The sequence below is a fragment of the Streptococcus caledonicus genome (assembly GCF_042656225.1).
Classification (GTDB): Bacteria; Bacillota; Bacilli; order Lactobacillales; family Streptococcaceae; genus Streptococcus; species Streptococcus caledonicus.
In genome coordinates this window covers 658,681-716,351 of record NZ_JBHSOJ010000016.1, presented here as the reverse complement: position 1 = coordinate 716,351, position 57,671 = coordinate 658,681, and the positions used below count along the sequence as shown (strand labels likewise).

The 57,671-nt window shown below is 38.1% G+C and carries 59 protein-coding genes and 2 pseudogenes (1 of these 61 running past the window's edge); 55 read left to right on the top strand and 6 right to left on the bottom strand.

The annotated features are described in order from the left end of the window. The 37 genes from ACFPQ3_RS07395 to ACFPQ3_RS07215 all read left to right on the top strand — a co-directional run. A protein-coding gene (locus ACFPQ3_RS07395) for a DUF438 domain-containing protein (protein WP_156805119.1) crosses the window boundary here: on the top strand, positions 1–209 show its end. Its footprint begins 1,126 nt before the window's first position; the window shows 209 of its 1,335 coding nt (coding positions 1,127–1,335); its start codon lies off the left edge, out of view; it ends in the stop codon at positions 207–209. 160 nt (positions 210–369) lie between these two features. Next, entirely contained in the window at positions 370–1,236 is an 867-nt protein-coding gene (locus ACFPQ3_RS07390; protein WP_156805120.1) for a MerR family transcriptional regulator, read from the top strand. A gap of 471 nt (positions 1,237–1,707) precedes the next feature. Further along, positions 1,708–1,986: an ethanolamine utilization microcompartment protein EutM gene (gene eutM, locus ACFPQ3_RS07385; RefSeq protein WP_156805121.1), complete on the top strand. Its 279-nt coding sequence runs from the start codon at positions 1,708–1,710 to the stop codon at positions 1,984–1,986. A gap of 36 nt (positions 1,987–2,022) precedes the next feature. Then, the gene (locus ACFPQ3_RS07380; RefSeq protein WP_156805122.1) at positions 2,023–3,018 is read left to right on the top strand and encodes a DMT family transporter; all 996 of its coding nucleotides are present in this window, start codon (positions 2,023–2,025) and stop codon (positions 3,016–3,018) included. A 3-nt stretch (positions 3,019–3,021) separates the two neighbouring features. Beyond that, positions 3,022–3,324 (top strand): hypothetical protein, encoded by a 303-nt coding sequence (locus ACFPQ3_RS07375; RefSeq protein ID WP_156805123.1) that lies wholly within the window; start codon positions 3,022–3,024, stop codon positions 3,322–3,324. Next, the gene (locus ACFPQ3_RS07370) at positions 3,321–3,617 is read left to right on the top strand and encodes a BMC domain-containing protein (RefSeq protein ID WP_156805124.1); all 297 of its coding nucleotides are present in this window, start codon (positions 3,321–3,323) and stop codon (positions 3,615–3,617) included. Before ACFPQ3_RS07375 ends, ACFPQ3_RS07370 begins: the two co-directional genes overlap by 4 nt. Before the next feature lie 14 nt (positions 3,618–3,631). Next, a complete protein-coding gene (locus ACFPQ3_RS07365; RefSeq protein WP_024532895.1) occupies positions 3,632–3,949 on the top strand; it encodes a BMC domain-containing protein in 318 nt (105 codons plus the stop codon). Positions 3,950–3,964: 15 nt separating this feature from the next. Continuing rightward, a complete protein-coding gene (locus tag ACFPQ3_RS07360; RefSeq protein ID WP_156805125.1) occupies positions 3,965–5,326 on the top strand; it encodes an aldehyde dehydrogenase family protein in 1,362 nt (453 codons plus the stop codon). A gap of 32 nt (positions 5,327–5,358) precedes the next feature. Next, positions 5,359–7,905, top strand: coding sequence for a choline trimethylamine-lyase (cutC, locus tag ACFPQ3_RS07355; protein WP_156805126.1), 2,547 nt, complete (start codon positions 5,359–5,361; stop codon positions 7,903–7,905). Between the two features lie 67 nt (positions 7,906–7,972). Next, positions 7,973–8,965, top strand: a complete 993-nt coding sequence (cutD, locus tag ACFPQ3_RS07350) for a choline TMA-lyase-activating enzyme (RefSeq protein ID WP_024532898.1) — start codon at positions 7,973–7,975, stop codon at positions 8,963–8,965. 20 nt (positions 8,966–8,985) lie between these two features. Next, the gene (locus ACFPQ3_RS07345; protein WP_156805127.1) at positions 8,986–9,333 is read left to right on the top strand and encodes a BMC domain-containing protein; all 348 of its coding nucleotides are present in this window, start codon (positions 8,986–8,988) and stop codon (positions 9,331–9,333) included. Next, on the top strand, positions 9,330–9,776 hold the full coding sequence (locus tag ACFPQ3_RS07340; protein ID WP_156805128.1) for a EutP/PduV family microcompartment system protein: 447 nt from the start codon (positions 9,330–9,332) through the stop codon (positions 9,774–9,776). The genes ACFPQ3_RS07345 and ACFPQ3_RS07340 overlap by 4 nt, the downstream gene beginning before the upstream one ends. Beyond that, positions 9,773–10,906: a 1-propanol dehydrogenase PduQ gene (locus ACFPQ3_RS07335; protein ID WP_156805129.1), complete on the top strand. Its 1,134-nt coding sequence runs from the start codon at positions 9,773–9,775 to the stop codon at positions 10,904–10,906. The genes ACFPQ3_RS07340 and ACFPQ3_RS07335 overlap by 4 nt, the downstream gene beginning before the upstream one ends. A gap of 50 nt (positions 10,907–10,956) precedes the next feature. Continuing rightward, complete coding sequence (locus ACFPQ3_RS07330) at positions 10,957–11,565, top strand: hypothetical protein (protein ID WP_156805130.1); 609 nt, start codon at positions 10,957–10,959, stop codon at positions 11,563–11,565. Next, complete coding sequence (gene eutJ, locus ACFPQ3_RS07325) at positions 11,543–12,385, top strand: ethanolamine utilization protein EutJ (protein WP_161980842.1); 843 nt, start codon at positions 11,543–11,545, stop codon at positions 12,383–12,385. The genes ACFPQ3_RS07330 and eutJ overlap by 23 nt, the downstream gene beginning before the upstream one ends. A 9-nt stretch (positions 12,386–12,394) precedes the next feature. Then, positions 12,395–12,694 (top strand): EutN/CcmL family microcompartment protein, encoded by a 300-nt coding sequence (locus ACFPQ3_RS07320; protein ID WP_024532904.1) that lies wholly within the window; start codon positions 12,395–12,397, stop codon positions 12,692–12,694. Between the two features lie 12 nt (positions 12,695–12,706). Then, a complete protein-coding gene (locus tag ACFPQ3_RS07315) occupies positions 12,707–13,339 on the top strand; it encodes a cupin domain-containing protein (protein WP_024532905.1) in 633 nt (210 codons plus the stop codon). A 16-nt stretch (positions 13,340–13,355) separates the two neighbouring features. After that, positions 13,356–13,961 carry a BMC domain-containing protein gene (locus tag ACFPQ3_RS07310; protein ID WP_156805131.1) on the top strand — a complete coding sequence of 202 codons (606 nt, stop codon included), beginning with the start codon at positions 13,356–13,358 and terminating at the stop codon, positions 13,959–13,961. Positions 13,962–13,976: 15 nt separating this feature from the next. Further along, positions 13,977–15,632 (top strand): acetaldehyde dehydrogenase (acetylating), encoded by a 1,656-nt coding sequence (locus ACFPQ3_RS07305; RefSeq protein ID WP_156805132.1) that lies wholly within the window; start codon positions 13,977–13,979, stop codon positions 15,630–15,632. Positions 15,633–15,643: 11 nt separating this feature from the next. Further along, a complete protein-coding gene (pduL, locus tag ACFPQ3_RS07300; protein WP_156805133.1) occupies positions 15,644–16,351 on the top strand; it encodes a phosphate propanoyltransferase in 708 nt (235 codons plus the stop codon). Between the two features lie 12 nt (positions 16,352–16,363). Beyond that, a complete protein-coding gene (eutM, locus tag ACFPQ3_RS07295) occupies positions 16,364–16,636 on the top strand; it encodes an ethanolamine utilization microcompartment protein EutM (RefSeq protein ID WP_156805134.1) in 273 nt (90 codons plus the stop codon). A gap of 21 nt (positions 16,637–16,657) precedes the next feature. After that, complete coding sequence (eutM, locus tag ACFPQ3_RS07290) at positions 16,658–16,930, top strand: ethanolamine utilization microcompartment protein EutM (protein WP_156805134.1); 273 nt, start codon at positions 16,658–16,660, stop codon at positions 16,928–16,930. Positions 16,931–16,951: 21 nt separating this feature from the next. Next, a complete protein-coding gene (gene eutM, locus ACFPQ3_RS07285) occupies positions 16,952–17,230 on the top strand; it encodes an ethanolamine utilization microcompartment protein EutM (RefSeq protein ID WP_120171622.1) in 279 nt (92 codons plus the stop codon). 110 nt (positions 17,231–17,340) lie between these two features. After that, positions 17,341–20,970 (top strand): pyruvate:ferredoxin (flavodoxin) oxidoreductase, encoded by a 3,630-nt coding sequence (gene nifJ, locus ACFPQ3_RS07280; protein ID WP_156805135.1) that lies wholly within the window; start codon positions 17,341–17,343, stop codon positions 20,968–20,970. 179 nt (positions 20,971–21,149) lie between these two features. Continuing rightward, positions 21,150–22,028 carry a tRNA pseudouridine(55) synthase TruB gene (gene truB / locus ACFPQ3_RS07275; RefSeq protein WP_156805136.1) on the top strand — a complete coding sequence of 293 codons (879 nt, stop codon included), beginning with the start codon at positions 21,150–21,152 and terminating at the stop codon, positions 22,026–22,028. A gap of 1 nt (position 22,029) precedes the next feature. Next, on the top strand, positions 22,030–22,944 hold the full coding sequence (locus ACFPQ3_RS07270; protein WP_156805137.1) for a bifunctional riboflavin kinase/FAD synthetase: 915 nt from the start codon (positions 22,030–22,032) through the stop codon (positions 22,942–22,944). Positions 22,945–23,024: 80 nt separating this feature from the next. Further along, complete coding sequence (locus tag ACFPQ3_RS07265) at positions 23,025–23,438, top strand: Spx/MgsR family RNA polymerase-binding regulatory protein (RefSeq protein ID WP_156805138.1); 414 nt, start codon at positions 23,025–23,027, stop codon at positions 23,436–23,438. After that, positions 23,431–23,709, top strand: a complete 279-nt coding sequence (locus ACFPQ3_RS07260) for a UPF0223 family protein (protein ID WP_156805139.1) — start codon at positions 23,431–23,433, stop codon at positions 23,707–23,709. The genes ACFPQ3_RS07265 and ACFPQ3_RS07260 overlap by 8 nt, the downstream gene beginning before the upstream one ends. Then, positions 23,699–24,463, top strand: coding sequence for an inositol monophosphatase family protein (locus ACFPQ3_RS07255; protein ID WP_156805140.1), 765 nt, complete (start codon positions 23,699–23,701; stop codon positions 24,461–24,463). Before ACFPQ3_RS07260 ends, ACFPQ3_RS07255 begins: the two co-directional genes overlap by 11 nt. Positions 24,464–24,525: 62 nt before the next feature. Further along, complete coding sequence (locus tag ACFPQ3_RS07250; RefSeq protein WP_156805141.1) at positions 24,526–25,839, top strand: RsmF rRNA methyltransferase first C-terminal domain-containing protein; 1,314 nt, start codon at positions 24,526–24,528, stop codon at positions 25,837–25,839. Positions 25,840–25,953: 114 nt separating this feature from the next. Beyond that, positions 25,954–26,832 carry a phosphate ABC transporter substrate-binding protein PstS family protein gene (locus ACFPQ3_RS07245; RefSeq protein ID WP_156805142.1) on the top strand — a complete coding sequence of 293 codons (879 nt, stop codon included), beginning with the start codon at positions 25,954–25,956 and terminating at the stop codon, positions 26,830–26,832. 1 nt (position 26,833) lies between these two features. Then, positions 26,834–27,751 carry a phosphate ABC transporter permease subunit PstC gene (pstC, locus tag ACFPQ3_RS07240; protein ID WP_156805143.1) on the top strand — a complete coding sequence of 306 codons (918 nt, stop codon included), beginning with the start codon at positions 26,834–26,836 and terminating at the stop codon, positions 27,749–27,751. Then, the gene (gene pstA / locus ACFPQ3_RS07235; protein ID WP_156805144.1) at positions 27,741–28,628 is read left to right on the top strand and encodes a phosphate ABC transporter permease PstA; all 888 of its coding nucleotides are present in this window, start codon (positions 27,741–27,743) and stop codon (positions 28,626–28,628) included. Before pstC ends, pstA begins: the two co-directional genes overlap by 11 nt. 116 nt (positions 28,629–28,744) lie before the next feature. Further along, positions 28,745–29,548, top strand: coding sequence for a phosphate ABC transporter ATP-binding protein PstB (gene pstB, locus ACFPQ3_RS07230; protein ID WP_156805145.1), 804 nt, complete (start codon positions 28,745–28,747; stop codon positions 29,546–29,548). A gap of 8 nt (positions 29,549–29,556) precedes the next feature. Next, a complete protein-coding gene (pstB, locus tag ACFPQ3_RS07225; protein WP_156805146.1) occupies positions 29,557–30,315 on the top strand; it encodes a phosphate ABC transporter ATP-binding protein PstB in 759 nt (252 codons plus the stop codon). 29 nt (positions 30,316–30,344) lie between these two features. Continuing rightward, positions 30,345–30,998, top strand: coding sequence for a phosphate signaling complex protein PhoU (gene phoU / locus ACFPQ3_RS07220; RefSeq protein WP_156805147.1), 654 nt, complete (start codon positions 30,345–30,347; stop codon positions 30,996–30,998). A gap of 59 nt (positions 30,999–31,057) precedes the next feature. Then, positions 31,058–33,592 carry a M1 family metallopeptidase gene (locus ACFPQ3_RS07215; protein ID WP_156805148.1) on the top strand — a complete coding sequence of 845 codons (2,535 nt, stop codon included), beginning with the start codon at positions 31,058–31,060 and terminating at the stop codon, positions 33,590–33,592. Positions 33,593–33,637: 45 nt separating this feature from the next. Here ACFPQ3_RS07215 and ACFPQ3_RS07210 read toward each other — a convergent pair. Then, positions 33,638–33,788, bottom strand: a pseudogene (locus ACFPQ3_RS07210) (IS3 family transposase); the annotation flags it as partial. A gap of 464 nt (positions 33,789–34,252) precedes the next feature. Between ACFPQ3_RS07210 and ACFPQ3_RS07205 the strand changes: the two are divergent. The 8 genes from ACFPQ3_RS07205 to ACFPQ3_RS07170 all read left to right on the top strand — a co-directional run bounded on the left by ACFPQ3_RS07205 (position 34,253) and on the right by ACFPQ3_RS07170 (position 42,808). Next, positions 34,253–35,032 carry a gamma-glutamyl-gamma-aminobutyrate hydrolase family protein gene (locus ACFPQ3_RS07205; protein ID WP_156805149.1) on the top strand — a complete coding sequence of 260 codons (780 nt, stop codon included), beginning with the start codon at positions 34,253–34,255 and terminating at the stop codon, positions 35,030–35,032. Between the two features lie 18 nt (positions 35,033–35,050). Next, positions 35,051–36,454: an APC family permease gene (locus ACFPQ3_RS07200; protein WP_156805150.1), complete on the top strand. Its 1,404-nt coding sequence runs from the start codon at positions 35,051–35,053 to the stop codon at positions 36,452–36,454. A 71-nt stretch (positions 36,455–36,525) separates the two neighbouring features. Continuing rightward, entirely contained in the window at positions 36,526–36,912 is a 387-nt protein-coding gene (locus ACFPQ3_RS07195; RefSeq protein ID WP_156805151.1) for a RidA family protein, read from the top strand. After that, positions 36,909–38,048 carry a trans-sulfuration enzyme family protein gene (locus ACFPQ3_RS07190; protein ID WP_156805152.1) on the top strand — a complete coding sequence of 380 codons (1,140 nt, stop codon included), beginning with the start codon at positions 36,909–36,911 and terminating at the stop codon, positions 38,046–38,048. Before ACFPQ3_RS07195 ends, ACFPQ3_RS07190 begins: the two co-directional genes overlap by 4 nt. Before the next feature lie 98 nt (positions 38,049–38,146). Next, positions 38,147–39,571, top strand: coding sequence for a dipeptidase PepV (gene pepV / locus ACFPQ3_RS07185; protein ID WP_156805153.1), 1,425 nt, complete (start codon positions 38,147–38,149; stop codon positions 39,569–39,571). A gap of 79 nt (positions 39,572–39,650) precedes the next feature. Continuing rightward, positions 39,651–40,325: a helix-turn-helix transcriptional regulator gene (locus tag ACFPQ3_RS07180; protein WP_156805154.1), complete on the top strand. Its 675-nt coding sequence runs from the start codon at positions 39,651–39,653 to the stop codon at positions 40,323–40,325. Between the two features lie 508 nt (positions 40,326–40,833). After that, complete coding sequence (locus tag ACFPQ3_RS07175; protein ID WP_161979144.1) at positions 40,834–41,508, top strand: response regulator transcription factor; 675 nt, start codon at positions 40,834–40,836, stop codon at positions 41,506–41,508. Beyond that, on the top strand, positions 41,501–42,808 hold the full coding sequence (locus ACFPQ3_RS07170) for a sensor histidine kinase (RefSeq protein ID WP_156805156.1): 1,308 nt from the start codon (positions 41,501–41,503) through the stop codon (positions 42,806–42,808). The genes ACFPQ3_RS07175 and ACFPQ3_RS07170 overlap by 8 nt, the downstream gene beginning before the upstream one ends. Positions 42,809–43,123: 315 nt before the next feature. Here the strand turns inward: ACFPQ3_RS07170 and ACFPQ3_RS07165 are convergent, their stop codons facing one another. Genes ACFPQ3_RS07165 through coaA form a run of 3 tightly spaced genes read right to left on the bottom strand, consistent with a single transcriptional unit; the run spans position 43,124 to position 44,919 of the window. Then, the gene (locus ACFPQ3_RS07165; RefSeq protein ID WP_156805157.1) at positions 43,124–43,645 is read right to left on the bottom strand and encodes a P-loop NTPase family protein; all 522 of its coding nucleotides are present in this window, start codon (positions 43,643–43,645) and stop codon (positions 43,124–43,126) included. A gap of 52 nt (positions 43,646–43,697) precedes the next feature. Next, a complete protein-coding gene (gene rpsT / locus ACFPQ3_RS07160; RefSeq protein ID WP_156805158.1) occupies positions 43,698–43,946 on the bottom strand; it encodes a 30S ribosomal protein S20 in 249 nt (82 codons plus the stop codon). Positions 43,947–43,998: 52 nt separating this feature from the next. Beyond that, on the bottom strand, positions 43,999–44,919 hold the full coding sequence (gene coaA, locus ACFPQ3_RS07155; RefSeq protein ID WP_156805159.1) for a type I pantothenate kinase: 921 nt from the start codon (positions 44,917–44,919) through the stop codon (positions 43,999–44,001). A 245-nt stretch (positions 44,920–45,164) separates the two neighbouring features. Here coaA and ACFPQ3_RS07150 point away from each other — a divergent pair, with 245 nt between their 5' ends. The 10 genes from ACFPQ3_RS07150 (at position 45,165) to ACFPQ3_RS07105 (ending at position 56,386) form a co-directional block, all read left to right on the top strand. Beyond that, complete coding sequence (locus ACFPQ3_RS07150) at positions 45,165–45,758, top strand: class I SAM-dependent methyltransferase (RefSeq protein ID WP_156805160.1); 594 nt, start codon at positions 45,165–45,167, stop codon at positions 45,756–45,758. 138 nt (positions 45,759–45,896) lie between these two features. Further along, a complete protein-coding gene (locus ACFPQ3_RS07145) occupies positions 45,897–47,174 on the top strand; it encodes a pyrimidine-nucleoside phosphorylase (protein WP_156805511.1) in 1,278 nt (425 codons plus the stop codon). 22 nt (positions 47,175–47,196) lie between these two features. Next, positions 47,197–47,859 carry a deoxyribose-phosphate aldolase gene (deoC, locus tag ACFPQ3_RS07140; protein WP_156805161.1) on the top strand — a complete coding sequence of 221 codons (663 nt, stop codon included), beginning with the start codon at positions 47,197–47,199 and terminating at the stop codon, positions 47,857–47,859. After that, on the top strand, positions 47,846–48,235 hold the full coding sequence (locus ACFPQ3_RS07135) for a cytidine deaminase (RefSeq protein ID WP_156805162.1): 390 nt from the start codon (positions 47,846–47,848) through the stop codon (positions 48,233–48,235). The genes deoC and ACFPQ3_RS07135 overlap by 14 nt, the downstream gene beginning before the upstream one ends. Positions 48,236–48,308: 73 nt before the next feature. After that, positions 48,309–49,391 carry a BMP family lipoprotein gene (locus ACFPQ3_RS07130; RefSeq protein ID WP_156805163.1) on the top strand — a complete coding sequence of 361 codons (1,083 nt, stop codon included), beginning with the start codon at positions 48,309–48,311 and terminating at the stop codon, positions 49,389–49,391. A gap of 138 nt (positions 49,392–49,529) precedes the next feature. Beyond that, positions 49,530–51,050: an ABC transporter ATP-binding protein gene (locus tag ACFPQ3_RS07125; protein WP_156805164.1), complete on the top strand. Its 1,521-nt coding sequence runs from the start codon at positions 49,530–49,532 to the stop codon at positions 51,048–51,050. Positions 51,051–51,064: 14 nt separating this feature from the next. Next, entirely contained in the window at positions 51,065–52,126 is a 1,062-nt protein-coding gene (locus ACFPQ3_RS07120; RefSeq protein ID WP_156805165.1) for an ABC transporter permease, read from the top strand. A gap of 1 nt (position 52,127) precedes the next feature. Continuing rightward, a complete protein-coding gene (locus tag ACFPQ3_RS07115) occupies positions 52,128–53,081 on the top strand; it encodes an ABC transporter permease (RefSeq protein WP_156805166.1) in 954 nt (317 codons plus the stop codon). 984 nt (positions 53,082–54,065) lie between these two features. Then, positions 54,066–55,436, top strand: coding sequence for a H2O-forming NADH oxidase (gene nox, locus ACFPQ3_RS07110; RefSeq protein WP_156805167.1), 1,371 nt, complete (start codon positions 54,066–54,068; stop codon positions 55,434–55,436). 92 nt (positions 55,437–55,528) lie between these two features. Beyond that, entirely contained in the window at positions 55,529–56,386 is an 858-nt protein-coding gene (locus ACFPQ3_RS07105) for a hypothetical protein (RefSeq protein WP_156805168.1), read from the top strand. Between the two features lie 428 nt (positions 56,387–56,814). Here the strand turns inward: ACFPQ3_RS07105 and ACFPQ3_RS07100 are convergent. Then, positions 56,815–57,484, bottom strand: a pseudogene (locus tag ACFPQ3_RS07100) (IS3 family transposase); the annotation flags it as partial. Positions 57,485–57,487: 3 nt separating this feature from the next. Then, positions 57,488–57,671 (bottom strand): hypothetical protein (locus ACFPQ3_RS07095; RefSeq protein ID WP_380433796.1); only part of this gene is annotated, 184 nt, incomplete at its 5' end.

Genomic DNA, 57,671 nt, shown 5'->3' with positions numbered 1-57,671 from the left:
AGGTTAAGAAAATTTTTCAATTATTGCGAACTGGACAAAAAGATAAGGTCGTTATGTGGTTCAAGTCGGAAAAACTTGGTAAATTTGTCTATGTTACCTATGCGGCAGTACGTGATGATAGAGGAGAATTTCAAGGAGTTCTCGAATATGTTCAAGAAATTCAAGACTTTTTTGAATTAGATGGAGATGTTATGCGTGATATCAAATAAAATTAAGTATCCACAATGTGATGTCTAGACAATAAATTTATGCTTTACTCTCTTTATTCAATGAAAAATATTGTTTGTGAAAACGTTGACAATTAAGAAATTGTATATTAAGATGATTTGTGTGATGAGATTACAAATATAGAATAGTGAGGGGGACAGGATGGGAGTAGATAATCTATTTTCAATTGGTAGAGCCGCTGCCATGAGTGGTGTTTCAACAAAGACATTACGCTATTACGAAAGTTTAGGTTTAATTCATCCTAAGCATATTTCCAGTGAAAATGGTTATCGCTATTATGATAAAGATGCTCTGCTATTGATACCATTAATCAAATATTATCAACAAGTTGGGCTAAGTTTAAAAAGAATCAAAGAGCTGATTCATGTAGCTGGATGCTCTACTCATTATTATCATCTCAAGAAAAGGCGTGACGAGATCAATGCCGAGCGTGAAGAGCTATCTATCGCTCTATCATCTGTAGATGATTGGTTAGAATTGATTGTTGAGGGGGAGATGTGCCTGCAAAATAGAAAACATCATTTTGGAGCGAATATAGAACGGATGATTAGTGTAAAATATTATTCTGAGCAGGCTAGTTATTGTTATTTGGAACAGCCATATAGCTACAATTACAAAGAGTCAATTATTAATTTAGAGTGGATTAGGCATTTACAGTTACATCATTTAGAAGTTTCAGGGCCAGTTATTTTGCGATATAACTCTTACCTAAAAAAGATGAATGGGGAAAGTAAATTTGCAACCATCTTGCAGCACTGTTTTCCAGAGTCAGAAACTTTTTCAAAGTTTGGTGGATTTATGGCCTTAACATGCTATCATATTGGTCCACTGGAAGGCATTGATAGGACATATAGATACTTACTGCACTACGCAGAGAAGCATAAATATAGCTTAAAAGATGAATGCTATGAGCGCCATGTCATTGATTATTGGGTGACTCAAGACCAGAATGAATTTGTAACAGAGATTATTATTCCTGTTGTCACGCAGGATGAGCTTTATCAATAAAATAGTTAATAGATGGACGGTTTGAAGAATGTAAAGAGCATCTTCAGGCCGTTTTTATATTTTTCAGTTAGTGAATCAGTTAATTAGGGGAGATGTCATGATGTTTGATTGATAAATAGTTGTTTAGTTCACAAAACTTTACCCTTAGGATAAAGTTTTGTGAGCATATTTCTTGCAAAAATAAAGATAATGTGCTTATTTATTGGAACTCTCTAATCTATTTTTCCTTTAAAATACCTGAGTGAGAGTACTGTTATGCCATAGAAAAATAGTGTAAATAGTTATATATTTTCGAAAAACTAAAAATAATTTTGAAAAAATAAAAAAAATAATTGACCTTGACTTTGTGGAAGGGTTTACAATGTTGTTGTATAGGAGTATGTGAATTTTTTATAATTGTATCAAAAATAAAATTTATATGTGCTTGTGTGTTAAATATAGTATATAAAAATATATAAAGGAGGTAGTGACATGAATTCCGAAGCATTAGGAATGATTGAAACTAAAGGATTAGTCGGCTCAATAGAGGCGGCAGATGCAATGGTTAAAGCAGCAAATGTTACTTTAATCGGGAAAGAACATGTTGGTGGTGGTTTAGTAACTGTCCTTGTTCGAGGAGATGTCGGAGCAGTTAAGGCAGCGACAGATGCTGGTGCTGCTGCTGCACAACGAATCGGTGAGCTGGTCTCTGTTCATGTTATTCCACGTCCGCACGGGGAAGTAGAGACAATTTTGCCCAGCTCTAAATAATGGCTCGCTATTTTTAAGATATTAGGAGGTATTTTTATGGGACAAATGACAAGTACTATTGCACAACAAAAAATGAATGAAACGACCAAAAAATTCCGTATTGCAGGTATTCGAAGTGGAATTATTTCTGGCTTATTTTATGGATTGTACTCCTTTGTTATTATGATTCTTCAGAGATTTGATCCGATTAAGTCAGCGGTGGGCATTTTAGCAGCTCCCTTTGTAATGGGGGCGATAAATGATTTTTTGGGTGGTTGTGTGCTCTTGCTTGCAGCGATAAGAAATGGGAAATTTAAAGAATTGGGCCGTACATTAGCTACTAAACCAGGGAAAATTATGTTGCTTGGCTATATTTTGGGCGGCCCAGTAGCAAATGGTGCTTACCTAGTTGGTCTTTATTTAGCGGGAGCTTTTGCTATTCCAATTTCAGCGACAACAGCTGCGTTTGGTGCACTTTTCTCAGCTATTTTCTTGAAACAAAAATTAAACATGCGAGTTGTTTCTGGGATGTTGATGTGTGTGGCTGGTGCGGTTGTTATCAATCTGGTAAAACCTGAGGGAGCTCCTAATTTTACATTAGGAATTATCTTAGCTGTAGTGGCTGCAATATGCTGGGGATTGGAAGGGACGATTTCAAGTTTTGGTGGTGCAATGCTTGACTCAGAAGTCACTGTAACCCTACGTCAATTGGTTTCTGGTTTAATTCAAATGGTTATCATTGTCCCAATTATTGGAGCTACTGGTCTATTTACAGCAACCTTAACTTCACCGTTTTTAGTATTTCTCTTACTAATTTCCGGTACATTGGTCGGTATTTCATATATGGAATGGTATCGTTCAAATGCTATGGTTGGTACTGCGATTGGTATGTCCTTAAATATTACCTATGCTTTCTGGGGTGTCCTGCTTAGTGTTTTATTCCTTGGACAAGCAATTACAACAACTATTGTCGTTGGTTCGTTGGTGATTATCATAGGTGCCATTCTAGTAACGACGAATCCACTAGATTTTTTCAGAAAAGATGAGGTATAGTTCATGAAATTATTACCAGCAAGAACAGCGGTGCTAAATTATATGAGCACAGTGGAAGAGGCGGATGTATTTCAAGTTATGTCAGCCTTGGAACCTTTATTTGGCAGTGAAAAACAGTTCAGAGAGGACTTGTTTTTAGAACATTTGATGTCGTTAGAGTGCAATGGTTATCTTGTTCAGTCAGGATTTAATTTAGACGAAAACGGAAAACTTAGAATCCGTTATCAGATAAATGATGATGGAAAATACGCAGTGGAAAAATATATTGCAAAAGAATTTCGAAATGTAAAAGGAGGAGCGATATGAGATATCATGGTGGGCAGGCATTAGGTCTTGTGGAAACAGTTGGTTTGGTGCCAGCTTTGGAAGCATGTGATAAGATGCTAAAAGCCAGCAATGTCAAATTGATTTCCTATGAAAATGTTGGTTCTACATTGGTTACAATCATGGTAGTTGGTGATGTAGCTGCTGTTGAGGCTGCTGTTGAAGCAGGGGCACGTGCAGCAGATGCAATTGGTAAATTGACTGCTCATAATGTAATGCCTAGGCCGATTTCTTCTGTTGGAGACATGGTTTCTGTACATGATGTTGATAATTAATAAAGGAGGAAATAATGGAAAGATATCAAGCAATTGGTGCTGTGGAGACATTTGGTCTTGTTTATGCACTTGAGGCGGCAGATGCAATGGTAAAGGCTTCAGATGTTGAAGTAATTGCTTATGTCAACACTGCATCAGGTTATATTGCAGTTATTGTCCAAGGTGAAACGGCTGCCTGCAAGACAGCTGTTGATGCGGGAGTTAGTGCAGTAGAAAAAATGGGGACTGAGGTATATAGTAGTGTTGTCATTCCAGGACCACATGAAGATTTGAAGAAAATCATTGATCGTTACTCATTAGAAATGATGTTCCCAGAAGAAGCAACAGAGTAGGAAAGTGTGAACGAAATGAGATATATTGACAAAGATTTGGAATCAATTCAAGAAATAAGAAATTTGCTTCTGAATGGTCAAATGTCTTTTGTTCACTTGCAGAAGTACAGTCAAAGTGATTTGGATGTCGTGACTTCTATCTTTATCAAAACTTTGCTGGACAAAACAAGCGACTATGTCCACGAGTTTGTGACTGGTAATGATTACGGTGTGGAAGAGGATGAGCATTTTTTATGTACACATTTTCTGAAACGTTTCGAGGAAACTCTTCAGAAGGAGTCATATATCGGTATCATCGGTGGAAATTCTACAGAAAAAGTTATCGAAATTGGAGCGCCGTTGGGGGTTGTTGCGGTTTTGTTACCAGCTCGCCCAACCTTTACCTTATTGGTTAATGTCTGTTTACTAGCGATGAAAACAGGAAATTCTCTGGTATTCATTGCTAATCGGCAGTCAACAAGGTCAACTCTTCATAGTTTGAAAAAACTAATTATGCTTGCCGAAGAGTCTGGTTATCCTGAAGATGGTATCAGTCTAGGTGAGACAATTAGCGATGCAGGAATACTGGAATTGTTGGCCATTGATAAGGTTTCTCTACTCATCAATATTGGCTGCCCAGAATACATTTCAAATAAGTTTGTCACCAATATACCTTTATTATATGGTGGGGATTCATCTGGACCAGTATTTGTAGAAAGAACCGCAAACATCGAGAAAGCTGTTAGTGATGTCATTCATTCGAGAAGTTTTCAAAATGGTATCTTACCCGGTGCAGAGCAATTTCTAGTTACTGAAAATGTTATTGCAGATCAAATCAAAGATAGCCTAGAAAAGAATGGAGCTCATTTGCTGACGGAGTCAGAGACTAGGAAGCTGATTGCATTTCTAACAGCTTCAGAGAAGAATATTAAGGAAAATTATATTGGGAAGTCAGCTATTTGGTTGGCAGAAAAATCCGGCATATCTGTTCCGGCAGAAACAAAGGTTCTTGTATCTGTCCAAGATTACATGAATGAAGAGGATTTTTTTAGTCGAAAATTACTCTGTCCAGTGATTGTAGTCTACTTGGAACCGGATTGGACCTTAGCTTGTGTTAAATGTATGAACTTGCTAGATGAGTTAAAAATGGGACATACGTTAACCATACATTCCAAAGATTGGAAAATCATTAGAGAGTTTGCCCTAGTCAAAAAGGTTGGGAGAATTGTGGTAAATGCACCTACAGTTTGTGTCGCTACAGGTATTGTTTCTAACTTCCCGACATCATTGATATTGGGAGGTATCACAACTGGTAAAGGATATAGCTCGGAAAATATCACACCGAAACATTTGACTTATACCCGTCAGGTTGGTTTTGAAGTTAATAATAAGTCATGAATTGATTGTTCGAAAGAGAGGAAATATTCAATATGGATATGAAGGAATTTACAGCTAAGCTGGAAGAAGCTACGAAGAAACTAAGTGCGGAAGAACGTGCATCACTGGTAAAAATTTTCCAAAGTGTTTCTGATGATATTACAAAGCCAGAAATTAGTTTTGCAAATGTAGAACCGCTTGTGTCAGAAGGTACAGATGTACCAGAGGGAATTACACCTCGATTGCAGGCCTTAAAAAACCAATATTTGAAAGCGCAACCAACAATCTCTTTAATTCGTGCGGTAAACCTGACACGAATTTCTAAAGAGAATGAAGGTATGCCAAAAGCAATCCTACGCGGAACTGCTTTCAAAGAATTTTGTAAAATTGCTCCAGTAGTCATTCAAGATAATGAATTATTGGTAGGTGCACCGAATGGTGGCGCACGTTTTGGTGCCTTTTCTCCAGATATTTCATGGCGTTGGCTTCGCGATGAAATTGATACGATTTCAACTCGTCCGCAGGACCCATACGCCTTGTCTGAAGAAGATAAAAAGGTTCTAAGAGAAGAAATTTTCCCATATTGGGAAGGACGTTCTGTAGATGAAGCCTGTGAGTCACAATACCGTGAAGCGGGTGCTTGGGAACTTTCTGGCGAATCATTTGTCTCTGATTGTTCTTATCATGCTTGTTCTGGTGGCGGTGACTCAAATCCAGGATACGATGTGGTAGGGATGAAAAAAGGTATGCTAGATATTAAGGCTGAAGCAGAAGCCCACCTAGCAAAACTGGACTATGCTAATCCAGATGATTTGGAGAAAATCTATTTCTACAAATCGCAAATTCTAACAGCAGAAGGTGTTATGATTTATGCGAAGCGTATGTCTGAGTACGCAGCAGAATTAGCCGCAAAAGAATCCAATCCAAAACGCAGAGCAGAATTGGAGATGATTTCTCGCGTCAATGCCAATGTTCCTGCGCATAAACCAGAGACTTTCTGGGAAGCGATGCAATACGTTGTAACAATTCAGCACCTACTACTCTGTGAAGAAAACCAGACAGGTCTTTCAATTGGTCGTGTTGACCAGTATATGTATCCACTTTATAAAAAGGATATTGAATCTGGCCGGATGAATGATTATCAAGCTTTTGAATTAGCCGGCTGTATGTTTATTAAGATGTCAGAAATGATGTGGTTAACATCAGAGGGATCTTCTAAATTCTTTGCAGGTTATCAACCATTTGTAAACATGTGTGTCGGTGGGGTAACACGTGAAGGGCGTGATGCAACAAATGATTTGACCTATCTTTTGATGGATGCGATTCGCCATGTGAAGGTTTATCAACCAACCTTGGCAACTCGTATCAATAACAAATCGCCACGTAAGTACTTGAAGAAAATTGTTGATGTTGTCCGTGCAGGTATTGGTTTCCCTGCGTGTCACTTTGACGACGCTCACATCAAAATGATGTTGGCAAAAGGTGTTTCAATGGAGGATGCACGTGATTACTGCTTAATGGGATGCGTAGAACCACAAAAATCGGGTCGTCTCTATCAATGGACATCAACAGCCTACACTCAATGGCCAATCTTAATCGAAACGACGCTAAACCAAGGTATTCCATTATGGTACGGAAAACCAGTTACTCCAGATATGGGACCTCTTGAGCAATACAAAACATTTGAACAATTTGAAGCCGCTGTTAAAGAGACAATCAAGTATGTTACCAAATGGACTTCTGTTATGACCGTCATCTCTCAGCGTGTCCAACGTGAGTTAGCACCGGCACCATTGATGTCTATGATGTATGAAGGTACGATGGAAAATGGTCGTGGAGTTAAATCAGGTGGAGCGATGTACAATTTCGGTCCAGGTGTTGTTTGGTCAGGACTTGCTAACTACGCAGATTCCATGGCAGCAATTAAAAAACTTGTCTTTGAAGATAAAAAGTATACACTTGCCGAATTGAACAAGGCTTTGATTGCCGATTTTGAAGGGTATGATCACATTCGCGCAGATTGTCTAGCAGCTCCTAAATATGGTAATGACGATGACTATGTGGATTATTTTGCTTCGGATATTGTCGAGTTCACAGAAGAGGAACATCGTAAGTATAAGACTTTGTATTCTATTTTGAGTCATGGTACCTTGTCCATTTCGAATAATACACCTCTCGGTCAAATTACAGGAGCCTCTGCTTCTGGTCGCCGTGCTTGGACACCGCTTTCAGATGGTATCTCACCAGATCATGGTATGGATACCAAGGGTCCGACAGCGATCATTAAGTCAGTTTCCAAGATGGCGAATGAAAATATGAATATCGGCATGGTTCATAACTTCAAGATTATGGCAGGTCTTCTTGACACTCCACAAGGTGAGGAAAGTTTGATTACCTTACTTAGAACAGCAAGTATTCTTGGTAATGGTGAGATGCAGTTTAACTATCTTGACAATGCAATTTTGCTAGAAGCACAACAACATCCAGAAAAATATCGTGATTTGATTGTTCGTGTAGCTGGTTATAGTGCCTTCTTCGTTGAATTATGTAAAGATGTTCAGGATGAAATTATTGCGCGTACAGTTTTGACACGGATTTAAAACATAATGTGGATACAGTGGTCTTCTTTAGCCAGAAGGCCTACTGTAACTATTCGGATAGGAGAAAATTGTAGTGGCAACAGTAAAAAAACATGAAACACGAATCAATGTATTCAATGTTCAAAAATATAATTTATATGATGGTCCAGGCATTCGTACTATTGTTTTCTTCAAAGGTTGTCCAATGCGTTGTAAGTGGTGTGCTAATCCAGAAGGACTAGAATTTGGGACAAACATCATGCATAAGGAAACCCTATGCAAACCCTATAACTCTTGTGCCAAAACTTGTCCGCTGGGAAGTGTTTGCTTTAAATTTGCTAATGAGGAAGTGCCTGTTCCATATGAGTATTCCGACAAAGAGCATCCAATTGATATTCGGCGTTATCAGAAAAAGCGTCCAACAAGAGCAGATATTGAGGGGTGTCCCGAAGGTGCATTAACAATTGCAGGAGAGGCTAAAACCATCTCAGAACTGATGGATATTATTCATGAAGATGATGCCTTTTATGAAATGTCTGGTGGTGGTGTTACTTTGTCTGGTGGAGAATGTTTGGCCCAGGGTGAAGGGGCACTTGCTTTGTTGAAAGCTTGTAAGCAAGATGGTTTGAATACCGCAGTAGAAACAGCAGGTCATGTCCCAAATAAGGTGGTGATGAAGGTAGCTGAGTATACAGATCTGTTCTTATTTGACTTGAAGCATATGGATTCCAAAAAACACAATGAATGGACAGGTGTTGGAAACGAGCGGATTTTGAACAATCTAAAATCTGTATTAGATGCCGGTTATAATGTAAAGATTCGCATGCCCATGTTGAAAGGAATCAATGATAGCGAAGAGGAGATTCGTGCTATTATTGACTTTTTACTTCCGTATAAAGACAGAGTAAATTTTCAGGGAATTGATCTTCTACCCTATCATAAATTAGGTGTCAATAAGTATAAACAATTGGGAATGGAATATCAAATTGAAGGTGATCCATCGTTAAGTCAATATGACTTAGATAGGATAGAAAGCTATATCTTATCGTATGATTTTCCAGTAAATGTTGTTAAACACTAAGGATTGGGAGGAGGAATTTTGTGGAAGTAATTGGAGAAATCAATCGAATTATTCAAGAATCTGTTCCGGGTAAACAAATTACATTGGCTCATGTTATTGCTGCTCCCATCCAATCGGTTTATGACAGTCTGGGAGTAGAAGATAAAGGAGCTATTGGAATTTTGGCTATAACTCCATACGAAACAGCTGTTATTGCTGCAGATTTAGCCGGAAAAGCAGCAGATATAGACATTTGTTTTATTGATCGTTTCACAGGTTCTCTCATGTTTAGTGGAGATGTACAGAGTGTAGAAACAGCCCTACAAAGAATTCTTGACTATTTTAAGGCTAACTTAGGATTCTCCATTGTTTCATTAACAAAATCATGAGAAAACGAATACTGATTATTGGACCAGAGGGTTCTGGGAAAAAGGAACTCATTAGAGTACTAGAAAATGAGGAGGAGATTTGCCTCATAAAATCTATCGTGTACGGTCGTGAAACAATTTATGTTCCTAGCACTTATCTTAGGAGTCCTAGCATGAAAAAGCATATTATTGCAACGCAACAAAATGCTTATTGTCTCCTGATGCTCTTACATTCTAGCCGTGTCTATAGAGTCTATTCACCTAATTTTGCACAAGTGTTTAGACTTCCTAGTTTAGGGATTATTGTTCATCATTCAGGACAGTCTATTAAAAATACAGCTGATTGCATAGTTGAATTACAAGAAGCTGGTGTTGATGAGATTATTGAATGGGAGATGGGAGACTCTGATACCTATCACGAATTATGTAAAAAAATAGAACAATTAAAAGAAGGTAATCAATGAAAATACATGAATTTCAAGTGGGTCCACGCTTTATTTTTGGTAAAGGGGCTACAGCAAAAATTTCAGAATTACCAATTACGAAAGCCTATGTTATTTGTGATCCTTTCATGGAACAAAGTCACCTTGTGAACGAAGTTTTAGAGGTTCTAACTACTTCGGGAGCAGAGACTAAGGTTTTTTCAAATGTTGTCCCTGACCCGACAGTACAAGCCGTTTCTGAAAGTATGGCTGAAATTAGAAAGTATAAACCAGATGCTGTTATTGCCTTAGGAGGAGGATCAGCGATGGACACAGCCAAGGCAGTTGTCCGAGTGTATTCTGAATCTGAAAAAGTAGACAGTCTTTACTTGATTGCGATTCCCACTACAAGTGGGTCAGGAAGTGAAAATACCGCTTTTGCAGTCATCTCAGATCCAACGCATAATGAAAAAATTGCATTAGTTGATGATTCAATGGTTCCGGATCTCGCTATTTTGGACACTACTTTTACAATGACTCTGCCACCATCGGTGACAGCGGATGCAGGAATGGACGTGCTGACGCATTGTCTGGAAGCTTATGTATCCAATCAGGCTAACGATTTTTCTGATGCCTGTGCTGAAAAAGGCATCCGGTTGACTTGGCAATACATCTTTGAAACCTATAAAAATGGTGACAATCAATTAGCTCGTGAGAAGATGCATAATGCTTCATCTATAGCAGGTATTGCTTTTAATAATGCAGGGTTGGGAATTTGTCACAGTTTATCTCATGCTATCGGTGCTTTCTTCCATGTACCGCATGGTCGGATCAATGCCTACCTATTGCCCTACGTCATTTCATTTAATGCTTCCTTGGATAGTTTGGGAGAGACAGAGGCAGCTAAACGATACGCTGAGGTTGCAGAGATGCTGAATATTGGCAAAGTCACAGTTAAACAATCAGTAGTAGCTCTGACAAGTGCAATTAAACAATTATCGATAAAAATGAGTATCCCAACGAAACTTGAAGAATTGGGAATCAATCGAAAAGAGTTTGAAAAAATGATTCCAGAGATGGCACAAAGGGTCATGGCAGATGCTTGTACACCAACAAATCCAAGGACCGTTACGCAGGAGCAGATTGAGGCTATCTATCGCTCAATGCACTAATGGCTAACATAAGTATATAAAAAGATATTATTGAGTGGAAGGAGGATGTTATGAAATATCTAACTGAAGATGATTTACGTCTGATTTATCGTGACAATCCTTTTGAAACCTTCACTATTCAAAAACAAACTAGATTAACTCCAGGAGCAAAAACTTTTCTTATGGACCGTAAGGTTCGACTCATTGATGAGACTGAAAAAAAGCCGTTAACCAATGCAGTAAAATCAAGTTCAATCACCAATAGCTGTTTATCATGTATCACACAGTCAAATGAGTGGCTGATACTTCGGAGTGAACTTTTACGAGTGGCCTATGAGTTGATTGAGTTGGATTTTTCTATCTCTGAAGAGCTATGCATGCTAGAACAATGTATGGCAACATCATCGATTTCAGACCGTCAAATGATTAAAGAACAAGCAATTAGTCAGCCATCTGTGGTCGAAAGTTTAGGAAGAATGCGATTGTTGTTGAGAACTAAAAAAGGGAGAGTAGCCTCTCGTCTATTCCCTCTATATTTTAAGTTTCAGACCTTGTCTGAAAGAGTTGATGAACCAATACCGGAAGTATTGCAAGAAGTTATCAATCGGTTGGCAGGTATGATTATATCTTGTGTCAAAAGATGTGAGGAGGTAGACGATGATATCAAACAAATTACCTAAAACATGCGATCAGTATGTGGAGGAATTTGAAAAGGCTGAAAAACAACCTGTTATTACAAAAAGTCATATTTATTATACGGGGGTTGATTTAGGAACTGCCTACATCGTCTTAGTTGTCCTAGATGAGAATCGAAATATTGTAGCTGGTGCACACCGCAGCGCCAATGTTATCAAGGATGGAATGATTGTTGATTATATTGGAGCGATTCGCATTGTCCGAGAACTAAAAGAAAGTTTAGAAAGACAATTACAGACGGAATTACTCTATGCTGCTGCGGCTCTTCCGCCAGGGACAGATTTATTAGATGGTGGAGTAATCAAAAATGTTGTTCAAGGAGCAGGCTTTGAGTTGACAGCTTTATTAGATGAACCTACAGCAGCTAATACCATTGTAGGACTTAAAGATGGGGCAATTGTTGATATTGGTGGTGGGACAACAGGTATTTCTATCTTAAAAGATGGAGAAGTAGTGAAGACAGTTGATGAGGCAACAGGGGGAACGCACTTTACTTTGGTAATCTCTGGTGCTTACCACCTAACCTTTGAAGAGGCTGACGCCTATAAGCGAGATAACAACAATCATAAAGAACTGAATAGCGTTTTGAAGCCTGTCGTTGAAAAAATTGCCAGCATTATAAATAATAGTATTGCGGGATATGATGTGGATATCATCTACTTGGTTGGCGGCACCAGTTGTCTAACTGGAATTGAGGCCATTATCGAAAAAGAAACGGGTATTCGAACTGTTAAACCGAAAAATCCGATGTTTGTTACCCCGATAGGAATAGCAATGAATTGCAGTCAAGAAATTATGTATTAGGAGGCGAAGATGTTAGTTGCAGAATTAGTTGATACAATTTGGGCCACTAGAAAATCGGATGCCTTGAATGGTGCTAAATTTCTACTGGCAAAGGTAGTCGGTGGTAGTAGATCCGGCGAGATTATGGTCGTTGCTGATATGATCGGTGCGGGAATTGGTGATCGAGTCATTGTGGCAACAGGTTCTGCTGCCCGTCGTATGATGGAAAATGATTTGATGCCAGTTGATGCAGCGGTTATAGGAATTATTGACGAAAACTACGATCAAATCAAACAACAAAACGGAGAAATAAATAGATTGTTGGAATAGAAAGGAGAAGAGATGGCAAAATTGATAGTTGCAAAAGATGTTCTTGCATGTAAGGAAGCAGGGCAGATGGTGTGTCATATTGAAAAAGGGACAATTATTACTCCTGCTGCACAAGATGAAGCCAAAAAATATGGTATTTCATTTGAGTGTTGCGAAGATACTTGTACAACATCATTTGAAATGAGTAATCAACGTATCAGCACTGATGAAATCCTGCATATTTTAAAGAATATTTTAATGAATACAGATGACAAAATAGAGAGGGAAGCCAAGCCATACCGTTTTGTTTCGCATACAAATGGTATGAAAGTTGTACGTGGTTCAACGGTTCGGATGGATGACTTTGATACAGGAACACCGGGTGCCAAGGTCGGTTTTCAGGAACTTGTTGGCCAGCATGAATCAAAAATGAGTGCAGGTTTTCTAACGATTGATCAATCCAAATTTGCATGGAAACTACCATACGAAGAAATTGATTATGTTATCTCGGGAACGGTAACAGTTGAAATCGATGGACAAACTTTTGTAGCGCGTGAAGGAGATGTTTTATTTGTCCCTTCAGGCTCAAATGTGGTTTGGGGTTCACCAGATAATGCAAAACTATTTTATACTACGTATCCATCGAACTGGGCAGACTTAATGTAGTTGGGGAGGCCAAAGAATGAGAGCTTTAGGGTTGATAGAAACGTATGGGTTTATCGGAGCCATTGAAGCTGCGGATGTCATGCTAAAAGTTGCAAATGTTTCTTTGATGAAATTAGAAAAAGTGCGTGGAGGTTTGGTCACTATCAGTATCAAGGGAGATGTTGGAGCAGTAAAAGTAGCTGTGGAAGCTGGGGCTAGCGCTGTTCAGAGATTTGGTACGGAATTTCTTCATAGTTCGCATGTCATTCCTAGACCGGACCAACAACTTTCTTCCATTTTAGATGAGAATACTGAGATGAGCCTCTTACACGATGAATCAATAAGAGAAGTAGCAGTTGCCCACTTATCAAACGCTTCAAAAGCGACAGATAAAATCGTTGAGGCAGAAGAACAAGTCACAGATAGTATCGAAGAACCGATAGTAAATGTAACATTAACTGTTAAGGAATACAGGCGACAACTAGAAAGAACAAAGGCCGCAGACTTACGGACGATGATTTCAGATAATGAGAATATTTCCATTGCAGAAGAAAAATTATCCAGTTTGGCAAGGAAAACGATGATTGCCATGTTGGTCGATGATTATTCTAAGAAAATCAAACAGTCAGTAGAAAAAACGTAGGAGGTTCAAAGCAGAATGAAGACAATTGATGTAGATCTCTGCTCTATACAAGAAGCACGTGATTTAGTAAGAAGCGGCAAAGAGGCAGCACAGAAGATTGCGCATTTTTCAGATGAACAGATAGATGCCATTCTAAAAAATATTGTAAAATCAGTCGAAGCCAATGCTTATTATTTGGCTAACTTAGCAGTAGAAGAAACAGGCTTTGGTAAATTGGAAGATAAGGCTTATAAAAATTATGCAGCCTCAACTTTACTTTATGATGAAATCAAGGATTATAAGACATCGGGAATTTTAGATTTTGATGAAAATAATAAAGTTTTTAGAGTAGCTGAGCCAATGGGACTGGTGTTGGGGATCACACCTTCTACCAACCCAACTTCAACAATTATTTATAAGTCGATTATTTCTATTAAATCGCGTAATGCAATTGTGTTTGCTCCACATCCATCGGCTAAGAGGTGTAGTATAGAAGCGGCTGAACTAGTGAGAAAAGCTGCAGTTGAAGCAGGGGCGCCAGAACATATTGTAGGGTGTGTTATGAACCCAACATTAGAATCAACAAATGAGTTGATGCACTCAAAAGAAGTTGCAATGATTATCGCAACGGGCGGTCCTGGTATGGTAAAAGCTGCTTATAGTAGTGGCAAACCAGCTATTGGTGTTGGGGCTGGTAATTCTCCAGCTTATATTGAGAAAACAGCGGATGTAAAAAAAGCAATTGCTACTATTATTGCCTCTAAAACATTTGATAACGGGACGATTTGCGCCTCTGAACAAGCGATTATCTGTGAAGAAAGCAATAAGGATGAAGTGCTCCGTGAATTAAAAGAGCAAGGATGCTACCTCATGACCCGAGAAGAGACAGACAGGGTTTGTCAGCTTCTCTTTAGAGGGAATACTAAGGGATGCCATCCGTCAATGAATCCGAAATTTGTTGGACAACCAGCTATAAAAATTGCAGCTGCAGCAGGGCTGTCGGTACCAGAAGATACCAAGATTTTGGTAGGTCCTCAAGTTGGTGTTGGTCAGGGAAATCCACTATCGTTTGAAAAATTAACGACTGTTATTGGTTTTTATGTTGTTAAAGATTGGGAAGAAGCTTGTGCTTTGAGTATTCGACTGCTACAAAATGGTATCGGTCATACGATGAGTTTACATACAGGTGACCCAGAAATGATTTTCCGTTTCTCCAGTAAGCCTGCTTCTCGTATCTTAATCAATACAGGAGGAAGCCAAGGTGGTACAGGTATTTCCACCGGACTTCCAATTGCCTTTACCCTAGGTTGTGGTACTGATGGTGGTAGTTCTGTTTCGGATAATCTAACCCCAGAACACTTGGTAAATGTAAAAACAGTTGCATACGGCATAAAAGATGTTACAACTATTGTTGCGAAAGATAGTCGCTTTCAATCATTGCCAAAATTGACTATGTTATCTAAAACCGATACAAAGATTGATGCAGTATGCTCAGCGAGCATTCATTATCAAAACAAGCATGAATTGGAAAAAGATTTTTTGAGTCAAACGCCACAGGCTATTCAAGAAAATTTTGAAAAGCGTCAAAACTTACAGTCTGATGAATTAAATGAGAAACAAACTCTGTCTACCGAAGATGACATTGATAATGAAGCTATTGTTAGAGAGATTTTGTCATCTTTAAGAAGATAGGAGGTGATTGTGTGGGAGAAGATCTAGAAAGCTTGTTTTACAAAGTAGTTGACTATCTTGATGGAAGGGATAGCAATGTAGAAAAGGTTTTGGTCGAAGAAAAGCCAGTGGCAGCCAAGGAACCTGTAACAAAAGCAGATGTTTTTGGTCGCAATGCCATTCCTCTAGGTATATCAAATAGGCACATTCATTTATCTCAGGTAGATATAGATTGTTTATTCGGTCCTGGCTACCGCTTTAATCAACTAAAAGAATTGTCGCAAAAGGGACAATTTGCCTACAAGGAATGTGTAACCATTGCAGGTCCTAAGGGAGTTATTGAAAGAGTTAGGATTTTAGGTCCGTCACGGAGCCATACGCAGGTTGAAATATTAAGAAGCGATTGTTTTAAGATGGGTATTGACGCACCGTTACGCTTATCCGGTGACATTGAACATACTCCAGGTTGCACAGTCATTGGTCCAGTGGGCTCGATTCAGCTGAATAAAGGTTGTATAGTCGCTAAACGGCATATTCATATGAACCCAAGTGATGCTAAACATTTCGGTGTAGAAGACAAGCAAGTTGTTTCTTTGGAAATACCTGGTGAGCGTGGTGGCATTATCCATAATGTTATTGTTCGCGTGAATGATAATTTCTCGTTAGAATGTCACTTAGATACTGAAGAAGCAAATGCCTTAGGGGTTACGGCGCACAATAAATTACGTATTATTAAGTAAAGGAGAAGAAATATGACTTCAGAAGCACTAGGCATGATTGAAACAAAAGGCTTGATAGGTTCAATAGAGGCCGCTGATGCCATGGTAAAAGCCGCTAATGTTACCTTGATTGGTAAGGAACATGTAGGTGGTGGTTTAGTTACCGTTTTGGTTCGTGGTGATGTTGGTGCAGTAAAAGCTGCTACTGATGCAGGTGCAGCGGCAGCCCAACGTGTAGGAGAGTTAATCTCTGTTCATGTCATTCCGCGTCCACATGGTGAAGTAGAAACCATTTTACCACACTAATATAAGTAAAGGAGAAGAAATATGACTTCAGAAGCACTAGGCATGATTGAAACAAAAGGCTTGATAGGCTCAATAGAGGCTGCTGATGCCATGGTAAAAGCCGCTAATGTTACCTTGATTGGTAAGGAACATGTAGGTGGTGGTCTAGTTACCGTTTTGGTTCGTGGTGATGTTGGTGCAGTAAAAGCTGCTACTGATGCAGGTGCAGCGGCAGCCCAACGTGTAGGAGAGTTAATCTCTGTTCATGTCATTCCGCGTCCACATGGCGAAGTAGAAACCATTTTACCACACTAATATAAGTAAAGGAGAAGAAATATGACTTCAGAAGCACTAGGAATGATTGAAACAAAAGGCTTGATAGGCTCAATAGAGGCCGCTGATGCCATGGTAAAAGCTGCTAATGTTACCTTGATTGGTAAGGAACATGTAGGTGGTGGTCTAGTCACCGTCTTGGTTCGTGGTGATGTTGGTGCAGTAAAAGCTGCTACTGATGCAGGTGCAGCCGCTGCCCAACGTGTAGGAGAGTTAGTCTCTGTTCATGTCATTCCGCGTCCACATGGTGAAGTAGAAACCATTTTACCAAAAGTAAAATAAATTTTGAGGAAGAAGAGCTCATCTGGTTTGGGGTGAGCTTTTCTAAAAATAGTAGGTAATTTCTTCTCGAAGAATTGGGGAAAGATTAAAAAATGTAGGGAGGAAGGAATATGTCGCATCAAGAAATAATGGATGGTAATATGGCTGCGGCATACGTAGCATATGCTTTTAGTGATGTTGCAGGTATTTACCCTATTACACCCAGCTCTACAATGGGAGAATGGATTGATACTTGGCAGGCAGAAGGTAGAAAAAACTTATTTGATCAGACTGTAAATGTTGTTGAAATGCAATCAGAAGCGGGAGTGGCTGGCTTCGTGCATGGTTCATTAAAAACTGGAGCACTAACGACTACTTGTACCTCTTCTCAAGGATTGTTGCTAATGATACCTAACATGTACAAGATTGCAGGAGAATTACTACCAGCAGTTTTTCATGTTGCTGCACGTTCTGTAACGACAAATGCCCTCAGTATATTTGGTGATCATAGTGATGTTATGGCTGTACGACAGACAGGCTTTGCAATGTTGGCAGAAGGTTCCGTCCAAGAAGTAATGGATCTGTCACTTGTAGCCCATTTAGCAACACTAGAATCCAGTCTTCCCTTCGTTAATTTTTTCGATGGATTTTCGACAAGTCATGAACTACAAAAAATCACTGTTCTAGAATATGATGAGTTCAAGCCTCTAGTGCATGAAGAGGCGCTCAACATTTTTCGTGGTAGAGGAATGAATCCCAACCATCCAACGGTGTCCGGAACCAATCAAGGACCAGACACCTTCTTCCAACAGCGCGAGACAGTAAATCGACACTATCAAGTTCTTCCCTACGTTGTACGAAAGTACATGAAAAAAATCAATCAACTTCGTGGAACAGATTATGACCTAATGCGATATTATGGACATCCTGATGCAGAAACTATTATTGTAGCAATGGGATCCGTATCCTCTACAATTTGTCAGACTGTTGATTACTTGATAGATAACAATAAAAAAGTGGGCTTCATTCAGGTTCATCTCTATCGACCTTTTCCAGTAAAAGATTTTTTAGAAAAAGTACCCAAGACAGTTCAAGCTATCGCTGTTTTGGATAGAACCAAAGAAGCAGGAGCCACAGGTGAACCTCTTTTCTTAGATGTAAGAACTGCGTTTTATGAAAGTGAGCGACACCCCCTTATCATTGGGGGAAGGTATGGATTGGGTTCAAAAGAAGTGAGACCTAACCAGATAATGGCTATCTTTACTGAGTTGGAGAAAGCTTCTCCAAAGCCTCATTTTACTATAGGAATAGAAGATGATGTTACCAACCTTTCATTAAAGGTGGGAGATTCTATTGATCTGACAAAGAAAACAACTTACCAAGTGAAATGTTGGGGATTTGGAGGAGATGGCACAGTTAGTGCCAATAAATCAATTATCCGCATTATGGGTGAACATTCTGACTCTACTATTCAAGGTTCCTTCTATTATGATTCTAGAAAACAGAATGGTCTCACGATTTCAAACCTTCGATTTGGTCGAGATAAAATTCAGTCTTCTTATTCTATATTAGAAGCGGATTTTGTTGGGGTTACCATGCCTGGATATTTAAGAAAAATAGACTTGGTAAAGGGATTAAAAAAAGGGGGAATATTTCTATTAAATACCACCTGGTCCCATGAAAAACTCAGTCGCTTACTTCCAAGCAAACTCAAACGCTACTTGGCTGATAACGAGATTCGCTTTTACACCATAAATGCCTATAAAATTACACAAGAAGTAGGATTGTATGGGAAACCGGGTATTTGCATGCAGGCGGCTTTCTTTAAACTAACAGACTTTTTATCGGAAGAAGCAGCAGTTGAAGCCATGAAGAAAGAGATTGTTCAGGCGTATAGACATAAATCACCGGAAGTCGTAGAACAAAATCTACGAGCTGTTGAAATGACCCTTGCTTCTATAAAAAAAATAGATATTCCAGCCGATTGGAAATTATGTAGAGAGGAGCAAAACGCCCCATCAACCAATACTTTGAAGTATATACAGAAGATTCAGCAACCTGTTCATCGTCTGGAAGGAAATTCTGTGTCGGTTGGTCAATTGATAGAAAATGGTCTCGTCGCAGGAGATATTCCCTTGGGAATTGCGCCAGTAGAAAAACGCAGTACGGCTTGGGAAGTACCAGAGTGGAATTCAGAATTTTGTGTGCAGTGTAATCAATGTTCATTTGTCTGCCCACATGCTGCCATTCGTCCTTTCCTAGTTGAACAAGATGAGTTGAATCAAGCTCCTGATGGCTACAGGGTTAGAGATTACAAGGGAAAAGATGGACTGATGTATCGTATTCAGGTATCTGTTGAGGATTGTACTGGTTGTGAACTGTGTGTAAAGGTCTGTCCTGCCAAAGGCAAGGCTTTAAAGATGATTGAAGTGGATGACGAAGCTTCAGGTAAGTTTAAGGAAGAAGCCATTCATTGGGCCTTTTCAATGACCTTACGTGCCAAAGAAAATCCAGCCAAGCCAGGAACTATTGCACATACACAATTTGAACAGCCTCTCTTGGAATTTTCAGGTGCATGTTCAGGATGCGGTGAAACTCCGTATGTCAAACTATTAACTCAGTTGTTTGGTAGTAGGATGATGATTGCTAATGCTACAGGTTGTTCTTCCATCTGGGGAGGGATGTTTCCTATCACACCGTTTAGTACCAATTCACTTGGGCAAGGTCCTGCTTGGAGTAATTCTCTGTTGGAAGACAATGCTGAATTTGGATATGGTATGTTAATGGCTACGCAAACGAGGAGACACTCGCTGATTGCTGATATGCTCGCAGCAAAAGAGGAAGCAAGTTCAGTTTTGGTAGAGTTGATAGATAACTGGATTGAAAACATTGATAAAGGCTATGGGACAATTGCACGAAGCAAAAAGTTGATAGACTTGCTCCTTGTTGAAATGGATGAGACAAAACCCTTATTGACAAAACTTTACGAAAAACGTGATTTATTTGTAAAACCCTCACAATGGATTATCGGTGGAGATGGTTGGGCCTACGATATAGGTTATGGTGGCTTAGATCATGTGCTTGCTAGCGGAGCGGATGTAAACATACTGGTACTTGATAATGAAGTATACTCTAATACTGGTGGCCATGTTTCAAAAAGCACACCGACATCAGCTATTGCAAAGTTTTCAGCTTCAGGTAACAGAGGAATAAAAAAAGACTTAGGAATGATGGCAATGACCTATGGTAATGTCTATGTAGCTCAGGTTGCAAGTGGTGCGAATCCAGTTCAGGTGATTAAAGCATTTGAAGAAGCAGAAAAACATCCAGGACCATCACTTATCATTGCCTACGTCCCATGTATCACTCACAAGATAGCAGGAGGAATGAAGGAGAGTCTTCAGGAAGCAAGACAAGCAGTAGAATCTGGTTACTGGTCCTTGTACCGTTACAATCCAAAGCTAGAACAAGAAGGAAGAAATCCGATGATTTTGGATTATAAGCGCCCAAATTTTGATAAAATGATTGATTTCATGATGAAACAAGAGCGATTTTCTTCCTTACAACAATTTAATCCTACTGTGGCAGCTGACTTATTTCATCAAACAGTGGAACAAGCCAAACGGCGTTTCATAAATTATGCCAAGTTATCTGGAGACTTCGACAAATATATAAAAGGAGTGCAAAGAAATCAGACAAAGAAAAGTAGCACAATACAAGAGTCCACATTAGAAAAGATTATACATAGTTTAGAATTTTAATAGCATACTAAAAATGATATTATCTATCTGAATAGCAAGCACGGTGGAGGGTTAGAGATTAACTTATACTTGATTGTACTTGTAAAATCTGATTTGGGATTGTAATTATTAACTATGGGAAGAATTCATTCCATATAAAATCTCGCCAACTGGTGAGATTTTTTGGTATAATATAGCTTATGATTTCAGGAATTATTAATTTGAAAAAAGAGGCGGGTATGACCAGCCATGATGCAGTGTTTAAACTCCGAAAGATATTGAATGAAAAGAAAATTGGACACGGTGGGACCCTGGATCCCGATGTTACAGGTGTCCTTCCGATAGCTGTTGGGAAATCCACTCGTATCATTGAGTATATGACAGAAGCTGGCAAAGTTTACGAAGGGGAGATTACGATTGGGTTTTCAACTACGACTGAAGATGCTTCTGGTGAAGTAGTGAATGTGACCGTAGTAAGTGACTTGACCGAAGAGGCAGTTGATGCGGCCATGTCACGTTTTGTTGGTCAAATCACTCAAGTTCCACCAATGTATTCGGCAGTCAAGGTGAATGGTCGTAGGCTCTATGAGTATGCCCGACAGGGTGAGGTTGTTGAACGGCCATCACGCCGAGTCACGATTACTGAGTTTTCTCGGACCTCTCCAATTGTTTTGAACAATAATTGTGCGATGTTTAGCTTTCGTGTGGTATGTAGTAAGGGAACCTATGTCCGAACACTTTCGGTTGATTTAGGTACAGCACTTGGATACGCCAGTCATATGTCAGCTCTTCAAAGGACTGCATCGGCAGGACTAGAGCTTAGCTCTGCTTTGACTTTAGAACAAATTAAAGAAAAGGTTAATGCAGGTGATTGGGGTTTTTTACTACCGATTGAGTATGGTGTCTCAGAACTCCCTCGTGTTGAATTGATTGAAGAAGCGGTGACAGAGATTTCTTATGGACGTCGTGTCGCTTTAGATGCGATAACACCACTAGTAGCAGGATTTCATGATGGCAAGGTGATTGCTATCTTAGAGGCACGTGACAACCTTTATAAACCTAGAAAAGTATTGATTTAAGATGAACATAATAACGATAAACGACTATCATGATTTGGTAGAAAGACAAGCAACGGTTTTAGTTTTAGGATATTTTGATGGGCTTCATTTAGGGCATAAGGCGCTTTTTGATAAGGCACGGGAAATAGCAGAGCGAAAAAAATTGCCAATTACTGTATTGACATTTCATGAGTCTCCTAAATTGACTTTTGCTCGTTTTACACCAGATTTGCTTTTACATCTAGCCTATCCAGAAAAACGTTATGCTAAATTTGAAGAGTATGGTGTTGACTACCTTTATTTAATGAATTTTACGAGTGAATTTGCGAAAACAAGTTCGGATGATTTTATCAAAAATTACATTGAAAAATTACAAGCTCAGGATATCGTTATAGGATTTGACTACCAATTTGGTCACAATAAAACAGACAGTGACTATCTTGCTCGTAATACAACTGCTCAAGTACACACCGTAGGAGAAATTCAATTTGAAGGTGAAAAAATCTCTTCAACTCGTATTCGTGAAGCGGTCACAAAAGGAAATATTGAATTAGCTAATCAATTATTAGGCTATACGTTTACGACGCGAGGAATCGTGGTTCATGGAGATGCGCGTGGTCGTACAATCGGATATCCAACTGCAAACTTAGCACCACTTGATCGAACTTACCTGCCTTCAGATGGTGTCTATGTGACGGATGTTTGTGTAAAAGGTAAAACTTACCGTGCGATGACTTCTATTGGTCAAAATGTAACCTTTGGTGGAACAGAGTTACGTTTAGAAGCTCATATTTTTGATTTTATGGGAGAAATCTACGGAGAAGAAATCGAAATTTCCTGGCTATATAAAATCCGTGATATGGTCAAATTTTCTGGTATTGATGATTTAATCGCTCAATTGGAAAAGGATGAGCAATTTTCAAAAAATTGGGCATAAATTATGAAAAAAGTCTAGAAATATAGCTTGAATTTTTGTATAATAAAGTGTAAATATGTAAGGATAAAGGCGGTTTTGACATGATTACGCTATTTTTATCGCCTAGCTGTACCAGTTGTCGCAAAGCCAGGGCATGGTTATTAAAGCACGACGTTGAGTTTCGCGAACATAATATTATTACTAGTCCTCTTTCACGTGAGGAATTACTAGACATTCTATCTTTTACTGAGAATGGGACTGAAGATATTATTTCGACACGATCTAAGGTGTTTCAAAAGCTTAATATTGATGTTGATGAATTGTCTATTTCAGAGTTAATTAAGCTAATTGCGGAAAATCCTAGCCTTCTCCGTCGTCCTATTATCATGGATAAGAAACGGATGCAGGTTGGTTTTAACGAGGACGAAATCCGTGCTTTTTTACCGCGTGATTATCGCAAACAAGGACTACGACAAGCAACTATTCGAGCAGAGATTGAGGGAAGACATGCATAAGAATTATTCTTATCCACTTGATTTGACTTGGAGCACTGATGAGATTACTTCAGTGCTTTCTTTTTTGAATCAAGTTGAATTAGCATATGAGGCGAAGGCTGATGCTGAAAATTTATTGAATAGCTATGCTATTTTTAAAAGTATTGTTAGAAGCAAAGCGCAAGAAAAACAAATTGATCGTGAATTTGAAGCAACGAGTGGTTATTCAACTTACCGTGCTGTGCAAGCAGCAAAGAGCAAAGGAAAGGGTGTGATCTCACTTGGAAAATAAGTTTGCCTTTGCTCAAGATTTAATCAAAAAAGCTGGTCAATTAGTGATTGAGCAAATGAAAGATGTTTTTGATGTCACTGTCAAGACCACTCAAGATGATGTAGTGACATCTATTGATATTGCTATTCAAAACTTCTTGATTCAAAGCATTGCAGAGCATTACCCTGAGGATCATTTTTTAGCAGAAGAGGAAAATTGTCAGCATGGGATTTCAGTGGGGAATGTATGGGTAATTGATCCCATTGATGGGACACTAAATTTTGTGACTCAAAAATCTGATTTTGCGATTATGATATCTTATTTTGAAAAAGGCAGTGGTCAGTTTGGGTTGATTTATGATGTCATGGAAGATAAACTCTATTCAGGTGGCGGAGTGTTCTCAGTAACATGTAATGATGAAAAATTACCTGTTTTTGATGGTCGTCCCTTATCTCACTCACTGGTTGCTTGTAACACAGGTATGCTTTTAAAAAATAGTTACGGGGTACAGGAACTCTTAAAACATTCACTTGGGGTGAGGAATTATGGATGTGCCGCTTTAAGTATAGCAAGAGTGCTTAATAACCAACTTTGGGCTTATATTTCAAATGTTTATCCCTGGGACTATGCTGCGGCTAATGTTTTGGGACAAGCTCTTGGATATGAGTTGATGACACTTGATGGTAGTGACATTGATTATACCAATCGTCAAATGGTTATTTTTCTTCCTAGTCAATATAAAAATACTATTCAAGAATTACATTTTAGATCATGAAACTGAGGTTACTCGGTTTCATTTTTTTTGCTTAAAGATACTGATTTTAGTATAATATAGACATGTATTTACCTGAAAAATTTATTGAAAAATATACGCATCTTTTGGGGAAAGAAGCAGAGCAGTTTCTAGAAACGTTTGAGTCTGACCCAATTTCAGCGTATCGGATAAATCCTCTTAAAGCTGGACAAAAAATATTTTCTGACCCAATTCCTAATACTCCTTGGGGATTTTATGGTAAGGTCTCTGGAAAAAGTGCAGAGCATGTTACAGGCTTGGTTTATTCTCAAGAACCTGCTGCTCAAATGGTTGGTCAAGTTGCTGCTCCAAAAAAAGGAATGAGAGTTTTGGATCTTGCGGCTGCCCCAGGCGGAAAATCAACGCATCTACTCAGCTATTTACAAAATACGGGTGTCTTAATTTCTAATGAAATATCCACAAAACGTAGTAAGATTTTGGTTGAAAATATTGAGCGATTTGGTGCTAGAAATGTTGTTGTAACGAATGAATCGGCTGATCGACTTACCCAAGTCTTTGCCTCTTACTTTGATTTAATTGTCTTTGATGGACCATGCTCTGGTGAGGGAATGTTTCGAAAAGATCATGAAGCTACTCAATACTGGCATGAAAAATATCCTAAAGAATGCGCTAAATTACAGCAGTCCATTTTGGAAGATGCGATGAAAATGTTAGCTCCCGGAGGTCGCTTAGTTTATTCAACGTGCACTTGGGCTCCTGAAGAAAATGAAGAAATTGTTAAGTGGTTGCTTGATACCTATAATCTAGAGTTACTCAATATTCCTAAGATTAACGGTATGGTAAAGGGAATAGAGTTTTCAGAGGTTGCTCGCATGTACCCACATCGTTTTAAAGGTGAGGGTCAGTTCGTGGCACATTTGCGAGACACACGTCAACCTGAGCATAAATTAAGAAAAATGAAAGCAGCAAAATCTAACCTTACTAGTGAACAGTTGTCGCTTTGGCAAGATTTTGCTAAAAAGCATCTTGCAATTAAATTATCAGGTTTATTGCAAACTTTCGGTGACCAACTCTATTTGTTACCAGATGGCTTACCTGATTTGAAAAAGTTAAAGATTGCTCGAAATGGTTTACATTTGGGAACCTTTAAGAAAAAACGATTTGAACCTTCTTTTGCCTTAGGGGTAGCTTTATCTCCTAATGATGTAGAACAGTTTATAAAAATTGATATAGAACAGTTTGAGATTTATGTTGCAGGAAATACGATTAGTTTGCCAGAGTCATTACCAAATGGTTGGTACCAGATAGTCGTAGAAGGCAATGGCATGGGTTTTGCAAAGATTGTCGGCAATACAGTAAAGAACTATTTCCCTAAAGGTTTACGATTTAATTTTTAAGTGTTATGGAATACAATTTATAAAAATATCCTAGATACCAAGAGTTTTCATATGTTATGATGTAATAGTGTGGTATTTCGCAATGGTTTTCAGAAAAAATGAAAAGGAAAAATGATGACTATAAAAAAACAATCTAAGTGGCAACGTCTTGTCCTAATTAGTTTGTCAGGAATGATTCTCTCGGCATGTTCTAGTTGGATTGATCGTGGGGAATCTATTACTGCTGTAGGCTCTACAGCGCTACAGCCCTTAGTTGAAGCAGCAGCAGATGAATTTGGATCAATTAACATTGGAAAATCCGTTAATGTTCAGGGAGGGGGGTCAGGTACTGGACTTTCTCAAGTACAGTCTGGAGCTATTGAGATTGGTAATTCAGATGTGTTTGCTGAGGAGAAAGACGGTATTGATGCTTCTGCTCTAGTCGATTATCAAGTAGCAGTTGCTGGGTTGGCTATTATCGTTAATGAGAAGGTAACCGTAGATAATTTAACGACTGAACAACTTCGTCAAATTTTTACTGGTGAAATTAAAAACTGGAAAGAAGTTGGTGGTTCTGATTTAGGCATTACTATTATTAACCGGGCAGCTTCGTCTGGTTCTCGTGCAACCTTTGATAGTATCGTTATGGATGGAAAATCAGCTAAACAGAGTCAGGAACAAGATTCAAATGGTATGGTTAAATCTATTGTAGCTCAGACTCCTGGTGCGATTTCTTACCTTGCTTTTGCTTATGTTGACGATTCTATCAACACGATGAAATTAAATGGTTTTGCTCCAACACCAGAAAATGTGGCAACAAATGATTGGCCAATTTGGTCTTATGAACACATGTATACTAAAGGTAAAGCAACTGCTTTGACAAAAGAATTTTTAGATTACATGCTTTCAGAAGAAGTACAAGAAGGTATCGTTGAAAGTATGGGTTATATTTCGATCAATGATATGGAAGTGACCAAGTCAGCTGACGGTGTGGTTACTGAGAAGGAGGACTAAGATGAAAAACGAAGAATTAGCTAAAAAACTGATGTCTCCTTCTAAAAATTCAAGATTAGAAAAATTCGGTAAAACAATAACCTTCTTATGCCTTGCTTTGATTGTTTTCATTGTGGCAATGATTTTAATTTTTGTTGCTCAAAAAGGCTTATCAACATTCTTTGTTGACGGTGTAAGTATTGGAAATTTCCTATTTAGTGGCACATGGAATCCAAGTCAGGGAGAATTTGGTGCTCTTCCTATGATTATGGGATCTTTTATCGTTACTATTTTATCTGCTCTGATTGCCACACCATTTGCTATTGGTGCAGCAGTCTTTATGACTGAAATTTCTCCTAAATATGGTGCCAAAATTCTTCAACCGGCAGTTGAGCTTTTGGTTGGTATTCCATCAGTTGTTTATGGATTTATAGGTCTTCAAGTGGTTGTACCATTTGTACGTTCTATTTTTGGTGGTACTGGTTTTGGTATTCTTTCAGGGGTATTCGTTCTCTTTGTTATGATTTTACCAACCGTCACTTTTATGACTACCGATACACTTCGTGCTGTACCTCGTCATTATCGTGAAGCAAGTCTTGCTATGGGTGCTACGCGTTGGCAAACCATTTGGCGGGTGACTCTTAATGCGGCTCGTCCGGGTATCTTCACAGCTGTTATTTTTGGCATGGCTCGTGCTTTTGGTGAAGCTCTGGCCATCCAGATGGTGGTTGGTAATTCAGCTGTTATTCCAACTTCATTAACAACACCGGCTGCGACTTTAACTTCTGTCCTTACAATGGGAATTGGTAATACGGTTATGGGAACAGTTCAAAATAATGTGCTATGGTCATTAGCCCTAGTATTACTTTTCATGAGTCTTGCCTTTAACATGTTAGTCAAATTTATTACGAGAGAGAGAAAGAGAAATTATGCACGCTAAAAAAATGGATAAATTAGCGACAGGTATCCTTTATACTATTGCTGGTATCATCGTTACAATACTAGCGTCGCTTATTCTTTATATCTTACTTCGTGGTGTTCCGCATATTAGTTGGGATTTCTTGACAGGGAAGTCATCCTCTTATAAGGCAGGCGGGGGAATCGGAATTCAACTTTATAATTCCTTTTTCTTACTTGTGATTACACTGATTATCTCAGTTCCTTTATCAATAGGAGCAGGAATATACTTGGCTGAATATGCGAAAAAGGGGCCGTTAACGAATTTCATTCGTACTTGTATTGAGATTTTATCATCACTACCATCAGTGGTTGTAGGCCTTTTTGGTTATCTTATCTTTGTTGTTCAGTTTGAATATGGATTTTCGATTATTTCAGGTGCGTTGGCGCTCACGGTCTTTAACCTTCCTCAAATGACGCGGACCGTAGAAGACAGTTTACGTACTGTTCACCACACTCAGCGTGAAGCAGGATTAGCTCTTGGAATTTCGCGCTGGGAAACAGTTTTCCATGTGGTTATTCCAGAAGCTCTTCCTGGGATTGTCACTGGTATCGTCCTAGCTTCGGGTCGTATTTTTGGTGAAGCGGCAGCCCTTATTTATACTGCTGGGCAATCTGCACCAGCAATGGATTGGAGTAATTGGAACCCACTTAGTGTTTCAAGCCCTATATCACCTTTTCGTCAAGCAGAAACATTAGCTGTCCATATTTGGAAGGTCAACAGTGAAGGAACAATCCCAGACGGAACTTTTGTGTCAGCAGGATCTGCTGCTGTTCTTTTGATTTTTATCTTGATTTTCAACCTTGTTGCTCGTCGTCTTGGAAAAATCCTCCATGCAAAATTAACATCGGCTGAATAATGTCATACCGCCATACCTATGAAAATATGAGAGACATTTAGATGTCTGTTGTTGCTCAGTTTCATTTTGAGTGGAACATAGGTCACTGGCTAGGTATCTTACTATAAGGAGACCACATGTCAGAATATAACTGGAATGAACGTCATATTATTACTTTCCCGGAAGAAAAAACAATCCTTTCTACTAAAGACCTTCATGTTTATTATGGTCAAAAGGAAGCTATTAAGGGAATTGATATGCAGTTCGAAAAAAATAAAATTACGGCTCTTATTGGTCCGTCGGGCTGTGGAAAATCAACCTTTCTTCGTAGCCTTAATCGTATGAATGACACCATTGATATCGCTAAGGTAACTGGAGAAATTACTTATCAGGGAATCAATATTAATGCTCCAGAAATCAATGTCTATGAAATGCGTAAACATATTGGAATGGTATTCCAACGTCCAAATCCATTTGCAAAATCTATTTATAAAAACATTACTTTTGCATATGAACGTGCAGGAATGCGAGATAAAAAAGTTCTGGATGAAATCGTTGAAACGTCTTTGAAACAAGCAGCGCTTTGGGAACAGGTTAAAGATAGTCTTCATAAATCTGCTTTCACGCTTTCAGGTGGTCAACAACAAAAACTTTGTATTGCTCGTGCAATTGCTGTTAAACCGGATATTTTATTGATGGATGAACCAGCTTCAAACCTTGATCCAATTGCAACCATGCAGTTAGAAGAAACCATGTTTGACCTTAAAGAAAATTACTCTATCATCATTGTAACTCACAATATGCAACAGGCTGCTCGTGCTAGCGACTACACAGCATTTTTCTATCTGGGGGATTTGATTGAATATGATAAAACCAAAAATATCTTCCAAAATGCGACTCTTAAGTCGACTAATGATTATGTTACAGGACATTTTGGATAGGAGGTACCATGTCAGAACCTATTTTACAAGTGAAAGACTTGTCGGTTTACTATAGCCAGAAAAAAGCTTTAAACAGTGTTAGTATGGATTTTCAACCCAATGAAATAACGGCTCTAATCGGACCATCTGGTTCAGGGAAATCAACTTTACTACGTGCAATTAATCGTATGGGAGATTTGAACCCTGAATGGACTCTAACAGGCTCAATCAGCTATAATGGGCATAATATTTATAGCCCGAGTACGGATGCAGTAGAACTTCGTAAAGAAATTGGGATGGTCTTTCAGCAGCCCAATCCTTTCCCAATGTCAATTTATGAGAATGTTGTCTATGGTCTTCGTCTAAAAGGAATTAAAGACAAGTCCATCTTAGATGAAGCAGTTGAAAAATCTTTAATTAGAGCTTCAATTTGGGATGAAGTTAAAGATCGGCTTCATGATTCATCGCTAGGATTATCTGGTGGACAACAACAACGTGTCTGTATTGCTCGAGTTTTGGCAAATAGTCCGAAAATTTTGTTAATGGATGAACCTACATCCGCTCTTGATCCGATTTCTGCTGGAAAAATTGAGGATACTCTTTTCGGATTGAAAAAAGAGTATACATTACTTCTTGTCACACGATCAATGCAACAAGCTTCGAGGATTTCAGACCGTACAGGTTTCTTCTTAGATGGTACTCTCATTGAATATGATAAAACCAAAGAAATGTTCCTCAGTCCTAAAAATAAAGAAACCGAAGACTATATTTCTGGTAAATTTGGGTAATCTCTTACGACTTACGAAAGGAAAAATATATGTTACGTGCACAATTTGAAGAAGAATTATCTAAACTTCACAATCAATTTTACGCAATGGGGACTGAAGTTTTAGCTCAAATTAACAATGCCGTTCGTTCATTTGTAACGCATGACCGTGAAATGGCTAAGGAAGTTATCGAAAGTGATGATATTGTTAATGCTTACGAAACACGCTTAGAAAAAAAATCTCTTGAAATCATTGCGCTTCAGCAACCAGTGGCACATGATTTACGAACTGTTATCACTGTTTTGAAGGCCTCGAGTGATGTGGAGCGTATGGGAGACCATGCTTCAGCTATTGCCAAAGCGACTATTCGTACCAAGGGTGAAGAACGTATTGCCGAAGTAGAAGAAGAAATTCGCAAAATGGGGAAAGATGTTAAGCGAATGGTAGAAGAAGCACTTGAAGTCTACATGTCAGGTGATGATGAAAAAGCTTATGAAATAGCTGCGTCAGATGAACTAATTGACAACATGTTCAAAGACATTCAAAATCTTGCTGTTAAACGTATTCGTGAAAATCCAGACACGGTATTTGCAGGAAAAGAATATTTCCAAGTTTTAATGTACTTAGAACGTATCGGAGACTACGCTAAAAATATCTGTGAGTGGGTTGTCTACCTCAAAACAGGAAAAATTGTTGAATTATAAAAAATATGGTAAAATGAGTAGTATTAATCTACTCATTTTTTTAGATTTAGGAGAATGTTATGTCAGTAGAACGTCTGATTACTAAATTCATTCCAGAAAATTATAATCTTTTCTTGGATATTGATCGACCAAGTAAAACCTTTAATGGTAATGTTGCTATTAGTGGTGAAGCCTTGGATAACCAAATGTCGTTGCATCAAAAAGATTTAACGATTACGTCTGTTTTGTTGGATAACGAAAAATTAACTTTCCATATAGATGATGACAATGAAGCAGTACATATTGACTTACCTGAAACAGGGAGTTTGACACTTGTTGTTGAATTTTCAGGTTACATTACAGATAACATGTCTGGTATATACCCATCTTATTATACGGTTGATGGTGTGAAAAAGGAAGTTATTTCAACACAATTTGAAAGTCACTTTGCTCGCCAAGCCTTCCCATGTATTGATGAACCAGAAGCAAAAGCTACTTTTGATTTCTCAGTGAAGTTTGACCAAGGAGAGGGTGAAATTGCCTTGTCAAATATGCCAGAAACTAATAGTGAGCGTCGTCAAGAGACTGGCGTATGGACTTTTGATACAACACCACGCATGTCATCTTATTTATTAGCCTTTGCTCTCGGTGATTTACACGGTAAAACAGCCTATACTAAAAATGGGACTCTTGTTGGTTCTTATGCGACGAAAGCTCACAAATTGAGTGAACTTGATTTTTCATTGGATATTGCGGTGCGTGTGATTGAGTTCTACGAAGATTATTTTGGTGTCAAATACCCAATTCCTCAATGTCTTCATGTTGGTTTGCCAGATTTCTCTGCTGGAGCTATGGAAAACTGGGGACTTGTGACTTATCGTGAGGTTTATCTCCTAGTTGATGACAATTCAACAGTATCAAGTCGCCAACAAGTTGCTCTTGTAATTGCTCACGAAGTAGCTCACCAATGGTTTGGTAACTTGGTGACAATGCAGTGGTGGGATGACCTATGGCTCAATGAATCATTTGCCAATATGATGGAATATATTGCAGTTGATGCGATTGAACCAACTTGGAATATTTTAGAAGATTTCCAGACATCAGGAGTTCCAGCAGCCCTTAAACGTGATGCAACGGATGGTGTTCAATCAGTACATGTTGAAGTTAACCATCCTGATGAAATTAATACCTTATTTGATCCAGCTATTGTTTACGCGAAGGGAAGCCGTTTGATGCATATGCTTCGCCGCTGGTTGGGAGACGATGATTTCCGTGCAGGGCTTAAAATTTACTTTGAACGTCATCAGTATGGTAATACTATTGGACGTGACCTTTGGAATGCCCTTTCAGAAGCTTCAGGGCGTGATGTTGCAGCCTTTATGGATTCATGGTTAGAACAACCAGGATATCCATTAGTAAGTGCAACCGTTGAAAATGATACATTAACCATTTCCCAAAAACAATTCTTTATTGGTGAAAATGAGGAAAGTGGTCGTCTATGGCAAGTGCCACTCAATAGCAGTTGGACTGGTTTACCAGATACGTTAACAGAAGAATCGGTAACGGTACCAAACTTTAGTGAGCTAGCTAGCCAAAACGAAGGAGCTTTGCTCTTTAATACCGGTAATACAGCGCACTACCTCAGCAAATATGAGGGAGAATTACTTGATAGGATTATGTTTAACTGGCCAAGTTTAGATAAAATTTCAAAACTTCAAGTGATTCAAGAACGTCGTTTCCTAGCTGAAAGTGGTGTTATTTCTTACAGTGAATTAATTCCATTAGTAGCTGAGTTGACGGAAGAAACAGATTATACCGTTCTAGATGCGATTAACTATGTTTTAGATGGATTAAAACGTTTTATCGAAGAAGGTAGTGAAGAAGAAACTGCTTTCAAATCAATGATAGAGAGTATTTTCCATAGAAATTATGAGCGTCTTGGTTTTGATAAACAAGAGGGTGAGACAGACGAAGATGAGTTTGTTCGTCAATATGCTATTGCAAATATGCTTTATGCAGACAATGCTACGGCTATTGAAAAAGCAAAAGTTATTTTTGAAGAATATAAAGATAATATTGCGAATATTCCAGCAGCAGTTCGTTCCTTTGTTTTGATTAACCAGGTGAGACATGCTGAGACCGCTGAATTGACAAAACTATTGTTAAATACTTATTCTGAAACAACAGATGGTGTCTTCCAACGTCAATTAGCAGCAGCGCTTGCTGAGACGCAGGATATCCAGACACTTCAAACAATTATTGAAGCGTTTGAAAATAAAGATATTATTAAGCCTCAGGATCTCTCAACGTGGTATGCGACTTTCCTTCGTCAATCATTTGCACAAGAGGCAGTTTGGTCGTGGGCTCGTCAAGATTGGGATTGGATAAAAGGAGCTCTTGGTGGAGATATGAGTTTTGATAAATTTGTTATCATTCCAGCAGCAATCTTTAGGACAGAAGGACGCTTAGCAGAATATAAAGCATTCTTTGAGCCACAATTATCTGATATGTCTTTGAGTCGCAATATCTCTATGGGGATTAAAGAGATTTCAGCTCGTGTAGCACTGATTGAGGCTAATAAAGCTGCTGTGTCAGCTCAACTTTTAGCAAAATAATGAAAAGGATTAGCATAGTACTGACTTGAAAAGTTAGAGAAATAGTTATTGAAAGGATTTAGTTCTGCATTGTACAGGACTAAGTCTTTTTAGTTTTAATACGTTTGTTGTTGTCATAAAAAATGTAATCTGTAATCGCTGTTTCCAAGTTCTCAAAAGACTGGAGTATGTTCTCAAACTCATAAAATATCTCAGATAAAACTTGCGAACTGAACTCTATCTATTACCCTTGTAGATAAGCTGAGTACAGTTAGCGGTTTATGGACTGGTTGGATGATGGGGACCTCATTTGATTCCATTATGAATCTTTTCCGGTGCTTTCCTTAGCAATTTGCCTATTTGTCAATTGGATTTTCCTTTACCGTTTCCAATATTCAATCGGATACTGTCCGTGATTGTCAAGTGTCTGATTTTTAGTATAAATGATATTTCATCTCAGAGAAAGCTTCTAAATATGTTTGTAGTGAACTATATTATATCTCTCTGAGATGTTTTTTTGATGCTCTTAAAGTCGATAACTTAGTTTTAGACCCATCAATAAATATAGATAATTATATTTTTAAAAAAAATTATAAAAATATATTGCAAACGGTAACAAAAAGTAGTATGATGTGTTTATAAAAAATTATAAAAAAATAAATATCTATAAAGGAGATGGATATGTGTTATAAAAAAACACCGATTATTGGTATTTCTGCCAGTATTATCGTAGATCAAGGAGGGATGTTTCCTGGTTACCACCGTGCCTATGTTAATGAAGACTACGTTCATTCGATTACGCAAAATGGTGGAATTCCGATGATTCTACCGGTTTCTTCTGATCGAGAAGTTTTAGATGGTTATATGGAAGGGATTGACGGTTTGTTATTATCAGGCGGGCATGATATCTGTCCGTTGAACTATGGTGAAGAACCAAGTCCAAAATTGGGAGATACTTTCCCAGCACGTGACCAGTTTGACTTTGCTTTGCTTGAAAAAGCTAAAGAGAAAAATATTCCTATTTTAGGCATTTGTCGTGGAGCTCAGATTATCAATGTAAACCATGGCGGGACTCTATGGCAAGATTTATCTTATGCCAATCAACCTTTTTTGAAGCATTGGCAGGAGCATTATCCAGATTTAGCAACACATTCTGTTATTCTGGAAAAGGACTCGCTCTTGATGCAGATTTTTGGGCAGGAAAAAATGTTAGTTAATTCTTTCCATCACCAGATTGTACGTGAAGTAGGAGAGAACTTGCGAGTTGTCGCACGCGCGATGGATGGTGTGGTTGAAGCTATTGAACATACTGATTATCGTTTTATGATTGGCGTACAGTGGCATCCAGAGATGCTACATAAGAGTATGCTAGAAATGAATCAGCTCTTTAAAGCATTTATTGAGGAAGCAAAGGTTAAACCAGTAGCTCGTGTTGAAAAAGCGACTGAGTTGGTTAGTTAGAAAGTACAGGTTTTTATCATGAAAAAGAAATTAGGATTCTATTCTATTGTATTATTGACAATTAACTCTATTATTGGGACAGGAATTTTCCTTTCGCCTGGTGCGGTAGTGGCCAAATCAGGCGACAAAGCGCTATTGATTTACTCTTTTGCAGCTATTTTTGCGGCGGTATTAGCGATTACGTTTGCGGCAGCTGCCAAGTATGTTTCAAAAGGTGGGGCTGCATATGCTTATACTAAGGCAGCCTTTGGCGATAATCTCGGATTTTATGTTGGAATTACGCGCTACATCGCAGCAAGTATTGCTTGGGGCGTTATGGGAACAGGTGTTGTCAAAACGGTTCTTAGCATTTTCAAGTTAGATAGCAGTAATCTTTTATTGGTAACAGTTGGTTTTATTTGTTTGATGGGCATTCTATTAGCTATTAATTTAGCAGGTACTCGATTCCTTGAGATTATTAATAATCTATCAACGCTTGGGAAGGTGGGTGCCTTGATTACAACTATTGTAGTTGGTTTAGGAATTGTCCTCTTTACACAGGTCAACGAATTTGGCAATATTCACACATTGACAGATGCTACTGGTGTGCCACTTGGTTATAATATGGATATTTCTAGTTGGGTAATGGCGGTAATTGCAGCATTTTATGCCTTTACAGGTTTTGAAAGTGTGGCAAGTGGAGCAGAAGATATGGAAGAACCGGAAAAAAATCTTCCACGTGCTATTCCACTTGCAATTGCTATTGTAGCAGCTATTTATGTTGGTATTGTGGGTGTTGCTATGATGATTAATCCACAAGCTATTATTAGTACAACAGAAGTTGTTGCCTTGGCAGATGTTTTTAGCAATCCGATCATCCGTAGTGTCATTATTCTCGGAGCCTTGGTGTCTATGTTTGGTATAAATGTTGCAGCTTCTTTCCACACTCCACGTATTTTAGAGGCGATGGCTCTTCAAGGACAGATTCCAGTTTTCTTTGCGAAACGTACAGATAAAGATTTTCCAGTGGTAGCCTTCTTCATAACAATTGGAATCGCCATTCTATTGCCAATGGCCTTCCGATTTGATATGACAAGTATCATGGTATTGAGCTCTATTTCGCGTTTTATCCAGTTTATCGTTGTACCGTTAGCAGTCATGGTATTCTATTTTGGACGGGAACGTGGGCAAGCCCTTCAAGATGTTAAGAAAAACTTTGTTGTAGATGTGATTATTCCAGGAATTGCCGTGATTTTAACAGTTGTTTTACTCTACAATTTTAGCTGGACGCAACAATTTACGATTGTTCTTGAAGATGGAAGTGTACTTCCAAATACCTTTGCGATTGTGGCAATGGTGATTGGTTATATTGTCTTGCCATTTATCTTGATGATTTGGCAACACATGCGTAAACAGACGCAGGAACAAATGATTGAAAAATAAAAAATCGCAATAGAAAAAACAAGGCAGGGAGAGGGGAAACTTAATTCCTGCTGAATAAATGAGGTGAAAACATGATTGAACGTTTAACAAGTACAAAAATTCCAGCAGCTGTAGGCAGTTATTCATCGGCTAGCAAGGTGGGAAACCTGATTTTTACATCAGGTCAATTACCCATCAATGCTGAAACTGGGAAAATTGATCAGCCAACATCTATTGAGTGGCAGGTGGAGCAATCTTTGAAAAATATAAAAGCTATTTTAGAAGATAATGGATCGTCCATGGAGGCGATTATTAAAACGACAGTTTACCTAGCCGATATCGCTGATTTTAATTCTTTTAATGGTGTTTACCAGACCTTTTTCCAAAATGGTTTTCCAGCTCGGACGGCATTTGAAGTAGGGAATCTTCCGATGGGAGCTTTAGTGGAAATTGAAGCAATCGCTGAGGTTCTCTCATGAAAGATAATACAAAACTACTCCATGGCTATACTGTTTTGGATGAATATACTGGTGCAGCTTCTGTACCGATTTATCAAACATCTACTTTTAACAATTCAGAACTCTATTGCGCGCAGCAAAAACATCTCTATACACGTTTTTCAAATCCAACAACAGATGCTCTTGAAGATGGCTTTCGGTGTTTAGAAAATGCAGCATATGCTGTAAGTTTTGCTTCTGGTATGGGGGCTATTTCAAATGTACTCATGTTGCTGAATGCGGGAGACCATGTCATTTTTCCTAAAGAAGTATATGGAGGAACTTGCCAATTTGCGACTACTATTTTGCCGAAATATCAGATAAAAACGAGTTTTGTTGATCTGGCAAATGTGGAGGAAGTGGCTACGGCTATTCAGCCGAATACCCGTATGATTTATATGGAAACGCCATCCAATCCATTGTTGAAAGTCTGTGATATTAAGGCGCTGGTATCTCTTGCTAACCAAAAGGGGATTATGACAGTTGCGGATAACACTTTTATGACCTCTCTTTTCCAAGATTGCTTGGCTCTAGGTGTGGATATTGTAGTAGAAAGTGTTACCAAATTCATCAATGGACACAGTGATGTTGTGGCTGGTTTGGCGGCGACCAATAATGAAGACTACTATCACCAACTGAAATTATTCCAAAAGAATTTTGGAGCAATTTTGGGGGTAGAAGATGCTTGGCTGATTCTTCGTGGTATGAAAACTATGGGAATTCGTGTAGACCATGCAGTCAAAAATGCTCAAACTCTTGCAGAATTTTTGGAACATCATCCTAAAATTAAGCATGTTTATTATCCAGGATTGACTAGTCATCCTAATCATGATATTCATATGATGCAAGCGAAGAATGGTGGTGCTGTTTTGTCTTTTGAATTGGGATCAAAGGAAGACTTATTAACATTTACAAAACGGATTCAAATTCCGATTTTAGCAGTAAGTTTAGGTGGTGTAGAGTCTATTCTATCGCATCCAGCAACGATGTCTCATGCTTGCTTAACGCCTGAAGAACGAGTTGAACAAGGAGTAGTTGATGGGCTCTTACGCTTGTCCTGTGGCATTGAAAATATCGAAGACTTATTAGCTGATTTTGAACAAGCCTTAAACTTTTAATCCATTATCATTTCAAGAGATAGGCTCCTTAGGGGCTTGTCTCTGATTTTTTTAAATGAGTTGAGAGAACTTCAAAAACTCTCTTAGAAGAAGGAATTATGACAATTGATTGGTATCAAGAAGTAGTATCAAGAAAAGAAGCATTACTAGCAGATGTTGAGCGACTTTTACGTATTGACTCTGTTAGGGAAGATGACTGTGTCACCACTGCTTATCCAGTAGGACCCGGTCCCAAAGCTGCTTTGGATGAATTTCTCTTAATGGCCCAAGAAAATGGCTTTTCGTATCAAAGCTTTGGTCCTTTAGTTGCCCATGTAGATTGGGGGAAAGGAGAGGAATTATTTGGACTTTTAGGTCATGTTGATGTGGTGCCAGCAGGAGACGGCTGGGATAGTGATCCCTTTTCTCCTACTTATCAAGAGGGTAAGTTGATTGCGCGTGGGGCTCTGGATGACAAGGGTCCACTCGTTGCAGCATTTTTTGCTATGAAACTTTTAAAGGAAATGGGATTTGAACCACATAAGACTGTTCGCATGATTGTGGGAACGGATGAAGAAAGTGAATGGAAGTGCCTTAAATATTATCAAACACAAGTAAAGTTGCCAAAAACTGGTTTTGTCCCAGATGCCTATTTTCCTATTGTTAATGGAGAAAAAGGTAATGCTTCTATTGTGATTCGTTTTGCTAGTGACACTAGAGAATCATCTGAGCTGGTATTAGATAGTTTTGAAGCTGGTCTACGAGAAAACATGGTACCTGATAAGGCGGTTGCTTGTATCAGTGGACGTGGACTATTGATATTGGCCAAAGATTTTTCGGATTTCTTACAAGTTCATCCAGAAATTCAAGGTCAGGCTGAGGTGGAAGGACAGAATCTTTCACTCACTGTTCATGGGAAATCCGCTCATGGTGCTAAACCCGATGTGGGAACGAATGCTGCAAGTTACCTAGCACTTTTTTTGAGTCGTTATAAGTTTAATCGTTCATCGGCTAATAAATGGATAGAATTTATAACTCAGATTCTACACCAAGATGTCTGGGGTGAAAAATTAGGTATTGCTTATGAGGATGCTTGTATGGGGCGTTTGACTAGTAATTTAGGTTTGGCTACGTATAATGATGAAACAGGAGGGAGTCTTACGCTAAACATTCGTTATCCACGAGGGGTGCAAGTATCTTCTTGGTCTCCCTACTTATTACAAAAATTGAAAGAGAAAGATGCGATGATCCAAGTCCAAGTGACAGACAACCAAGAACCGCATTATGTTCCAGGGAATCATCCTCTGGTACAAACTCTCTTGAAGATTTATCATGAGCAAACAGATTTACCTGCATACGAACGTGTCATTGGAGGAGCGACCTATGCTCGTCTCATGCCAGAAGGTGTAGCCTTTGGTGCACTTTTTCCAGATGCCCAGGATACCATGCACCAAGCAAACGAATATATTTTAGTCGATCATCTTTTAGCTACCTGTGCTATGTATGCACAGGCCCTATATGAATTAACCTGTAGAACATACTAGAGTGATAGGGATGTTAGAATGCGTAGCAATAAGTTGATAAAAAAATAGCGATGTGATACAACTATAGTTGGAGGTGGCCATGAATTTACAATTAAAATCCTATATTCCACTCATTGATTTTTTAGCTGTAGTCTTGGGAAAAGACACCGAAATTGTATTGCAAGATTTCACAGATGGGTTAGATCATTCTGTAGTCTATATAAAAAATAATTTATCAGGACGTGACGCGGGTGCACCAGCCACAGATTTTGTCTTAGATGTGTTTAAGTCTAAAATTTACAAAGAAAAGGACTATCTGGTTAATTATCGGACAAAAACAATCGCAGGAAAGGAATTATTCTCATCTAGTTATTTTATCAAGGATGAGGATGAAAAACTGCTAGGTATGATTTGTATCAATTCGGATAAATCTAAACTTTTGGCCTTGAGACAACTCTTTGTAGCTAGCATAGAGAGTTTAGACCAAGCACTGATGATTGATAGTCCATCAACGGAGAGTCAAACGGAACCAATCATTGAGAATTTTTATTCTACTGCTGAGAATTTGATTGAAGCAAGCATTATACAAGAAACACAGGGAAAAGACCTTAACAAGTATAATTTGACTCGTTTAGAGAAAATTTCTATTGTTCGTTCTCTTTATCAGAAAGGATTTTTTGATTTGAAAGATGCTGTTTCTAAAGTAGCTGAGGCTTTTCGTATGTCAGAAGTTAGCATTTATAAATACATTCAAACGGTTAAGCAGGAAGATTAGCAACCATATAGAAAAAAGCTATGAAATTCAGTTTAGTTTCATGGCTTTCTTTTATGGTCATCTTAGTCAGATAGATTTATTTGTTTACTTTACCTAGAACCTCTCAAATCTCAGTGGAGTAAGGGAGGATTTCCCCGATATTTTTTGACCCCTTCACGAATCTGCGTTTTATATTGAAGGCCATATTTCTTAGCAATGGTACTCGGTTCGCAACTTTGGGTACTGAGGTAGTCCTTGACGAACTGCAATTTAAACTTGAATGAATACCTTTTGAATTTCCGACTTTTTTTGCTCTTTTTTGCTATAAGAAAAGATTTCCTTTATAAGAACAGTAGCGTATACTTTTCACACAGTATATGACAATGGAGCTATTTAAGTTATAGCCTAGTCTTTTTAGTTCTTTTTAAGAAAAATAACATATACTTAATTAAGAAGTTTGTTGGTCCTTTCACTTTTGCGAAAGGATCAATAATGTTATAATAACTTGAATAAAAAAAGAGGTGGTTTGATGATTAAAATTTTACTTGTTGAAGATGATTTGAGTTTATCAAATTCAATTTTTGATTTTTTAGATGATGGATTTGCAGACGTTATGCAGATTTTTGATGGTGCTGAGGGGATTTATGAGGCAGAGTCGGGGATTTACGACCTCATTCTTCTTGATCTTATGTTACCTGAGAAAGATGGTTTTCAAGTATTAAAAGAACTGCGTGCCAAAGGCATTACAACGCCTGTATTGATTATGACTGCTAAAGAGAGCATCGATGATAAGGGACATGGATTCGAATTAGGAGCAGATGATTATTTGACCAAACCTTTTTATTTGGAAGAATTAAAAATGCGTATTCAAGCTCTGCTCAAACGTGCAGGGAAACTAACTGATAATAATCTTGTTTACGGGAATGTCTCAGTTGAGTTGTCAACTAATAGGACATTTGTTGATGGTTCCGAGGTGGAGTTACTTGGAAAAGAATTTGAACTACTTATCTATTTTTTACAAAATCAAAATGTCATTTTACCTAAGACTCAAATATTTGATCGTTTATGGGGGTTTGATAGTGATACAACCATCTCTGTTGTCGAAGTGTATGTTTCGAAAATTCGTAAAAAATTAAAAGGTTCTGATTTTGTAGAAAATCTCCAAACCTTACGAAGCGTGGGGTATATATTAAAAAATGGTTAGAGCACTAGCTTTGTGGCGAACAGATAAAGAAAATCCCAAAACATTTTTCAGATTTTTATCTGTATTTACAGGGATTTTTGTTATTATGACGGCTATTATTCTTCAAATTATTCGAATGGGTATCTATTCTTCGGTAGATACTAGTCTTGAGAATGCAGTAGCTTCTGTAGACACCTATGTTAATATGGCAATGACACGAAAATTATATTTTGAAAATATAGATACAGGTGTTGTTATTGAATCGTTTCCTAACAACGAAAAACCTAAAGTAAAATTGATGAACGTGGATGCACTTTTTTATGATGAAGACGGCAATCTTTTTAATACTGCAGATGCTTTTTCAAGTTTTTCTAATGTCATTCTCAATAGGCGTCATTTGAGAAAGATTGTAGAAGGGGAGACGATTAGCCCTTATGGACAGGTCGAGAGTTATCATTCAGTTACGGTAGCTGTTGCTAATAGTCAATATCCTCAAGTGAAGTATGCTACTTTTTTAGTCAGCATCAAACAAATTAAAGAGTCTACACAACGTTCCGTTACAATTATTATTACGGTTATGATTCTATTTTGGTTTGTCTCTGTCGGCATGAGTGTCTATTTATCTTATTGGTCACGAAAGCCAATTATGGAAAGTTATGAAAAGCAAAAAAGTTTTGTTGAAAATGCAAGCCATGAGTTGCGTACACCGTTAGCAGTTTTACAAAATCGTTTAGAGACCCTCTTTCGAAAGCCAGAGTCAACGGTATTAGAAAATAGTGAAAATATAGCTTCTAGTTTGGAAGAGGTTCGAAATATGAGGATTTTAACCACCAATCTTCTGAATCTGGCACGCAGAGATGACGGCTTACTTCTAGAAATTTCTGATATTTCTTCTAGTTTTTTTGATGATATTTTTGAAAATTATCAGATAATTGCTGAGGATGCTAGTAAACAGTTTAATTGGAATAATTTGGTCAACAGGCCAATCAAATCGGATAAAACGCTAATTAAACAGTTGATGACCATACTATTTGATAATGCTGTTAAATATACGGATTCAGATGGAAAAATTCAATTTGAAGTAAAGACAACGGATAAGCATTTCTTTATTACAGTAATCGATAACGGATATGGTATCAAAGATGAAGATAAAAAGAAGGTTTTTGATAGATTCTATCGAGTAGATAAGGCAAGGACTCGACAAAAAGGGGGCTTTGGTTTAGGGCTATCCTTAGCAAAACAAATTACGGATTCACTTGGAGGACAAATTACGATAAAGGATAATAGTCCTAAAGGAACTATTTTTGAAGTTAAGTTATAAGAAAATCAATAAAAAAGAGAGTGAGACAAAAATCGTTAAATCGTCAAAAAATGACGATTTCGATTTTGTCGTCTCACCTCCGCACAGTTGATTAGGATGGCCGCTAACGATTGCGGAGCAAGGGTTTAGGACTTCCAATCAACCACTGCGTCAAACTGTTATTACTATTAGAACGAGAAGGTTGAGATATTTATGTCTCAGCCTCTTAAATTTTAATGTAAGGATCCTTTAACGCAATAGATGATTGGAGGTCTGCAACTTAATACCTCTTCATTCTGAAGTATACGATTGTGATTAATCTTGTTCGCTTTATTTTCAGACCTTTTGAACTGTGATGCTTTTCAGAAATTGATTAAAGGCTTTTTGATTAGTGAGGATAATAGATTTATCTTGATACTTTTGACAGATTGCTTCAAAGAATTGCATCCGTTTAGGTCTGCGAGAATGAAAGAGTGCAAAGTATAAAAAGTTCCAATCCATTTTTTCTGGACAACCGATAGCCCTATCAGACCGATCTCTACCACGGTAGACGATGTAGCGTTTCAAAATACGGAAAAAAGTATTCCAACGATTAAAGTTAAGATAAATAATATTATCTGCTTGTTCCAATCTCTCTTCAAAAAGGTACTTAGAATAAACACCATCAATCACCCAAGAGGTGTTTAGAGATAAAAAAGTGGCTAATTGCTTGATAAAATCGTCAGGAGTACGACTTTCCCAGTTTGGTAGAAACTGTAACGTATCTAGATGGAGACAGGAAATGTCATAATGGGAGGATAGCTTTTTAGCTAAGGTTGATTTACCTGATCCACTATGGCCAATAATAACAATTTTCATAGACCTTCCTTATAAAAGTGGACAAAAAAACGACCGAAAGGTCGTTCTAAAATTAACCAAGTTTAGCAGCAAGACGTGCTTTATCACGGCTTGCTTTATTTGCGTGAATCAAACCTTTAGTAGCGGCTTTGTCGATGCTTGAAGAAGCAGCACGGAAAAGCTCTTCACTTGGATTTGCTTCAAATGCTTTAATAGCAGTACGCATAGCTGATTTTTGAGCTGAGTTCTTAGCATTTTGCTGAACTGTCTTCTCAGCGCGTTTGATAGCTGATTTAATGTTTGCCAATATTCTTACCTCCATTTTTACTAACCATCTTATTATATAGAAAAAGCACTAATTTGGCAAGTCTAAATTACTTTTTCAAATAAATTTCATCAATCTTATGATCTTTGGACTTGTGTAAAATGAGCTCAGCTCGATTTCGCGTTGGTTCAATATATTTTTCTAAATTAACAAGGTTAACAGTTTTCCATATATTTTGAGAAAAAGCGAGTGCTTCTTCAAACGGCCATTCGGTAAAGCGATGATAATAGTTTGTCTTATCTTTTTTAGCTAAGGAGAGCAAAGCTTGAAATCTTTCTAGATACCAATTTTCAATATGTTTACTATTAGCATCTATATAAATTGAAAAATCAAAGTAATCGGTCATATAAAGACGTTCATTCTGTGGATTTTGAAAAACATTTATTCCTTCAACGATTAAAAAATCTGGCGATAATAGGGTTTGTTTTTCATCTGGAACAATATCATAAATTTCATGAGAATAAACGGGAATAGAAGCATCAGCACCACTTTTCATGGCGTCTAAAAAGCCAATAAGAAGTTCCATATTGTAACTTTCTGGGAACCCTTTTTTATCCAAAATATTCCGTGAAATCAAGCTATCATTAGGATATAAAAAACCATCTGTTGTCACCAATTCAACACGGCTATTGGGATAAGTTCTGGCTAGTAATAATTGCAGTAGGCGACTTGTTGTTGATTTTCCGACCGCGACAGAACCAGAAACGCCAATGATAAAGGGACGTTTGCCGGCATTTTTTTGGAGAAAAATCCCTTTAGAAAAAGCTAGATTTTCCTGGTGGTGTTTATAAATTTGAATCAGACTAATCAAGGGAAGGTAGACATCAATAACATCTTGAATATTGATTTTATCATTTAAAGATTTGATATTATCTAATTCTTTTTCAGTTAAAGGAGGAGTCGTCGCCTGGTGAAGCTCTTGCCAACGAGTTCTAGAAAGTTTTTCAAAATTAATAAATTCATTAGTCATGGAGTTATTATAGCATTTTTCTTAACTATTCTGTGTTTATAAGGTGTTTTTTAGAGGAAAACAAACAACTTTTATGATTCAAATGATTTTTTTGACATTAATTAATTGATAAAGTTCGGAAATTGCTGAAAGAGAAATTAAAATTGAGAGATTGCAACCGTTTACGAGGTGTGATATAATTATTTTCCAGCCCCAAAAGGAGATGCCTCGTTATTTCCAATAAATTATTGTTAGATGGAGAAGATATGGCTAATATGTATTATGCAGAAAATCCTGATAGTGCTCATGACCTCCATGAGTTGAAGGTAACACTCTTAGGGGAATCTTTTTCCTTCATGACTGATTCGGGTGTTTTTTCTAAAAAAATGATTGATTTTGGCAGTCAAGTTCTTTTGAATTGTTTAGATTTTAAAGAAGGAGATACTTTGCTAGACGTTGGTTGTGGATACGGTCCGTTGGGAATTGCACTAAGCAAGGTTCAAGGAGTTGAGGCAACGATGGTTGATATCAATAATAGAGCTTTAGAGTTGGCAGAGAAAAATGCAACAATAAATCATGTAACACCATCTATTTTCCAGTCAAATTTGTATGAAAAGGTAGGGGGAATTTTTAACCACATTATTTCAAATCCTCCTATTCGAGCTGGTAAATCAGTAGTACACGAAGTTTTAGAAGGAGCTTACAATCATTTGGTGTATGGGGGCGATTTAACGATTGTCATCCAGAAGAAACAAGGCGCTCCATCGGCAAAGGCTAAAATGGAAGATGTCTTTGGGAACTGCGAAGTTGTCAAAAAAGATAAGGGATATTATATTCTAAGAAGCATCAAAGAAAACTGATACTTCTAACCTAAATTACTCTAAAGAAAGGAACTGAATACGGAACAAGTTTTATATATAGATATAAGATAGTTCGAATGGATTAGCTTTTTTCTAGAAACAAAGTATTCCGTTGAGTTAAAGAGCTTAAACTATATGATGAGAACAGTTGACTTAATTCAAAAGAAGAGAGATGGCTTAGAGCTATCAACTGAGGAAATCCAGTGGTTAATTGAGGGCTATACCAAGGGAACCGTTCCTGATTATCAGATGGCAGCCTTTGCTATGGCAATATTTTTTCGTGGGATGAGCATGCGTGAGACGCGTGATTTAACCATGAGCATGGTAGCTTCTGGGGAACAGATTGACCTATCTGCTATTCCTGGAATTAAGACAGATAAGCACTCTACAGGTGGGGTAGGAGATAAAGTGACTTTGATTTTAGCTCCTTTAGTAGCAGCTTTCGGTGTTCCTGTAGCTAAGATGAGTGGAAGAGGCCTTGGACATACAGGCGGGACACTTGATAAATTGGAAGCTATCAAAGGCTATCAAATCGAACGCACACAAGAAGCATTTATCAAGCAAGTACAAGATATCGGTTTATCTGTTATTGGGCAATCTGATAATATGGTAAAAGCTGATAAACTGCTTTATGCGCTTCGAGATGTTACCGCTACAGTTGATATTATTCCATTGATTGCTAGCTCAGTTATGTCCAAAAAAATTGCAGCAGGTGCTGATAGTATTTTACTTGATGTTACAGTCGGTGATGGTGCCTTCATGAAAACATTGGAGGACGCAGTAAAATTGTCTGAAACAATGGTTGCACTGGGAAATGAAGTGGGACGAAAAACGATTGCTGTTATTACCAATATGACTCAACCTGTCGGTCGTGCTATCGGTAATCGTTTGGAAGTTCTTGAAGCTATTGAAATCATGCAAGGTAAGGGACGTGAAGATGTCACGCATTTTATTTGTGAATTAGCTCAGATTATGTTGAATTTAGCGAATGTTGATAAATCCTTAGACGATATTCATGATACTTTGGTCAATGGCAAAGCCTTGCAAAAGTTTGAAGAAATGATTGTCGCTCAAGGTGGAGATTTAGTGGATTTACATCGTCCATCAAACGCAAAATTCGTTGTTGAAGTTAAATCAGAAACGGATGGTTATGTTACGGAATTACCGGCATTAGAGTTTGGCCTTTTTGCAATGCGTCTAGGAGCAGGAAGATCAGTAAAAAACGATTCTTTAGATTATGAAACTGGCATAGTGTTCGATAAAAAGGTTGGAGATGCTGTAAAAGCAGGTGAAATAATTGCCAAAATCTATACAAACGAAATTTTAAGTAATAAAATGCTTACAGAATTCCAAAAAAATGTTAAAATAGGTGATGAACGTATTGAGTCACAAGAAATTTTAAGAATTATTAGCTAGTAGTAGGAAAAGGGGAAAATTGATGTCTATTAATAAATATATTGATCACACTCTATTAAAACCAGAAAGTACTCAAAGTCAAATTGACAAGTTGCTCTCTGAAGCAAAAGAATATGATTTTGCTAGTGTATGTGTTAACCCAACTTGGGTAAATTACTCAGCAAAAGCTCTTGCTGAGACTGATGTCAATGTTTGTACAGTAATTGGTTTCCCTCTTGGAGCAACAACGCCAGCAGTTAAAGCATTTGAGACTAAAGATGCTATTGAAAACGGAGCTGACGAAATTGATATGGTTATCAATATTGGTGCTCTGAAATCTGGTAATTTTGATCTAGTCGAAGAAGATATTCGAGCAGTCGTCGAGGCTTCTGAAGATAAGATTGTCAAAGTTATTATCGAGGCTTGTTTATTGACAGAAGAAGAAAAAGTGAAGGCTTGTCAACTTTCAGTGAAAGCTGGTGCTGATTTTGTGAAAACGTCTACTGGTTTTTCAACTGGAGGAGCAACTGTAGCTGATGTGGCTTTGATGCGTCAAACTGTTGGTCCAAATGTTGGAGTTAAGGCTGCTGGAGGGGCTCGTTCATTGGCAGATGCACAAGCCTTTATTGAAGCAGGGGCAACTCGCTTAGGAACTTCTTCAGGTGTTGCTATTATCAAGGGAGAAACGATAAATGGAGGATACTAATCTTGTTGAGTTAGCTATTGAGGCTAGTTCACGCGCCTATGTTCCCTATTCACATTTTCCAATTGGTGCAGCTTTAAAAACAGCTGATGGCTCTATCTATACAGGTTGTAATGTTGAAAACGCTAGTTTTGGCCTAACGAATTGTGGTGAGCGTACTGCAATCTTTAAAGCTGTCTCAGATGGTCATCAAAAGTTGGAAGAAATTGCGATTTATGGTACCTCTGCTGAACCTATTTCTCCATGCGGTGCTTGTCGTCAAGTTATGGTAGAGTTCTTTGAACCTACCGCAAAAGTTATCTTAATTGCTAAAAATGGTCAGACGGTCGAGACGACGGTCGGTGAGTTGTTGCCATACTCTTTTACAGATTTGACCTAATCTGTCTTTAACCTTCGGGTTATCTTATTCTTGCAACTTGGTTGCACAAAAATATTTAGGAGGGTTCATGAAAATGAACAAAAAATTTGTTGGACTTGGTCTAGCTACTGTTGCAGCTCTTTCACTAGCTGCATGTGGAAGCCGTACGGCTAAAAGAGATGATGCTTCTTCAGCTAAAGAAGAAACAGGCTTAAAAGCTGCTATCGTTACTGATATCGGTGGTGTTGATGACCGTTCATTCAACCAATCAGCTTGGGAAGGACTTCAAGAATGGGGTGACGCAGCTGGTCTTTCAAAAGGTAAGGGTTACGACTACTTCCAATCAGCTTCTGAATCAGATTACATTACTAACCTTGATTCAGCAGTAGCTGGCGGCTATAATGTTGTCTTTGGTATTGGTTTTGCTTTGGAATCAGCAATTGCTGAAGTAGCACCAAATAATCCAGATACACACTATGTTATCGTTGATAGTGTTGTTGCTGATCAAGATAACGTAGCAAGCGTTGGATTTGCTGACCATGAAGCGTCATACCTTGCAGGTGTTGCAGCTGCAAAATCAACAAAAACTAAAAAAGTTGGTTTCGTAGGTGGTATGGAAGGTGAAGTTATTGACCGTTTCGAAGCAGGATTTGTAGCTGGTGTTAAATCAGTTGATGAATCAATCAAGATTGATGTTCAATATGCTGGTTCATTTGGTGATGCAGCTAAAGGTCAAACAATTGCCTCAGCTCAATATGCAGCAGGTGCGGATGTGATTTTCCATGCATCAGGTGGTACAGGTAACGGTGTTTTTGCAGCAGCTAAAGCAGAAAATGAAACTCGTAATGAAGCTGATAAAGTTTGGGTAATCGGTGTTGACCGTGACCAATCTGCTGAGGGTGTTTACACTTCTAAAGATGGTAAAGAATCTAACTTTGTATTGGCTTCTACTTTGAAACAAGTTGGTGCTGCAGTTAAAGATATTGCAACTAAAGCATCAGAAGACAAATTCCCTGGTGGTGAAATTGTTCGTTACTCTCTTAAAGATAAAGGTGTAGAATTAGCTGAAACAAACCTTTCAGAAGATGCTTCTAAAGCAGTTGCTGATGCTAAAAAAGCTATTCTTGATGGAAAAGTTGAAGTTCCAGAAAAACCTAAAAAAGATGATGAAAAATAGTTAAATATTAGAAACTTCCGAAAAGGCGACTGACATCGGTCGCTCTTTTTAGGGAACTGGGAGATTTTCTCTCAGTAAAGCCTATCATTTCTTGATAGGTTTTGCTGAAAAAAAAGACAGTTTGGAAAGGAATAAACTATGACACAAGATTATGTCATCGAGATGAGAGACATAACGAAGCGATTTGGTGAATTTGTTGCAAATGACCAGATTAATTTAAATGTCAAAAAAGGTGAGATTCATGCTCTTCTCGGAGAGAATGGTGCAGGTAAATCTACCCTTATGAATATGTTGGCAGGACTTCTTGAACCAACGAGTGGTGAAATTATTATTAACGGTAAGTCCGTTACGATTGAATCACCTTCAAAAGCTGCGCAACTAGGTATCGGAATGGTTCACCAACATTTTATGTTGGTAGATGCCTTTACGGTTACTGAAAATATCATTCTCGGTAGTGAGACAACCAATGTAGCTGGTATGATTGACCTTAAAAAGGCTACTGCTGAAATTACAGAAATTTCAAAGAAATATGGTCTTGAAGTTAATCCAACTGCCAAAGTGGCTGATATTTCAGTTGGTGCGCAACAGCGTGTTGAAATTTTGAAAACTCTCTATCGTGGAGCAGATCTTCTCATTTTTGACGAACCGACAGCTGTTTTGACTCCTGATGAAATTGCAGAACTTTTAAAAATTATGAAAGTTTTGGTTTCGGAAGGAAAATCAATTATTCTGATTACTCATAAACTCGATGAAATTCGTGCAGTTGCCGATCGTGTTACGGTTATTCGCCGTGGGAAGTCTATTGAGACTGTGGAGGTAGCTGGTGCTACAAATGATGATTTAGCAGAGTGGATGGTTGGTCGTTCAGTTTCCTTTAAAACTGAGAAAATTGCATCTAATCCTAAAGAAGTTATCTTATCAATCGAAAATCTTGTTGTCAATGAAAATCGTGGAATTCCAGCAGTTAAAAATCTTTCCTTGGATGTTAGAGCCGGTGAAATAGTCGGAATTGCAGGTATTGACGGTAATGGGCAGAGTGAGTTAATTCAATCTATTACAGGACTACGTAAAGTTAAATCAGGTAAAATTACGATAAAAGGAGAAGATGTCACACATTATTCACCTCGTAAGATTACAGAACTAAGTGTTGGTCATGTTCCAGAAGATCGTCATCGTGATGGTATGATTTTGGATATGACAGTTGCTGAGAACTTTGCTTTGCAAACTTATTATAAAGAGCCAATTTCTAAAAATGGTATCCTAAATTATTCTAAGATTAATGAAAAAGCACGACAACTAATGGAAGAATTCGATGTTCGTGGTGCAGGAGAACTTATACCAGGTAAGTCCCTTTCTGGTGGTAACCAGCAAAAAGCAGTTATCGCTCGAGAAATTGATCGTGACCCAGACTTATTGATTGTGAGTCAGCCAACTCGTGGACTTGATGTCGGTGCTATTGAATATATCCGTAAACGCTTGATTGCAGAACGTGATAAAGGTAAGGCTGTTCTTGTCGTTAGTTTTGAACTAGATGAAATCCTAGATGTCTCTGACAGAATTGCGGTTATTCATGACGGAAGTATTCATGGTATTGTTTTACCAGCTGAAACAACTAAGCAAGAGCTTGGTAAGTTGATGGCTGGGGGACATCTCAAGTAAGAAAGGAAATCATTATGCTAAAAAAATACGAAAGTATCCTGATTCCCTTGCTGGCAGTTTTTTCAGGTCTGCTACTTGGGGCAGTGATTATGCTAATCTTTGGCTATGACCCAGTTTGGGGTTATGAAGAGCTTCTATATACTGCTTTTGGTTCTATTAAAAGTGTCGGAGAAATTTTTCGAGCGGTGGCTCCACTAGTTTTTACTGCATTGGGATTTGCTGTTGCTAGCCGTGCAGGGTTCTTTAATGTTGGTTTATCTGGTCAAGCTCTTGTTGGTTGGGTTTTTGCCGGCTGGTTTGCTCTTGCTAATCCAGACATGCCAAGACCACTATTAGTTTTAGCAACGGTTGTTATTGCTATGATTGCAGGTGGTCTTGCTGGAGCCATTCCTGGATTTTTACGAGCTTTTCTTGGGACAAGTGAAGTTATCGTAACAATCATGATGAACTATATTTTGCTCTATTTTTCAAACCATATTATCCGTGATGTTTTTTCGGATGAATTGATGAAAAATACAGATTCAAGTATTAATGTTTCTGCAAATGCTTCTTATCAGACAGAATGGCTTAGAGCTTTGACAGATAATTCACGTATGAATATTGGTATTTTCTTTGCCATTATTGCTGTTGTGCTTATTTGGTTCTTGTTTGCTAAGACAACACTTGGTTTTGAAATTCGTGCTGCAGGTCTTAATCCAAATGCAGCTGACTATGCTGGTATGAGTACCAAACGTACTATTGTTCTATCAATGATTATCTCAGGTGCTCTAGCAGGGTTGGGAGGAGCTGTACAAGGTTTAGGCACCTTCCAAAATGTTTATATCCAATCTGCCAATTTGGATATTGGTTTCAATGGTATGTCTGTTGCCCTTCTGGCCTCAAATTCACCACTAGGTATTCCATTTGCAGCCTTCCTGTTTGGTGCATTATCAGTTGGTTCTTCAGGTATGGTTCGTGCTCAAATTCCACCTGAACTAGTTAACGTTGTTACAGCATCAATTATTTTCTTCATTGGTGTGAAATTTATTTTTGAACAGATGCTAAGGTCAAAACGTTTTGCGAAAGGAGGTAAGTAGTATGAGTTTGAACTTATTAGCTTTACTGATTTCGCAGATGTTAATCTACTCTGCACCTTTAATCTTCACGAGTCTTGGAGGGGTCTTCTCTGAACGAGCTGGTATTGTAAACGTTGGTCTGGAAGGAACAATGGTTATTGGAGCATTTGCTGGTGTTGTTTTCAATATCGAATTCGCTGAGCAATTTGGTACAATGACACCGCTTTTAGCAGTTCTAGTAGGTGGACTTGTTGGTATTCTTTTCCAGTTGATTCATGCTACTGCGACAGTGCTTTTTAGGGCAGATCACGTTGTATCTGGTACCGTATTAAACCTCTTAGCTCCAGCTTTCTCGGTATTTTTAGTTAAAGTTATTTATGGTAAGGGACAAACAGACTCTATTCGCCAATCGTTTGGTAAATTCTCATTTCCAGGCTTGGAAAAAATTCCTGTTTTGGGTGACTTATTTTTCAAAAATACCAGCTTGATGGGATATGTTGCCATTTTGACAGCCTTTATTGCTTGGTTTGTTATGTATAAGACTCGCTTTGGTCTGCGCCTTCGTTCAGTAGGTGAACATCCACAGGCGGCAGATACTCTTGGTATCAATGTATACAAGATGCGATTTGCTGGTGTTATGATTGCTGGATTCCTTGGTGGAGTTGGAGGAGCAGTAAGTGCTCAATCTGTAAATATCAACTTCTCGGCAACGACAATCGTTGGTTCAGGATTTATCGCTCTTGCGGCTGTTATTTTTGGTAAATGGAACCCATTAGGTGCAATGCTTGCAAGTCTATTCTTTGGTCTCTCGCAAAGTTTAGCGGTTATAGGAAGTCAATTACCAGGTTTACAAAATATTCCAACGGTATATCTTCAAATGGCTCCTTATTTGATTACCGTTATTGCCTTGGCTGCTTTCTTCGGAAAAGCTGTCGCTCCAAAAGCAGATGGTGTCAACTATATTAAAACTAAATAATCCTAAGATGAGGTTGGGACAAAACTCAAAATTTAGCCTTGCTGTTGAAAATTGAACAAAATAAATGGCTTAGAATCAACGTTTTTTGACGACGTTATTCTAAGCCATTTACCATTTAGAAGACTTTTTGCCAAGTCTTCTAAATTTTAGGGCAGCAATAATTTGACGCAGTGGCTAATTGAAAGTTCTAAACTGGACACTTCTTCATTTTCAAGTCTCCAACTAAAACATTGACTGGATTATTGTCACTCGTTCGTTTTCAAGCTTGAACCTAAAAAATAGTCCGATGGACTATTTTAGTACCACGCAAGCATAGCGGTCATACTATCGACTGTGATGAATGTCGCTCATCTTATTTCTAACCTCCAAAGGTTTTCCAGACCTTTGAAACTGTACGGATGTGAGAATGAAATCGTCTATCGGACAGTTTCGTTCTGAGCTTAGAAATAAAATAGCTAAGGGAAGCCAAGACTTAGATATCATGACTTTTTATACGCAAACTTCAAAAAAGTGCAAAAAGGACTCCCTATGTTACAATATAAGCGAAAAATTTTTAGTTTTGGATTGTTAGCACGTCTTTAACAATCTTTTTTATTGGCAAAATTCAGAATAAGTTAATTGATAAGACAAAAGAATATAAGCTAGTTTGAGTAACTAATGAGCAATAGCTATAGTTGCTTTTTGTGGTCCTCTTTTAGATTTTAATTACCAAATTAAACGATAAAAACAGAAACTGTAATCTAATCTATTCATGGAATGCTATCCAATAGCTATCCAATATGTCTGGTTTGCGCTCATAGTCTTTGAGATAACCTTTTATTCGATTTTCTACTGTGGATTTTAGTAAAATAGTTTAGTAGGGCTAAGTAGCGTATAAATATTTTTTAATTTGCTACGTGATAGTGAGCAAATATATGGAAAGCGCTTGTAATATGTGATAGAATAGAGTAGTAAATTAATATATTTTTGAAAGAGGATTTTACTATGTCTAAAATCGTTGTTGTGGGTGCCAACCATGCTGGTACAGCTGCTATTAAAACCATGTTAACAAACTATGGTGATGCTAATGAGATTGTTGTTTTCGATCAAAACTCAAATATTTCATTCTTAGGATGTGGTATGGCTCTTTGGATCGGTGAACAAATTTCTGGTCCAGAAGGATTGTTCTACTCAGATAAAGAAGAACTTGAATCACTCGGTGCAACTGTTTATATGGAATCACCAGTTTCAGCTATTGATTATAAAGCTAAAACTGTTACCGCTCTTGTAAATGGTAAAGAGCATGTTGAAAGCTACGACAAATTGCTTTTTGCGACAGGTTCACAACCAATCTTGCCGCCAATTAAAGGTGCTGAAATCAAAGAAGGTTCACTTGAATTCGAAGCAACTCTTGAAAATCTTCAATTTGTTAAATTGTACCAAAATTCAGCAGACGTCATTCAAAAACTTGAGAACAAAGACATCAACCGTGTTGCTGTTGTAGGTGCTGGTTATATCGGTGTTGAGCTTGCTGAGGCTTTCCAACGCAAAGGTAAGGAAGTTGTTCTTATCGATGTTGTTGATACTTGTCTTGCTGGTTACTATGACCGTGATTTGTCTGATCTTATGGCGAAAAACATGGAAGAGCATGGTATCAAACTTGCTTTCGGTGAAACTGTTAAGGAAGTTGCTGGTGCTGGTAAAGTTGAAAAAATCATTACTGATAAAAACGAATACGATGTTGACATGGTAATCCTTGCTGTTGGTTTCCGTCCAAACACTGCTTTCGCTGGTGAAGGTATTGAGCGCTTCCGCAATGGTGCATTCCTTGTAAACAAACGCCAACAAACATCAATTCCAGATGTTTATGCTATCGGTGACTGTGCGACAATCTATGACAACGCTACAGGTGACACAAGTTACATCGCACTCGCATCAAACGCAGTTCGTACAGGTATCGTAGCAGCTCATAACATCTGTGGAACTGACCTTGAAGGTATTGGGGTACAAGGTTCAAACGGTATCTCAATCTATGGTCTTAACCTTGTTTCAACTGGTTTAACGCTTGAAAAAGCAACTCGTCTTGGTATCAATGCTGCTGTAACTGAGTACACTGACAATCAAAAACCAGAATTTATTGAGCATGGTAACTTCCCAGTAACACTTAAAATCGTTTACGATAAAGATTCACGGCGTATCCTTGGTGCGCAAATGGCTGCACGTGAAGATATCTCTATGGGTATCCACATGTTCTCACTTGCTATCCAAGAAGGTGTTACTATTGAGAAATTGGCATTGACAGATATCTTCTTCTTGCCACATTTCAACAAACCATACAACTACATCACAATGGCAGCACTTGGTGCAAAAGACTAATTTGTGATTAGCATGCAAACCAGCCAACTGGCTGGTTTTTTGACGCTTATTTTTCCCTATGCTATAATGTGTCTTAGAAATGGAGAGATATTATGCTACGAGAAGCTGATCTTAGTGATATTAAAAGATATGGTGAGACCTTTTATCAACTAGGTTTAAATCCATTGACATCAGGTTACCCAGCCTATTTTGATGGGACAAAGACTAAGGATGACTTTGAAAAAGTGTTGATGAGGCGATTAGAAAATGAGAATAGTAGGTTAGTGATTGCAGAGTTTAAAGGGCAAGTAGAAGGGATTGTTGGATATTTTTACCTGCCTGATGACAGGTATTTGCAAGTTGATTTGTTAAATTTATCTTATCATGCTGACATACATCTTACTGAGTTGGTTGAGCACTTAGAATCACATTTTAAAGATTTTCAGATACTTTTTGGCATTGATGCGAGAAATGCGACTTATCAATCAGTTTTAAAGAATATGGGATGGATTGCAGAAGCACCTCAAGTCATCAATCTGTTAGAAGAACCGTTTATAAGATGTGAACCAAGAGCTGTTAAGTCAAATATTATACGTGTCAGCCATTCTAATCAGTTACAATTTCAATCTCTGTTTCCACAGGATAACCCTGATAATGTCTATTGGACACCAGAACGGTTGATAGAGGAATTGGAACATTGGGTAATATACTTATTTGCTGATAAAGGTGCTATTTGGGCAAGGCCATTCGGTGATAGACAAATGGAGATTTATGGCTATGTGATTGCTGAAAAAATGGCTAATGACTCTCAAAATATTCTTCGTGAGTTACTTTATACTCTTATAGAAGGAGCACATCAGTCAGGTATTCGACAAATATTATTTTTTAGTGATGAAAAGGAATACGAGCTGCTAAGATCTTTAGGGTTTAAAGAAAGAGGAACTTATCTTTGCTATAGTAAGACTTTGTAGTTAGTTTCTTTTATTAATGTGATTAAAAATATAAAATGGTGAAAAACTAAAACAATCCAAAGATTGTGATATGATTCAATAGAATAATAAAAAAGAGCTGGTGTGCTTGTTCAGTTATTAAGTAAATAATATAGATTGCTACTAAAAAGTAGATGCAAATGGTGTAGTATAAGGCAAAGGACTATCTAAATTGATAATCAGCATTACGTAAGGGTAACTGAGGGGAATAATTAATATAGACAGGAGGTATTTGATGCCTATCTTTTGAAATACCTTTCCAATCGTAATTCATCATCTCAATTAAAGGGCAGAGAAAAACGAGGATTCCATGGTATCTTTTGTGAAAAATGTTAGCAGATAAAGAAAAAAACAGGACCACTATCATAATGAACTGCTCCCTGTCAAGTGGACAATGAAATAATAAAAGATTAAGCAACGGCCTTGTCCCTCAATTCAAGAGGGGCAAGGCCGTTGTTCTTCTCTTGAAATCGTTCGTTATTGTAAAAATAGATATAGTCATCAATATCATAAACTAATTCCCCAAATGTCTTGTAAGCTTTCAAGTCATAACACTCCGTCTTAAAGTGACCAAAGAAACTCTCAATTGGCGCATTGTCAATGCATTTTCCAACTCGTGACCTAGAGCGTGTCATCTGACATTGGGGCGTTACCATCCGGTATTCCCGTGAAGTGTATTGACTTTCTCTGTCGCTGTGGATGATTGGTGTGGCATCTGGATTAGATTCCATAGCCTTTCTTAGGTTCTCCATGACAAGTGGATTGTCATTATGCTTACTGATATGGTAAGTCACGATAGAGCCGTCATAAAGGTCTTTAATAGCACTTAAATAAGCTTTACAACCTCGTCCATACGGTAAGAAAGTCACATCTGTACACCATTTTTGTCTCCTCAGATGTAGTCTCTTTGTGATTAAGCCACTTATAATAACCTGATCGAGACACTCCAAGTCATTGGCATAACTGGCTAATAGAGGCTCCACTATGCTTATCGGAATAATCTTTAATAGCTTGAAATTCTTCTAAGTAACGTCCGAGTCTTACCATCGGTTTCTGCGTCTGATTTCTTCTAACTTTTTGGCGCTAGCCGTTCGAAGCAAAGCGAGTTACGGATAGCCCTGCAAGGCTTGTCCAAGCGTTAGGAACAGGGTGACGACACGATTGGCAACAAGCAACTGCAAGCAGTCCTACCTCCATCTCTAAATAGCGGTTGCGCTCTTCGAGTTGCTTGTTTTTGAGCTGTAACTCTTCTTCTGGGGGAAGGTTC

Bases quoted from the DNA above. Each gene is read 5' to 3' on its own strand.
- ACFPQ3_RS07335 (WP_156805129.1), top strand. From the start codon at position 9,773: ATGAAAATACATGAATTTCAAGTGGGTCCACGCTTTATTTTTGGTAAA.
- ACFPQ3_RS07150 (WP_156805160.1), top strand. From the start codon at position 45,165: ATGGCTAATATGTATTATGCAGAAAATCCTGATAGTGCTCATGACCTC.
- ACFPQ3_RS07115 (WP_156805166.1), top strand. From the start codon at position 52,128: ATGAGTTTGAACTTATTAGCTTTACTGATTTCGCAGATGTTAATCTAC.
- phoU (WP_156805147.1), top strand. From the start codon at position 30,345: ATGTTACGTGCACAATTTGAAGAAGAATTATCTAAACTTCACAATCAA.
- ACFPQ3_RS07145 (WP_156805511.1), top strand. From the start codon at position 45,897: ATGAGAACAGTTGACTTAATTCAAAAGAAGAGAGATGGCTTAGAGCTA.
- cutC (WP_156805126.1), top strand. From the start codon at position 5,359: ATGGATATGAAGGAATTTACAGCTAAGCTGGAAGAAGCTACGAAGAAA.
- pstC (WP_156805143.1), top strand. From the start codon at position 26,834: ATGAAAAACGAAGAATTAGCTAAAAAACTGATGTCTCCTTCTAAAAAT.
- ACFPQ3_RS07170 (WP_156805156.1), top strand. From the start codon at position 41,501: ATGGTTAGAGCACTAGCTTTGTGGCGAACAGATAAAGAAAATCCCAAA.
- ACFPQ3_RS07130 (WP_156805163.1), top strand. From the start codon at position 48,309: ATGAACAAAAAATTTGTTGGACTTGGTCTAGCTACTGTTGCAGCTCTT.
- eutM (WP_120171622.1), top strand. From the start codon at position 16,952: ATGACTTCAGAAGCACTAGGAATGATTGAAACAAAAGGCTTGATAGGC.
- eutM (WP_156805134.1), top strand. From the start codon at position 16,364: ATGACTTCAGAAGCACTAGGCATGATTGAAACAAAAGGCTTGATAGGT.
- ACFPQ3_RS07340 (WP_156805128.1), top strand. From the start codon at position 9,330: ATGAGAAAACGAATACTGATTATTGGACCAGAGGGTTCTGGGAAAAAG.
- ACFPQ3_RS07320 (WP_024532904.1), top strand. From the start codon at position 12,395: ATGTTAGTTGCAGAATTAGTTGATACAATTTGGGCCACTAGAAAATCG.
- ACFPQ3_RS07260 (WP_156805139.1), top strand. From the start codon at position 23,431: ATGCATAAGAATTATTCTTATCCACTTGATTTGACTTGGAGCACTGAT.
- ACFPQ3_RS07215 (WP_156805148.1), top strand. From the start codon at position 31,058: ATGTCAGTAGAACGTCTGATTACTAAATTCATTCCAGAAAATTATAAT.
- ACFPQ3_RS07370 (WP_156805124.1), top strand. From the start codon at position 3,321: ATGAGATATCATGGTGGGCAGGCATTAGGTCTTGTGGAAACAGTTGGT.
- ACFPQ3_RS07365 (WP_024532895.1), top strand. From the start codon at position 3,632: ATGGAAAGATATCAAGCAATTGGTGCTGTGGAGACATTTGGTCTTGTT.
- ACFPQ3_RS07125 (WP_156805164.1), top strand. From the start codon at position 49,530: ATGACACAAGATTATGTCATCGAGATGAGAGACATAACGAAGCGATTT.
- ACFPQ3_RS07330 (WP_156805130.1), top strand. From the start codon at position 10,957: ATGAAATATCTAACTGAAGATGATTTACGTCTGATTTATCGTGACAAT.
- pstA (WP_156805144.1), top strand. From the start codon at position 27,741: ATGCACGCTAAAAAAATGGATAAATTAGCGACAGGTATCCTTTATACT.
- pstB (WP_156805145.1), top strand. From the start codon at position 28,745: ATGTCAGAATATAACTGGAATGAACGTCATATTATTACTTTCCCGGAA.
- ACFPQ3_RS07305 (WP_156805132.1), top strand. From the start codon at position 13,977: ATGAAGACAATTGATGTAGATCTCTGCTCTATACAAGAAGCACGTGAT.
- truB (WP_156805136.1), top strand. From the start codon at position 21,150: ATGATTTCAGGAATTATTAATTTGAAAAAAGAGGCGGGTATGACCAGC.
- rpsT (WP_156805158.1), bottom strand. From the start codon at position 43,946: ATGGAGGTAAGAATATTGGCAAACATTAAATCAGCTATCAAACGCGCT.
- ACFPQ3_RS07380 (WP_156805122.1), top strand. From the start codon at position 2,023: ATGGGACAAATGACAAGTACTATTGCACAACAAAAAATGAATGAAACG.
- ACFPQ3_RS07390 (WP_156805120.1), top strand. From the start codon at position 370: ATGGGAGTAGATAATCTATTTTCAATTGGTAGAGCCGCTGCCATGAGT.
- ACFPQ3_RS07375 (WP_156805123.1), top strand. From the start codon at position 3,022: ATGAAATTATTACCAGCAAGAACAGCGGTGCTAAATTATATGAGCACA.
- ACFPQ3_RS07200 (WP_156805150.1), top strand. From the start codon at position 35,051: ATGAAAAAGAAATTAGGATTCTATTCTATTGTATTATTGACAATTAAC.
- eutJ (WP_161980842.1), top strand. From the start codon at position 11,543: ATGATATCAAACAAATTACCTAAAACATGCGATCAGTATGTGGAGGAA.
- ACFPQ3_RS07205 (WP_156805149.1), top strand. From the start codon at position 34,253: ATGTGTTATAAAAAAACACCGATTATTGGTATTTCTGCCAGTATTATC.
- ACFPQ3_RS07315 (WP_024532905.1), top strand. From the start codon at position 12,707: ATGGCAAAATTGATAGTTGCAAAAGATGTTCTTGCATGTAAGGAAGCA.
- ACFPQ3_RS07180 (WP_156805154.1), top strand. From the start codon at position 39,651: ATGAATTTACAATTAAAATCCTATATTCCACTCATTGATTTTTTAGCT.
- ACFPQ3_RS07195 (WP_156805151.1), top strand. From the start codon at position 36,526: ATGATTGAACGTTTAACAAGTACAAAAATTCCAGCAGCTGTAGGCAGT.
- nifJ (WP_156805135.1), top strand. From the start codon at position 17,341: ATGTCGCATCAAGAAATAATGGATGGTAATATGGCTGCGGCATACGTA.
- ACFPQ3_RS07310 (WP_156805131.1), top strand. From the start codon at position 13,356: ATGAGAGCTTTAGGGTTGATAGAAACGTATGGGTTTATCGGAGCCATT.
- ACFPQ3_RS07245 (WP_156805142.1), top strand. From the start codon at position 25,954: ATGACTATAAAAAAACAATCTAAGTGGCAACGTCTTGTCCTAATTAGT.
- ACFPQ3_RS07135 (WP_156805162.1), top strand. From the start codon at position 47,846: ATGGAGGATACTAATCTTGTTGAGTTAGCTATTGAGGCTAGTTCACGC.
- ACFPQ3_RS07175 (WP_161979144.1), top strand. From the start codon at position 40,834: ATGATTAAAATTTTACTTGTTGAAGATGATTTGAGTTTATCAAATTCA.
- ACFPQ3_RS07265 (WP_156805138.1), top strand. From the start codon at position 23,025: ATGATTACGCTATTTTTATCGCCTAGCTGTACCAGTTGTCGCAAAGCC.
- pstB (WP_156805146.1), top strand. From the start codon at position 29,557: ATGTCAGAACCTATTTTACAAGTGAAAGACTTGTCGGTTTACTATAGC.
- ACFPQ3_RS07360 (WP_156805125.1), top strand. From the start codon at position 3,965: ATGAGATATATTGACAAAGATTTGGAATCAATTCAAGAAATAAGAAAT.
- ACFPQ3_RS07250 (WP_156805141.1), top strand. From the start codon at position 24,526: ATGTATTTACCTGAAAAATTTATTGAAAAATATACGCATCTTTTGGGG.
- ACFPQ3_RS07120 (WP_156805165.1), top strand. From the start codon at position 51,065: ATGCTAAAAAAATACGAAAGTATCCTGATTCCCTTGCTGGCAGTTTTT.
- ACFPQ3_RS07270 (WP_156805137.1), top strand. From the start codon at position 22,030: ATGAACATAATAACGATAAACGACTATCATGATTTGGTAGAAAGACAA.
- eutM (WP_156805134.1), top strand. From the start codon at position 16,658: ATGACTTCAGAAGCACTAGGCATGATTGAAACAAAAGGCTTGATAGGC.
- ACFPQ3_RS07190 (WP_156805152.1), top strand. From the start codon at position 36,909: ATGAAAGATAATACAAAACTACTCCATGGCTATACTGTTTTGGATGAA.
- nox (WP_156805167.1), top strand. From the start codon at position 54,066: ATGTCTAAAATCGTTGTTGTGGGTGCCAACCATGCTGGTACAGCTGCT.
- ACFPQ3_RS07105 (WP_156805168.1), top strand. From the start codon at position 55,529: ATGCTACGAGAAGCTGATCTTAGTGATATTAAAAGATATGGTGAGACC.
- coaA (WP_156805159.1), bottom strand. From the start codon at position 44,919: ATGACTAATGAATTTATTAATTTTGAAAAACTTTCTAGAACTCGTTGG.
- ACFPQ3_RS07165 (WP_156805157.1), bottom strand. From the start codon at position 43,645: ATGAAAATTGTTATTATTGGCCATAGTGGATCAGGTAAATCAACCTTA.
- deoC (WP_156805161.1), top strand. From the start codon at position 47,197: ATGTCTATTAATAAATATATTGATCACACTCTATTAAAACCAGAAAGT.
- pepV (WP_156805153.1), top strand. From the start codon at position 38,147: ATGACAATTGATTGGTATCAAGAAGTAGTATCAAGAAAAGAAGCATTA.
- eutM (WP_156805121.1), top strand. From the start codon at position 1,708: ATGAATTCCGAAGCATTAGGAATGATTGAAACTAAAGGATTAGTCGGC.